The organism is Thioalkalivibrio sp. ALR17-21 (assembly GCF_000420185.1).
Taxonomy (GTDB): Bacteria; Pseudomonadota; Gammaproteobacteria; order Ectothiorhodospirales; family Ectothiorhodospiraceae; genus Thioalkalivibrio; species Thioalkalivibrio halophilus.
Map to the genome: position 1 here is coordinate 1 of NZ_ATUL01000026.1, position 43,969 is coordinate 43,969.

General features: G+C 67.7%; 39 protein-coding genes and 1 pseudogene. 28 read left to right on the forward strand and 12 right to left on the reverse strand.

The features are described from left to right. Together G020_RS0112090 and G020_RS0112095 are read left to right on the forward strand one after the other, a co-directional pair. Positions 1 to 326 (forward strand): annotated as a pseudogene (locus G020_RS0112090) (hypothetical protein); the annotation flags it as partial. A gap of 242 nt (positions 327 to 568) precedes the next feature. Next, entirely contained in the window at positions 569 to 1,555 is a 987-nt protein-coding gene (locus tag G020_RS0112095; RefSeq protein ID WP_024329759.1) for a succinylglutamate desuccinylase/aspartoacylase family protein, read from the forward strand. A 30-nt stretch (positions 1,556 to 1,585) separates the two neighbouring features. Here the strand turns inward: G020_RS0112095 and G020_RS0112100 are convergent, their stop codons facing one another. Next, complete coding sequence (locus tag G020_RS0112100) at positions 1,586 to 2,674, reverse strand: GTP-binding protein (RefSeq protein ID WP_024329760.1); 1,089 nt, start codon at positions 2,672 to 2,674, stop codon at positions 1,586 to 1,588. 451 nt (positions 2,675 to 3,125) lie between these two features. Here G020_RS0112100 and msrP point away from each other — a divergent pair, with 451 nt between their 5' ends. The 4 genes from msrP to G020_RS0112120 all read left to right on the forward strand — a co-directional run bounded on the left by msrP (position 3,126) and on the right by G020_RS0112120 (position 5,781). Next, a complete protein-coding gene (gene msrP, locus G020_RS0112105) occupies positions 3,126 to 4,091 on the forward strand; it encodes a protein-methionine-sulfoxide reductase catalytic subunit MsrP (protein WP_024329761.1) in 966 nt (321 codons plus the stop codon). Between the two features lie 25 nt (positions 4,092 to 4,116). Beyond that, the gene (locus G020_RS0112110; RefSeq protein ID WP_231363089.1) at positions 4,117 to 4,749 is read left to right on the forward strand and encodes a sulfite oxidase heme-binding subunit YedZ; all 633 of its coding nucleotides are present in this window, start codon (positions 4,117 to 4,119) and stop codon (positions 4,747 to 4,749) included. A gap of 64 nt (positions 4,750 to 4,813) precedes the next feature. Beyond that, complete coding sequence (locus G020_RS0112115) at positions 4,814 to 5,437, forward strand: hypothetical protein (protein ID WP_024329763.1); 624 nt, start codon at positions 4,814 to 4,816, stop codon at positions 5,435 to 5,437. Positions 5,438 to 5,466: 29 nt separating this feature from the next. After that, entirely contained in the window at positions 5,467 to 5,781 is a 315-nt protein-coding gene (locus G020_RS0112120; RefSeq protein ID WP_018869615.1) for a DUF2007 domain-containing protein, read from the forward strand. A 7-nt stretch (positions 5,782 to 5,788) separates the two neighbouring features. Here G020_RS0112120 and G020_RS0112125 read toward each other — a convergent pair whose 3' ends face one another. After that, entirely contained in the window at positions 5,789 to 6,565 is a 777-nt protein-coding gene (locus G020_RS0112125; RefSeq protein ID WP_024329764.1) for a lytic transglycosylase domain-containing protein, read from the reverse strand. Between the two features lie 99 nt (positions 6,566 to 6,664). On the opposite strand from G020_RS0112125, the gene G020_RS0112130 reads away from it, so the two are divergent. From G020_RS0112130 to G020_RS0112140, 3 genes are read left to right on the forward strand one after another with little or no spacing between them, the layout of a single operon-like run. Then, entirely contained in the window at positions 6,665 to 7,492 is an 828-nt protein-coding gene (locus tag G020_RS0112130) for a biotin--[acetyl-CoA-carboxylase] ligase (RefSeq protein WP_029681310.1), read from the forward strand. Continuing rightward, positions 7,482 to 8,384 carry a type III pantothenate kinase gene (locus G020_RS0112135; protein WP_024329766.1) on the forward strand — a complete coding sequence of 301 codons (903 nt, stop codon included), beginning with the start codon at positions 7,482 to 7,484 and terminating at the stop codon, positions 8,382 to 8,384. Before G020_RS0112130 ends, G020_RS0112135 begins: the two co-directional genes overlap by 11 nt. Further along, complete coding sequence (locus G020_RS0112140; RefSeq protein ID WP_024329767.1) at positions 8,381 to 8,611, forward strand: hypothetical protein; 231 nt, start codon at positions 8,381 to 8,383, stop codon at positions 8,609 to 8,611. Before G020_RS0112135 ends, G020_RS0112140 begins: the two co-directional genes overlap by 4 nt. Positions 8,612 to 8,618: 7 nt before the next feature. Here the strand turns inward: G020_RS0112140 and G020_RS0112145 are convergent, their stop codons facing one another. Beyond that, complete coding sequence (locus G020_RS0112145) at positions 8,619 to 10,184, reverse strand: DUF255 domain-containing protein (RefSeq protein WP_024329768.1); 1,566 nt, start codon at positions 10,182 to 10,184, stop codon at positions 8,619 to 8,621. 172 nt (positions 10,185 to 10,356) lie between these two features. Here G020_RS0112145 and G020_RS0112150 point away from each other — a divergent pair, with 172 nt between their 5' ends. The 3 genes from G020_RS0112150 to lysS all read left to right on the forward strand — a co-directional run bounded on the left by G020_RS0112150 (position 10,357) and on the right by lysS (position 14,015). Beyond that, positions 10,357 to 11,337, forward strand: coding sequence for a hypothetical protein (locus G020_RS0112150; protein ID WP_024329769.1), 981 nt, complete (start codon positions 10,357 to 10,359; stop codon positions 11,335 to 11,337). Between the two features lie 72 nt (positions 11,338 to 11,409). Next, a protein-coding gene (gene prfB, locus G020_RS0112155; protein ID WP_156002759.1) for a peptide chain release factor 2 occupies positions 11,410 to 12,508 on the forward strand; the annotation gives its coding sequence in 2 pieces (ribosomal slippage) (positions 11,410 to 11,481 and positions 11,483 to 12,508; 1,098 coding nt in all). A 16-nt stretch (positions 12,509 to 12,524) separates the two neighbouring features. Continuing rightward, positions 12,525 to 14,015, forward strand: coding sequence for a lysine--tRNA ligase (lysS, locus tag G020_RS0112160; protein WP_024329770.1), 1,491 nt, complete (start codon positions 12,525 to 12,527; stop codon positions 14,013 to 14,015). Between the two features lie 5 nt (positions 14,016 to 14,020). Here lysS and G020_RS0112165 read toward each other — a convergent pair whose 3' ends face one another. Continuing rightward, positions 14,021 to 16,123, reverse strand: coding sequence for a bifunctional diguanylate cyclase/phosphodiesterase (locus tag G020_RS0112165; RefSeq protein ID WP_024329771.1), 2,103 nt, complete (start codon positions 16,121 to 16,123; stop codon positions 14,021 to 14,023). A gap of 162 nt (positions 16,124 to 16,285) precedes the next feature. Here G020_RS0112165 and G020_RS0112170 point away from each other — a divergent pair, with 162 nt between their 5' ends. Then, positions 16,286 to 16,666, forward strand: coding sequence for a DUF2237 family protein (locus G020_RS0112170; protein WP_018869605.1), 381 nt, complete (start codon positions 16,286 to 16,288; stop codon positions 16,664 to 16,666). A 6-nt stretch (positions 16,667 to 16,672) separates the two neighbouring features. Here G020_RS0112170 and G020_RS0112175 read toward each other — a convergent pair whose 3' ends face one another. Continuing rightward, positions 16,673 to 17,239, reverse strand: coding sequence for a CPBP family intramembrane glutamic endopeptidase (locus G020_RS0112175; RefSeq protein ID WP_024329772.1), 567 nt, complete (start codon positions 17,237 to 17,239; stop codon positions 16,673 to 16,675). Between the two features lie 145 nt (positions 17,240 to 17,384). Here G020_RS0112175 and G020_RS0112180 point away from each other — a divergent pair, with 145 nt between their 5' ends. Beyond that, positions 17,385 to 17,591: a hypothetical protein gene (locus tag G020_RS0112180; RefSeq protein WP_018945863.1), complete on the forward strand. Its 207-nt coding sequence runs from the start codon at positions 17,385 to 17,387 to the stop codon at positions 17,589 to 17,591. Then, complete coding sequence (locus G020_RS14835; protein WP_024329773.1) at positions 17,588 to 19,147, forward strand: GGDEF domain-containing protein; 1,560 nt, start codon at positions 17,588 to 17,590, stop codon at positions 19,145 to 19,147. The genes G020_RS0112180 and G020_RS14835 overlap by 4 nt, the downstream gene beginning before the upstream one ends. Before the next feature lie 78 nt (positions 19,148 to 19,225). Here G020_RS14835 and G020_RS0112190 read toward each other — a convergent pair whose 3' ends face one another. Further along, positions 19,226 to 19,762: an SCO family protein gene (locus G020_RS0112190; RefSeq protein ID WP_029681313.1), complete on the reverse strand. Its 537-nt coding sequence runs from the start codon at positions 19,760 to 19,762 to the stop codon at positions 19,226 to 19,228. A 68-nt stretch (positions 19,763 to 19,830) separates the two neighbouring features. Next, positions 19,831 to 20,211 carry a magnesium transporter MgtE N-terminal domain-containing protein gene (locus G020_RS0112195; RefSeq protein ID WP_024329774.1) on the reverse strand — a complete coding sequence of 127 codons (381 nt, stop codon included), beginning with the start codon at positions 20,209 to 20,211 and terminating at the stop codon, positions 19,831 to 19,833. Between the two features lie 530 nt (positions 20,212 to 20,741). On the opposite strand from G020_RS0112195, the gene alaC reads away from it, so the two are divergent. The 3 genes from alaC (at position 20,742) to thrC (ending at position 24,495) form a co-directional block, all read left to right on the forward strand. Continuing rightward, on the forward strand, positions 20,742 to 21,944 hold the full coding sequence (gene alaC / locus G020_RS0112200) for an alanine transaminase (protein ID WP_018945866.1): 1,203 nt from the start codon (positions 20,742 to 20,744) through the stop codon (positions 21,942 to 21,944). Between the two features lie 63 nt (positions 21,945 to 22,007). Beyond that, positions 22,008 to 23,315, forward strand: coding sequence for a homoserine dehydrogenase (locus tag G020_RS0112205; RefSeq protein WP_018945867.1), 1,308 nt, complete (start codon positions 22,008 to 22,010; stop codon positions 23,313 to 23,315). Between the two features lie 37 nt (positions 23,316 to 23,352). Beyond that, on the forward strand, positions 23,353 to 24,495 hold the full coding sequence (gene thrC, locus G020_RS0112210) for a threonine synthase (RefSeq protein WP_018869600.1): 1,143 nt from the start codon (positions 23,353 to 23,355) through the stop codon (positions 24,493 to 24,495). A gap of 48 nt (positions 24,496 to 24,543) precedes the next feature. Here the strand turns inward: thrC and G020_RS0112215 are convergent, their stop codons facing one another. After that, a complete protein-coding gene (locus G020_RS0112215) occupies positions 24,544 to 25,422 on the reverse strand; it encodes a peptidylprolyl isomerase (RefSeq protein WP_024329775.1) in 879 nt (292 codons plus the stop codon). Then, positions 25,423 to 25,719: a YciI family protein gene (locus tag G020_RS0112220; protein ID WP_018945870.1), complete on the reverse strand. Its 297-nt coding sequence runs from the start codon at positions 25,717 to 25,719 to the stop codon at positions 25,423 to 25,425. A 113-nt stretch (positions 25,720 to 25,832) separates the two neighbouring features. Between G020_RS0112220 and G020_RS0112225 the strand changes: the two genes are divergently transcribed. The 4 genes from G020_RS0112225 to G020_RS0112240 are packed head-to-tail and all read left to right on the forward strand — an operon-like array spanning position 25,833 to position 29,941. Further along, positions 25,833 to 26,453 carry an L-threonylcarbamoyladenylate synthase gene (locus G020_RS0112225; RefSeq protein ID WP_024329776.1) on the forward strand — a complete coding sequence of 207 codons (621 nt, stop codon included), beginning with the start codon at positions 25,833 to 25,835 and terminating at the stop codon, positions 26,451 to 26,453. 2 nt (positions 26,454 to 26,455) lie between these two features. Further along, positions 26,456 to 27,826: a DUF945 family protein gene (locus G020_RS0112230; RefSeq protein ID WP_024329777.1), complete on the forward strand. Its 1,371-nt coding sequence runs from the start codon at positions 26,456 to 26,458 to the stop codon at positions 27,824 to 27,826. Positions 27,827 to 27,875: 49 nt separating this feature from the next. Further along, positions 27,876 to 29,096: a tryptophan--tRNA ligase gene (locus G020_RS0112235; RefSeq protein WP_018945873.1), complete on the forward strand. Its 1,221-nt coding sequence runs from the start codon at positions 27,876 to 27,878 to the stop codon at positions 29,094 to 29,096. A gap of 5 nt (positions 29,097 to 29,101) precedes the next feature. Further along, positions 29,102 to 29,941, forward strand: a complete 840-nt coding sequence (locus tag G020_RS0112240) for a ScpA family protein (RefSeq protein WP_024329778.1) — start codon at positions 29,102 to 29,104, stop codon at positions 29,939 to 29,941. Between the two features lie 56 nt (positions 29,942 to 29,997). On the opposite strand, the gene G020_RS0112245 is transcribed toward G020_RS0112240, so the two are convergent. The 3 genes from G020_RS0112245 to G020_RS0112255 form a co-directional block, all read right to left on the reverse strand. Continuing rightward, entirely contained in the window at positions 29,998 to 33,168 is a 3,171-nt protein-coding gene (locus G020_RS0112245) for an efflux RND transporter permease subunit (protein ID WP_369774129.1), read from the reverse strand. Further along, a complete protein-coding gene (locus G020_RS0112250) occupies positions 33,161 to 34,477 on the reverse strand; it encodes an efflux RND transporter periplasmic adaptor subunit (RefSeq protein ID WP_024329780.1) in 1,317 nt (438 codons plus the stop codon). The genes G020_RS0112245 and G020_RS0112250 overlap by 8 nt, the downstream gene beginning before the upstream one ends. Positions 34,478 to 34,660: 183 nt before the next feature. Then, complete coding sequence (locus tag G020_RS0112255; RefSeq protein ID WP_024329781.1) at positions 34,661 to 35,644, reverse strand: sigma-54-dependent Fis family transcriptional regulator; 984 nt, start codon at positions 35,642 to 35,644, stop codon at positions 34,661 to 34,663. Positions 35,645 to 35,927: 283 nt separating this feature from the next. On the opposite strand from G020_RS0112255, the gene G020_RS0112260 reads away from it, so the two are divergent. From G020_RS0112260 to G020_RS0112285, 6 genes are all read left to right on the forward strand, one after another. Beyond that, positions 35,928 to 37,076 (forward strand): efflux RND transporter periplasmic adaptor subunit, encoded by a 1,149-nt coding sequence (locus G020_RS0112260; protein WP_024329782.1) that lies wholly within the window; start codon positions 35,928 to 35,930, stop codon positions 37,074 to 37,076. Positions 37,077 to 37,118: 42 nt separating this feature from the next. After that, a complete protein-coding gene (locus G020_RS0112265; RefSeq protein WP_024329783.1) occupies positions 37,119 to 40,976 on the forward strand; it encodes an efflux RND transporter permease subunit in 3,858 nt (1,285 codons plus the stop codon). Between the two features lie 33 nt (positions 40,977 to 41,009). Continuing rightward, positions 41,010 to 41,726 carry a hypothetical protein gene (locus tag G020_RS0112270; protein ID WP_024329784.1) on the forward strand — a complete coding sequence of 239 codons (717 nt, stop codon included), beginning with the start codon at positions 41,010 to 41,012 and terminating at the stop codon, positions 41,724 to 41,726. A 563-nt stretch (positions 41,727 to 42,289) separates the two neighbouring features. Next, positions 42,290 to 42,742 carry a sulfur globule family protein gene (locus G020_RS0112275; protein ID WP_024329785.1) on the forward strand — a complete coding sequence of 151 codons (453 nt, stop codon included), beginning with the start codon at positions 42,290 to 42,292 and terminating at the stop codon, positions 42,740 to 42,742. An 87-nt stretch (positions 42,743 to 42,829) separates the two neighbouring features. After that, the gene (locus G020_RS0112280) at positions 42,830 to 43,456 is read left to right on the forward strand and encodes an AAA family ATPase (RefSeq protein ID WP_024329786.1); all 627 of its coding nucleotides are present in this window, start codon (positions 42,830 to 42,832) and stop codon (positions 43,454 to 43,456) included. A 35-nt stretch (positions 43,457 to 43,491) separates the two neighbouring features. Beyond that, on the forward strand, positions 43,492 to 43,969 hold a 478-nt coding region (locus G020_RS0112285; RefSeq protein WP_024329787.1), incomplete at its 3' end, for a hypothetical protein.

The window sequence follows — 43,969 nt, forward strand, 5'->3', positions numbered from 1 at the left end:
ACCACGAGGTGCGCGCCCTGTGGGACATGATCCAGCGCTACATGGACATCACCCAGCCCATGCCGGACGTGCCCCGCCTGGAGCCGTTCCGCGCCCGCGACCCGGTCACCGCCGAGCACGACCGTCAGACCGGCCGCGACCCGCGCTTCTGGCGCGACCTCGATCTGGAGGCCTGGAAGTCCGGCGAGGGCGCCGAACGCCGAAGGGCCCAGGCCCGCTTCCCCTGGCGAAATCAACGCTGCCAACTCACCCCGCAGATCGGCCGCATCGGCATGGACGCCTACCGCCAGCAGCAGGCCCGGCTCCAGCCGGACCCGGCGGGATGAACCGGGGCCGCTGTCATGACGCCTCTGGCGTGTATGCCTGGTCCGATGCCTTCGCCAGCTTCGGGCTAGCCCCCACAATTACTGTCGCCTGCTGTGGCAGCCGTCCGAAGGTTTTCTTGCTTGTCGGCGTTGGCTTTGGATGGGTGTGCTTGCCCTTGATAATCGTCATTCTGGCCTGTGGCTGGAGGAACGCGGGGACGGTCGCTAGACTGCGCCTTTTCCACGCAAGCAGGAGTGTGCGCATGTCCGGTCAGCCCACGGCGCTGAAATCCGTCACCTTCCACGGCCTGGAGCCCGGGCCGCGCCTGGTCGTGCTGGGCGCGGTGCACGGCAACGAGCTGTGCGGCACCGAGGCGACCGAGCGGCTGCAGGCGGAACTGGAATCCGGCGAACGCGAGCTGCTGCGCGGCGCGCTCACCCTGGTGCCACGCACCAATCCCCTGGCGGTGCAGCGCAACCAGCGCATGGGCGAGCGCAATCTCAATCGCAACCTGCGGGTGACCGAGGATCCGCAGGATTTCGAGGATCGTATCGCCAACCGGCTGTGTCCGCTGCTGGCGGCGCATGACGTGCTGCTGGACCTGCACTCGTTCCACACCGGCGGGCAGCCATTCATCATGCTCGGTCCGCGTGACAACGACGGCGAGCTGGAGCCGTTCTCGCAGGCGGCCGAGGAGCAGGCGCTGGCGGCCTGCCTGGGACCGCGGCGCATGGTGGAGGGCTGGCTGGACACCTATGCGCGCGGGGTGGAGAAGCGCATGAAGAACCCCAACGCCAGTCACCGGGCGCAGATCCTGTCCACCGATCCGAGCTACGGCATCGGCACCACCGAGTACATGCGCAGCCGGGGCGGCTACGGGGTGACCCTGGAATGCGGCCAGCACGAGGATCCGCAGGCGCCGGAGGTGGCCTACAACGCCATCATCAACGCGCTGGCGCAGCTGGCGATGCTGCCGCAGCGCGCCACGCCCGGGCAGGCCGAACCGGAGGTGCTGCGCCTGGTGGAGGTCATCGATCGCGACCATCCCGATGATGCCTTCGCCCGCGAGTGGAAGAGCTTCGATCCGCTGACCCGGGGTGATCTGATCGGCGTGCGCGCCGACGGGACCGAGGTGCGCGCGCCGGAGGACGGTTTCATCGTGTTCCCCAACCCCAACAGCCTGCCGGGGAACGAGTGGTTCTACCGCGCGGAGTTCAGCGACCGCGAGGTGCCCCCGGGTCCGCAGTAGACCCCGGGGCCTGAACGGGGCGTTGGCGGCTCAGTCGTCGTCCGCGGGCAGTCGGGCAGCGCGCCGCAGGGCGCGGTCCACGGCGTTGAGCGCCTCGAGCTCCTTGCGGCCGCCGCGGTCGCCGCTCTCGGCACGGATCAGTTCCAGGCGGGGCGGGGTGGTCTTCGGGGGCGCCGCCAGCGCTTCCAGTCCGCCATCGCGCTCCACCCGGTTGATCTGCTGCCAGCCGCGCTCGGTCTGCAGCACCCCCTTGAGGCGGTCCGCGTCCTGTTCCTGCACCAGGGTCTCCAGGGCCGCATGATCGAACACGGTGGACGCCGGGAAGCGCCACGAGCGGCCGACGAACCCGTCGCCGCGGTTGTCGATCACCACCCAGTCACCAGGGTCGGAATCGGCGCCGTATTCATGTTCGTGGTGGTGCTCATGGTCATGATCGTGGCCGGTGTCCGCGGTCGCAGCCAGGAACGCCCGGGCCTCCGGGAACAGGGCGCCGCCGTGCTCCAGGCGCGCGGCGTCCAGCAGCGCCGCATCGATGTGCCCCTCGCGGGTCTCGATCACCCGCGGGCGCGGAGCTGGCAGGCCGGCCACGAACGCATGCAGGGCCTCGCGGTCGGCCTCGCTCCAGGCGTCGGCCTTGTTCGCGATCAGCACGTCGGCCACCGAGATCTGGTCGTTCCAGTTGGGGTGCTCGCGATGGCGCGGCGAGGCCAGGTGGCGCGCGTCCATCACCGTGACGGTCGCGCGCAGATCCAGCGCGGTGTCGTAGGGCGGGGCGGTCAGGGTGCGGATGATCTCGGCCGGATGCCCGAGGCCGGTGGGCTCGATCAGGATGCGGTCGGGACGCTGCTGGCGGATCAGGCGGTTGAGGCCCACGGTGAACATCTGCGCGGAGACGCAGCACAGGCAGCCGCCGGGGATCTCCTCGGTGCGCACGCCGGTGTCGGCCAGCAGGCCGCCGTCCACGCCGATCTCGCCGAATTCGTTGACCAGTACCGCCCAGCGTTCGTCCTGCGGACGCTGCTCCAGCAGAGCGCGAATGGTGGTGGTCTTGCCGACCCCGAGGAAGCCGGTGACGAGGTTGACCGGGATGTCCCGGTGGGCGGGTTCTGTGCGGCTCATGGCGGTCTCCGTGATTCGACGGTGAAACATGATAACAGTGGTGGTTCGCGGATCCCGCGGTGACCGGACCCAGCGCGATCGTTTGATTCGTACCCGCACCCGCACCGGTTCGCGAACCCGTTTACGCACCCGCCCCCGTTCATGTTCGCGCGACGCCATTCGCGTCCCCGTCATCGCGATTCGCATGGCCCTCCTTTTCCCGTCATCGCGAGTCGCGCAGTGACGTGGCGATCTCCATCCGAAGCCACCTGTGCCAGGGTGCAGGCATCTTTGGCCGATTGCCGCGTCGCCTTCGGCTCCTCGCAATGACGGGGTGGAGGGGAGGGCAGAGCTTCGGTTCCTCGCAATGACGGAGTGGGCGCTTCGCGGCTTGGTCGGTATTGTCCGGGCGCGCGAACTCACACGCCGCTGCGGGGTCGATTGGTTCAGATCCCCGGACGAGGAAGACCCCATGCTGATTCGTGTTCGCCGGCGCAGTGACATCCCGCGCAGCGAGGTGACCCCGGAGGCGGTCTACCGGCGCCGCCGCGAATTCATGAAGGGGGGGCTGGCGCTGGGGGCGGGGTTCGGCCTGGGGGCGCTGGGGCTTGCGGGCCCGGCGGATGCGGACCTGCGCGACGGGCTGCAGCCCCTGGACGCGGAGCCGGGCGAGTTCTCCACCGACGAATCGCTGACCCCGTTCGAGGACGCGACCACCTACAACAACTTCTTCGAGCTGGGTACCGGCAAGGAAGATCCGCACCGCCTGGCGGACAAGCTGCAGACCGATCCCTGGAGCATCCGTGTGGAGGGGCTCTGCGACAATCCCGGGGAATACGCGCTGGAAGATTTCATCGACCCCTGGTCGCTGGAGGAGCGGATCTACCGCCTGCGCTGCGTCGAGGGCTGGTCGATGGTGATCCCGTGGATCGGCTTCGAGCTCAACCGCATCATCGACCGTGCCGAGCCCACCGGCAGCGCCCGCTATGTCGCCTTCGAGAGCATCCACGACCCGGACAACCTGCCGGGGCAGCGCCGCAGCGTGCTCGAGTGGCCGTACGTGGAAGGGCTGCGCATGGATGAGGCGCGGCATCCGCTGACGATCGTCTCGGTGGGGATGTACGATCACGTGCTGCCCAACCAGAACGGGGCGCCGATCCGGCTGGTGGTGCCGTGGAAATACGGCTTCAAGAGCATCAAGTCGATCGTGCGCATCCGCTTCGTCGAGGACGAACCGCCCACCTCGTGGAACCGCATGCAGCCGAACGAGTACGGCTTCTACAGCAACGTGAACCCTGACGTGGACCACCCGCGCTGGTCGCAGGCCACCGAGCGCCGCATCGGCGAATTCCGCCGCCGGCGTACGGAGATGTTCAACGGCTACGGCGAAGAGGTTGCCTCGATGTACGCGGGCATGGACCTGACCGAGAAGTACTAAGGAAACATTGGTCAGTGTTTCCTTAGTGTCAGGACGCCGGCGCGCATCGGCCCGGCCTCCGCGCGGGGTGTGGACCCTGGTACTGGCGGCCTCGCTGGCGCCGGGGGCGTGGATCACCCTGCGCGCGGCCGGGTGGTTCGGCGGTCTCGGAGTCAACCCGATCGAGCGGCTGCTGGCGGATACCGGCACCCACGCGATGATCGCGCTGCTGGTGGCGCTGGCGGTCACGCCGTTGCGCCAGTGGACGGGTCTCGCCTGGATCAGCGCGCTGCGGCGGATGCTCGGGCTGGTGGCCTTTGCCTGGGTCAGCGCGCATCTGCTGGTCTGGGTCGGGCTGGATCTGTTCTTTGACTGGGTACTGATCCTCGATGACATCCGTCACCGGCCCTATGTCACCGTCGGGTTCACCGCCTGGGTGATCCTGCTGGCGCTGGCGCTGACCTCCACGCGCGGGGCGCAGCGGCGGCTGCGACGCTGGTGGCCGCGCCTGCACCGCCTGGCCTACGCGGCGGGCGTGCTGGCCATCCTGCACGTGCTGTGGTTGACCCGCGGCGCGGACTACGTCGAAGTGGGGATCTATGCCGGAGTGCTGGCGGTGCTCTTCGGCTGGCGGCTGTGGCGGGCCCTGCAACCGGTGCGAAGGCCCCGGGCGGGATGAAAGATCTCCCCGCGGTCGGCGTCGCATCGCTACAATGGGGAAAACGTCTGAATGGAGCAGTTCCTTGGCCACCTTCACCCTCACCCTGCATGCCCCCGATCCCGAGCAGCCCGAGCTGCAGACGGTTTCGGTGGACGAATCCGGCGACGAGCTGCCCGAATACGGGCAGGTGTGGGTGTGGGACATCCTCTACGCGCAGCAGCTGTTCGCGCTGGGTGACACCCGGCCGGCACAGGATCTCAAGGAGATCCTCGAGCTGTGGGCGGTGAATATGTCCAGCAAGGTGTTCCAGCCGCACCAGCACATCCTGAACAAGGGCTATCTGGACCTCTCCGAGAACCTGAAACTGGTGACCGACGAGACGGAACGCCCCGCACCGGCCGACGGCGACCGACGGATCGAGGTGCAGGTGACCGGGCAGGTGGGGCAGATGCCGGAGGTCGCCGTGTCGCCCGAGTCACTGGAGGCGAACGATCGGGTGCATCTGGTACTGGGACTGGCGCAACATTTCAATTATGCCAACGACAAGTTCGGGCGCGAGCTGCCGATCCATGTCCTGGCGCTGCGCAAGTACCACGCCGACATTCAGCTGCCGCATACCCGCGAGGCGATGGATGACGGGCCGATGTACGCCATCCAGAAGGCCATGGAGTACTTCCAGGCCGCCAACCAGGGCACGGTCCAGTAGCGCCGGGCGGGCATGGGAAACACTGATCCATGAAGACCGTCTACCACAACGCCGATCCGGTGATGGCCGAGTTCATCGGCGGCATGCTCAACGACGCGGGCATCCCCGCCCACGTGCATCAGGCCGGGCTCTATGGCGCCTCGGGCGAGATCCCGCCCAACGAGTGCTGGGCGCGCATCGTGGTGGTGCACGAGGAGCAGGCCACCGAGGCGCGGGAACTGGTGATGGAATACCTCGAGGGCGATCCGGTGGGTGACGCGACCGAATGGACCTGCCCGAGCTGCGGCGAGCGGATCGAGCCGCAGTTCACCCAGTGCTGGAACTGCGGGCGCGAGCGGCGCTGAAGCAGCGTCAGCCGGAGCCGGCGCGGACCAGCGGCTGGTCGCCGTTATAGTGCCGACCGATGCGCCGGATGTATTCGCGGGTTTCTTCGTAGGGCGGGACGCCGCCATGGCGTTCCACCGCACCGGGACCTGCGTTGTAGGCCGCCAGGGCCAGGTCCAGGTCGCCGTCGAAGCGCTGCAGCATGGCGGCCAGATAGCGCACACCGCCCTGGACGTTCTGGGCCGGATCGAAACGGTCGGTCACCCCCAGCTCTGCCGCGGTGGCCGGCATCAGCTGCATCAGACCGTGGGCGCCCACCCGTGACACGGCCTCGGGATCGAAGCAGGACTCCACGTGGATCACCGACAGGACCAGATCCGGATCCACTCCTTCGCGGCCGGCGGCGTCGTGGATGATGTCGGCGTATTCCCCGCCGCCGCTGGCCATCGCCCGTTGCGCGTTGCGGCCGCAGCGGGCGCGCGCCGGCGGACGGCCGTACTGGGCGATCAGCTCCATGCCGGGCCCCTGGTTGCGCAGGTTGGTGACCAGACGTTCGCCGTCGGGTCCCTCGAAGACGAAGATCTCGGTCGGCGACCAGCCGTCGTCACCGCCGGTGGCCGTGTTGCCGCGCGTGGACGAGGGACCGGGAACGTCCTCGTAATCGCCGTGTTCGGGCGGTTCGTCACTGATGACGCGGGCGCCATCGTCATCGATCCAGGTGTAGAAATCGGCCTGCGCCGGTACCGGGGCCGCGAGGCCCCCTGCCAGGGCCAGTGACCCGACCGCAAGGGTCAGGGCGGACAACCCCCTGCGCAACGCCGTAAGATGATGGACCGTGTTCAAGCCGGTTCTCCCGTCGATCTGCCGATCCCCATGACCGCCTTCTCCTCGACTGCCGCCATTATGGCGCCGGAAACCACGGCGCTGGAAGGCCTTTTGCGCGATGAATCCGCGCACGCGGGGACGGCCGGGGTGGAAGTCCTGGATCGGGTGGATTCCACCAGCCGCTATCTCCTGGAGGACGTGTCCGCCGATGCGCTGCCGCGGGCCGGACGGGTGTGTCTGGCGCGCGAGCAGACCGCCGGTCGGGGCCGTCGTGGCCGGGACTGGGTCGGGCACCCGGAAGACGGCATTGCACTGTCCGTCGCGTGGCCGCTGGAACCGGGCGAGCGGGTGCCGCCGGCGTGGCCGGTGGGCGCCGGACTGGTGCTCAGCGAGACCCTGCACGAGCTGGGCTACGCCGCGGTCGGCCTGAAATGGCCCAATGACCTGGTGGTCGGCGAAGCCAAGCTGGGGGGGATCCTCGTCGAGCAACAGGCGCCGCGTGTCGCGAACGGTGTCGGCGGGCGCCTGGTGGCGGGCGTGGGACTGAACCGCACCGGGTCGCGGCGTCTGCAGCTGGGGCGTGCGGTGACGGACCTGGCCGCGCAGGGTGTCACGCCGCCGGACTGGCTGGAACTGGCGGGGTGCCTGGCTGCGAGTCTGCTCGAGGCGCATCCATGGCTGATGGCACACGGTCTGAGTCAGGCCGGCGAGCGGCTGCACGCCGTGGATGTGCTGGCGGGGCAGCGCGTGAAACGCCTGGAGACCGGCGAGCGATTCCTCGCGCTGGGGATCGATCCGCAGGCCGGCACGCTCCGGGTGCGCGACGAAGAAAGCGGAGAACGGGGCGGGGAACAGGCTCTGCATTCCGGAGAGGTCAGCGTGCGCAGGTGGAATCATGCCGAGTGACGGGAACCCGAGTCTGACGCTACTGCTGGATCTGGGCAGCAGCCGCCTCAAATGGTCCCTGCGCGACGCGTCCGGGGTGGAACAGGCCAGTGGTGCCGACGCCGATATCGCGGCCGGCGTGGCGGAGCTGGCGCGCACGGTGTCGGTTCCGCCGGGGGCCGCATGGCTGGCGCGGGTCGGGACACCGGAGCGCTCGCAGCGCCTGCGCGAGGCCCTGGCCACGGCCTGGCCCGGTCTGACGGTCGAGGAGGTGGAACCCCGTCTGGAGGCGGGGGCCGGCGTGGGCCCCGGGGCGGCGGCACGGTCGGGCGTGCTGGTGTCGCGGTATGCCCACGGCCAGCTGGGCGTGGATCGTTATTGTGCCCTGCTGGCGGCGCGCGCGCGTGACCCGGGGCAGCCGGTGGTGCTGGTGGATGCCGGAACCGCCGTCACGGTGGACGTGCTGCGCGCCGACGGTGTGCACCTTGGGGGTTACATCCTGCCGGGGCTGCACGGCGGCTGGGCCGGGATGCAGAAGCTGTTGAGCGATCGCATCGCCCCGCGAACGCCGGGCGCGGGTTTTGATCCGTGGCCCGCGCGCTCGCCGGGGCAGAGTACGGCCATGGCGCTGGACCGGGGCTGGGCCACGGCCTGGGCGGCGGGCGTGGCGGCCGTGGTGGCGGCCGGCCGTGAATCGCTCGCGGACACCCGGTACCCCGAGGAGGGGGCCGCAGGGTGTGCGGTGGGGGCGCGCGTGCCGGTCTGCCGGCTGACGGGGGGTGATGCCCGGATGCTGATGGAGGATCTTCCGGGGCCGGTCAGAACGGATCCCCGGCCCGTGCTGGACGGGCTGGCGGTGCTCGCCGGGCTGGAGCTGGCGGACGAGTCACGGACGGGGAGGGCGGGGGAATGATTCGCTGGACGGTTTTTGCGTTGCTGCTGGCCAACCTTGGCTATCTGGGCTGGGCCTACCAGAGCGGACACCTGGACCCGGATCCCTGGTCCGATGCTCCGCCCCCGGAGGCCGCGGGCGAAGGCATCGAGGTGCTGGAGGTGCGCACCGGGGCCGAGGCGGAGCGTTTGCGCCAGCGCCTGGAGGCCCGGGAGGATCCCTCCGCGTCGGCCGAGGGCGGGGAATGATCGCTTCTTAATCCTCGCCCGGCATGCCGCGCTGCAGGGCGGCGAATCCGAGCGCGATGTCATCGGGGTCGGCACCGGGATGGATCTGCAGCTGGGCTTCCACGGCCGCCGGGTCCACGTGGCTGGCCGCCACCGCCTCTGCCGGCAGGTAATGCAGCCACCAGGCCAGCGCGGCCTGGGTGGGCACCTCGGTCCAGGGTTCGAGTTCCCCGTCCAGCCGTTCGGCATGGGCGTTCAGATCCTCGTTGAAGAACGGCTGCAGCCGGTCCAGGCGCGCCTGCGGGTCGGGTTCGCCGGCGGCGGTGTCCGTCGGATCGCGCTCCAGCGCCCGGGCGGCCCGGCGCAGTTCCAGCCGGGCGATTTCCGGCCAGATCTGCGCGGGCAGATAGCCTTCCAGTTCGGGCTGGCCCTCGTCGGTGACCGCATGCAGGAAACCCGCCGGGATGCCCAGATAGGCATTCACGCCGCGCAGGGCGGTGTCGGCCCACTCGAGCAGCTCGTCATCGTCGAAGATCCGCGCACTGGCGGCCAGTGCCGCGATGGCCTGCCCCGAGGTATGGGCGTAGGTCGTGCGGTCGACCCGCGGCGGATCGGTGGCGCGGCGTTCATCCGGATCCAGTCGGTAATAGGCATTGTCGGCGTACTGGGAGTTGCCGAAGCGCCGCTGGTCCTCGTCCCACATCGCATCGCGCAGCCAGCGGATCACGTCTTCCGCGATCTCGCGGTAGCGTTCATCGCCGGTTTCTTCCCAGGCGCGGGCGAACAGCCACAGGAACGCGGCATTCTGATCCAGGCGTTTGGAGGTCTCCAGGGCCCGGTCCGGGTCGCGCTGGTCGAAGTCATAGAAGAAAAAGAAACCGCCATCCACCGGGTCGTGCAGGTCTTCGGCCACCTGATCCAGCAGGCCCGGCATGCGCCCGGCCCACTCCTCCTGATCCAGCAGGAAGCGGTAGGTCCAGGGTTGCGGGCGCTTGCTCAGGGTGCCGAACAGCGCGCTGCCGCTGAGGCGGTCAGCATCGGCGACGTACACCTGGTCGAGCATCTCAAGAAAGCCGCCGACCGTGGTGATCGGCTCCTCGGCGGGGGTTTCCTCGCGCCCCGTCACCGACACCACCCGCTGCTGGCGCTCCAGGATCCGGTACAGGCCGTCGGCGCGGATATGCCCGGTGAAGCGCGAGATCACGTCATCGTCCGGGGTGGTGATGACCACGAAGGGCAGACCGCGGCCGCCATAGCGCGTAAAGAGGTCGGCGCGCCGATCCAGGTCGATCAGGACCGGGACGTACTCCTGGTTCAGGATGTCCACGACCATGGGGTTTTCCAGTGACTCGTTCTGGAAGTCGATGCACCAGGTGCACCATTGCCCGTGGAAGTAGAAGAACAGCGGCTGGTTCTGATCCTCGGCCCGGTCGAACAGTTCGGGATCGAAGCTGTGCCATTCGATCTGCGAATCCGCGGGGTAGTCTTCCGCCGGCGCCGCACCGACGAACAGCCACAGCGCCGCGATCAGCAGGGTACCCGCGGCGCGCAAGCCGTTGCGGGCAGATGAAACGTGTTGAGTTGCGGTTCCCATGTCGGGCTCCTGGACCGCGTCTCGCGGTCGATTCTTTCGTAAAGCATAGACGCTGGCCGCGGGGCTTCTCCATGATCGCCGTGCTCGGCTGCTACCATGCTCGGGTTCATCCGAGGGGGCCTTGCATGAGAGACGAAAGCGCGCGGTTGGCTGTTCCGCGGAGGTGGCTGCGATGAGCGACGTGCGGATTCTGGTGCCGGGGCTGCGCGATGCCCTGGTGGCGGCACGCGCCGCCGGGGGCGGCGGGCTGGCGGTACGCTGGCTGCGGCAGCTGCTCGCGCGTTCGCGCGCGGCGACGCCCGCTGAAACCGTCAGGGGGGTGCGACCGGACGAACCGCCCGGCTGGGAGCGGACCCTCGCGCAGGCGCTGGGATATACGGACCCCGGAAACGGAGGAGAGACGGGGTCCGCCTTGCGTACCTGGCTGGCCAGTCCGGTAGCACTGAATGCCGGCATGCGGGACCTGACCGCCCGTCCGGTGGACGGGGTCGCCGATACCGATCGGGAGGCCCTTTGGGCGGCCGCCGCACCGGAGCTGGAAAAGGTCGGGGCGCGGCTGGACCAGTCGCCGCAGGGCTTGTGGCTGCTGTCGATGGCCGCCGCGGGTGCCGACGGCACCCGCAGCCCGTCGGCAGGCTGGGGCCGGCCGATGCCGGCCGCCGGCCTGGACAGCGAGGCCGCCCGCTGCCTGCAGGTGCTGGGCAACGCGATCCAGATGGCCTGGTTTCAGCATCCGGTCAACCAGCAGCGCGAACAGAGCGGTCTGGACCCGGTGCAGGGGCTGTGGTTCTGGTCGCCGGGCGAGCCGCCGCCCGCTGCGCCGGCCGTGCGGGTCGCCGGCGGCGGCATCCACGGCCGCTGGCTGGCGGAGACCGCGGGGGCGGACTGGAATCCCGATCCGGCGTCGGGTGGCGACGTGATCGTGATGGATTCGCTGGACGGTCCGGCGAGCCCGGAACGCATGGCCGAGCTGCTGACCTCGCTGGTGCTCGAGGTCATCGCCCCGCGTGCCGCCGGCCTGCGCTTCGGCCGAACCGGGCGTCTGGAGATCGAGGATCCACTGCTGCCACCGGCGGAGGGCCCGCGTCGCATACTGCGCGGACGTGATACCTGGGCGCTGTGGCGCCGGCGGATGCCCTGGCCCGGTCTGTAAGCGCTCGACGTGATACCACGCAGGCGGCCGGGCTTGGTATACTCTCGGGCTTTTTCCGCACGGGGACACACCATGGAACTGAGTCCGCTCTACAGCCGGATCGAAGACCTGCAAGGCCGCATCGACGGCCTGAGGGGGTATCTTTGACTACGCTGGCAAGGAAGAACGGCTGGAAGAAGTCCAGCGCGAGCTGGAAGAAAACCCGGACATCTGGAATCAACCGGAGCAGGCCCAGGCCCTGAACAAGGAACGGGCCCAGCTGGAGGGCATCGTCCTCAACATCCGCGAGATCATGGATGCACTTAAGGACAGTCGCGAACTGCTGGAAATGGCCGAGGCCGACGATGACGCGGAAACCGTGTCTTCGGTCGAGGCGGATGTCGCGGGGCTGACCGCGCGCGTCGAGGCCCTGGAGTTCCGCCGCATGTTCTCCGGCGAGATGGACGAGGCCAATGCCTACGTCGACATCCAGGCCGGTTCCGGCGGCACCGAGGCGCAGGACTGGGCCAACATGCTGCTGCGGATGTATCTGCGCTGGGCCGAGAGCAAGGGCTTCAAGGTGGAGGTCACCGAGCTCTCCGAGGGCGAGACCGCGGGGATCAAGAGCGCGACGGTGCGTGTCGAGGGCGACCATGCATTCGGCTGGCTGCGTACCGAGACCGGCGTCCACCGCCTGGTGCGCAAGTCGCCGTTCGACTCCGGCAACCGTCGCCATACCTCGTTCGCGTCGGTGTTCGTCTCGCCCGAGGTGGACGAGAACATCGAGATCGAGATCGATCCGTCCGACCTGCGCGTGGATACCTACCGTTCCTCCGGGGCCGGCGGGCAGCACGTCAACACTACCGACTCGGCGGTGCGCATCACCCACGAACCCACCGGCATCGTGGCCGCCTGTCAGGCCGGACGCTCGCAGCACAAGAACCGCGAGATGGCGATGAACCAGCTGCGGGCCAAGCTGTACGAGCAGAAGATCCAGGAGCAGAACGCGGCCAAACAGGCGCAGGAAGAGACCAAGTCGGACATCGGCTGGGGCAGCCAGATCCGTTCCTATGTCCTGGACCAGTCGCGGATCAAGGATCTGCGCACAGGCGTGGAGGTCGGCAACACCCAGGGCGTGCTCGACGGCAACCTCGATCCCTTCATTGAAGCCAGCCTCAAGAGCGGGCTGTAACCCCCGGAAACCCTCGATGACCGAAACAACCGACGAGAACAAGCTGATCGCGCAGCGCCGCGCCAAGCTCGACGAGCTGCGCACGGCCGGCAACGCCTTCCCCAACGACTTCCGCCGGGATGCCCTGGCCGGCGAGCTGCACGCCACGCACGATGAAACCGAGGGCGAGGCGCTTGAGGCCGAGGGCATCGAGGTCTGCGTGGCCGGGCGCATGATCGGCAAACGGGTGATGGGCAAGGCCAGTTTCGTGCGCCTGCGCGACATGAGCGGCGACATCCAGCTGTTCGTGCAGCGCGATGCCCTGCCGGAAGGGGTGTATGCGGCGTTCAAGCAATGGGATCTGGGTGACATCGTCGGCGCGCGCGGCACGCTGTTCCGTACGAAGACCGGCGAGCTGACCGTCAACCTGACCGAATTCCGCCTGCTGACCAAGGCCCTGCGGCCGCTGCCGGAGAAGTTCCACGGCCTGACCGATCAGGAGGCGCGCTACCGCCAGCGCTACGTGGACCTGATCACCAGTCCGGAATCGCGCGAGCTGTTCCGGCGGCGTACGCGGATCATCCGCTTCATCCGGGACTACTTCGAGGATGCGGGTTTTCTCGAGGTGGAGACCCCGATGATGCAGGTGATCCCGGGCGGGGCGACCGCGCGCCCGTTCATTACCCACCACAATGCGCTGGACATGCCGCTGTACCTGCGCGTGGCCCCGGAGCTGTTCCTCAAGCGCCTGGTGGTGGGCGGGTTCGAGAAGGTCTTCGAGATCAACCGCAATTTCCGCAACGAGGGGCTGTCCACGCGGCACAACCCCGAGTTCACCATGCTGGAGTTCTACGAGGCCTTCGTGGACCACCATGCGCTGATGGATCGCACCGAGGCGCTGCTGCGCGGGCTGTGCGAGCACGTGCTGGGGACCACCACCGTGGAATACCAGGGCGTGACCTACGAGTTCGGCCGACCGTTTGCGCGCATGACCGTGCGCGAGGCGATCCTCGCCCACAACGACGATATCGCGGATGCCGACCTCGACGACATCGAGCGCGTGCGCGCGCACTGCGAGCGCAAGGGCATCGAGGTGAAGCCGGGGTTCGGTCTCGGCAAGCTGTGGACCGAGCTGTTCGAGGCCACCGCCGAGAATCAGCTGCACGACCCGACGTTCATCACCGCCTATCCCACCGAGGTCTCGCCGCTGGCCCGGCGCAACGACGACAACCCGTTCGTCACCGACCGCTTCGAGCTGTTCGTCGGCGGGCGCGAGATCGCCAACGGCTTCTCCGAGCTCAACGATGCCGAGGATCAGGCCGAGCGGTTCCGCGAGCAGGTCGCGGAGAAGGACGCCGGTGACGACGAGGCGATGCACTTCGATGCCGACTTCATCCGTGCCCTGGAGTACGGCCTGCCGCCGACCGCCGGGGAGGGCATCGGGATCGACCGTCTGGTCATGCTGCTGACGGACTCCAGCTCCATCCGCGACGTGCTGCTGTTCCCGCACATGCGCCCCGAAGCCTGAGTCCCTCAGCGTTTGTCCGGGGCGATGACGCCCCGTGCGAGCAGCCCGGCGCACTGTGCCGCGGGAGCGGGGCGGGCGAGCAGGAACCCCTGGAGCGTGCCACAGCCGGCGGCTTCCAGGAAACGCTGCTGTTCGATGTTTTCCACCCCTTCGGCGACGGTTTCCAGGCCCAGGTTTGCGGCAAGGCTGAGCACCGTGCGCACGATGGCCTCGCCGCTGCCGCCATTGTCGAGGTCGCGCACGAAGCTGCGGTCGATCTTGAGTACGTCCAGCGGGAAACGCTGGAGGTAGGCGAGTGACGAGTACCCGGTACCGAAGTCGTCCAGGGCCACCCGCAGACCCATGTCGCGAAATGCCCCCAGGGTGTGGATGACCCGCTGGACGTCGGCCATCAGCATGCTCTCGGTCACCTCGAGCTCCAGCGCATCGGCCGGTGTGCCGGTTTCGGCGAGGATCCGGCGGATCCGGCGCGGCAGGTCCCGGTCACGGAACTGCGGGGCGGCCAGGTTGATGGAGATCCGTGGCGAGGGCAGTCCGCTGGCCTTCCAGCGCTGATGCTGCAGGCAGGCCTCGCGCAGGATCCATTCCCCCAGTTCCCGAATCAGTCCGGTTTCTTCCAGCACCGGGATGAAGGTCCCCGGCGACAGCACCTGTCCGTTGGGATCCTGCCAGCGGAGGAGGGCTTCGAGACCGGTAATGCGCCCGTTCCCGGCCTCGACCCGCGGCTGATAGTGCAGGAAGAAGCCTTCCTGGCGGTAGACGGCGCGCCGGAGCTGGCCTTCCAGGGCGACCCGTGCGCGCGCCGTGGTGTTGCGTTCGCCGGAGCAGAAACGCAGCCCGTTACCGCCTTCCCGCTTGGCCTGATCCATGGCGGCACCCGCACGGCGCAGCAGCTCGTCGGGTTCGCTGCCATCGTCGGGGTAGAGGGCCGCCCCGGCCGACCCGGGAACGTAGACCTCTTCGCCATCCATCGCGAAGAGTTCCTTCAAATGGTCCAACAGACCGGCCGCCTGGCGGACCAGGGTTTCGGCCTCGGCACTGTGACCCAGCACGATGCCGAATTCGTCGCCACCGATCCGGGCCAGGGTGTCGCCTTCCTCGAGGGCGCCTGCCAGACGCTGGCTGACCCGCTGCAGCAGTGCGTCGCCGGCGGCGTGGCCGAGCCCTTCGTTGATCCCCTTGAAGCGGTCGAGGCCCAGATGGAGGATCAGCAACGGCGAACCGCGGTCGCGGACGTATTCCATGCTTTCGTTCAGACGCTGCAGGAACAGTTCGCGGTTGGGCAGCCCGGTCAGGGGGTCGTGCCAGGTCAGGTATTGCAGCCGGTCTTCGGTCTCGCGGCGTTCGGTGATGTCGTGCACGATTCCGGCCATGCGCCGTGGACGGCCCTGCTCGTCGAAACGCACGGTGCCACGCTGATAGACCACCCGCGTGGTGCCGTCCGGGCGGCGAATGCGGTGTTCGATGTCATATTCCGGACCGTCCGGACGCAGGGAGGCATTGATCGCCTGCTGGACCCGCTCCCGGTCGTCGGGGTGAACGGCCGCCATGAACGATTCGTGGTTGGCACCCCACTGATCCCGGGTCATGCCGAAGATGCGATAGACCTCGTCCGACCAGCGGATCTCGTCGTTTTCGAAATCCGAGATCCAGGAACCCAGATGGGCGATGCGTTGCGCCTCGGCGAGTTCGGCCTCGCGCTGTTCCAGCGCTTCGCGGGCCTGGTGGCGCTCGGTGGAGTCGATGCCCAGGGTCTGCAGGTGGGTGAGCCGCCCGTGCTCGTCGAAGAAGGCGCGGGAGGTCCATTCGACCCAGCGCCGGGTACCGTCCGCCCGAATGACCGGGTTTTCGATGATCCGGACCGGCTGTTCCGGCGTGAAGCGCGCCAGGTCGGCGAGGTTGGCCTCCTGGTGTTCGGGGGGCAAATCCTCGATCCAGCGCCGGCCGACCAGATCCGCCCCGAAGTATTCCCGCGCCATGCGATTGGCGAACAGGATGGTGGTGTCGGGCCGGTAGACCGTGATGATGTGCGGGTGGTCCTCGATCAGGCTGCGGTAATCGATGACCAGTGTATCGTCGGGCCCGTATTGATGTTGATCCGTTTTCATCCTTGATTCCTGCCTGGTACCCGACCGCTATTGGCTCATTATGGCGATGGGAATCCGCCCGGTGCAATCGCGCCGGATCCGCCCGGCGAGTCCGGTTGCGCGAAACGCCATGCGCAGATCGGGTATCCTTGTGAATCTGAATCCGTACTCAGGGAGCCATCAATGCAGCCCTTTGCCTCGCGCAATGTCTTCGGTGAGGAACTCGAGCCCTGTGGCCGCGACCCGGTGACCGGGTTCTATCGCGACGGGCGCTGTGCCACCGGACACGACGACACCGGCATTCATACGGTCTGTGCCGAAGTGACGCAGGCGTTTCTGGATTATTCCCTGGCGCAGGGCAATGATCTGGTGACGCCGATGGAGGCCTTCGGCTTCCCCGGGCTCAAGCCCGGAGACCGGTGGTGCCTGTGCGCCGGCCGCTGGGTCGAGGCGTATCGGGCCGGCGTGGCGCCGGGTGTGTACCTGCGGGCGACCCACGAGGAGACCCTGGCGATCATCCCGCTGGATGTGTTGCAGGCGCACGCCCGCGACCCGGCAGAGTAGAGCTGGTCAGGCGGGGCGGGCCAGATACCAGCGGATGACCGCCCAGTCATAGGCCGCGTGCGCGATCATCACCACCACCAGGTTCTCGGTCACGTGGTAGACCCAGCCGAGATACAGGCCGATGAGGGTGGCGAAGACGAAGTACAGATGGCTGACGTAGTGCGCCAGCCCGAACAGCACCGAGGCCAGCAGGATCGCGGCCCCGGGCGGCAGGTGCAGACCCAGCCACTGCTGTAGCACGCCGCGTACCAGGAGCTCCTCGCCGACCCCGGCGAGCACCGCGATCAGCACCACCGAGCCGGCCGGGGCCCCGCGAAACAGCAGATCCAGGAATTCCTGCAGCTGTGCCCGAATGTCTCTAAACGCCGGGTGGTCGGTCCAGCCCAGCACGGCGACCAGCAGGAACATCGGGGTGGTGACCAGCAGGCCCAGGGCGACGGCCTCGATGCTCCAGTCCATCACGTCCAGCAGCGGTACGCCGGCGAGCGCCGCCAGCGCGAACGCCACGGGGATGAGTGCACCCTGGAACAGGGCCCCGGCGAGCAGTGGATGACGGGCGATGAACGAACGCAAGGCAGCGGGTCTTCAGGCAGACGGTGAATCGGGATTATGCCGACGTGAGCGATCCCGGGACACGGGCGTGTTGCGAGACAACCCTAATGATACCATGCTCTGATCGAGGGCATGACCTTGTGTCCCCGGGCAAGGGGATGGGCGATTGAGTCTTGAGACGTACGACACGGGGGCATCCATGGGGCGCGACGTCAGCAAGCAAGCGACCGTAGCGCAGGAAGCCGCGCCGGCCTTCTGGCGACGCCCGGTCGCCTGGGTCCTGACATGGCTGGTTTACTCCATGTCCATGCTTGGCTATCTCGCGTATGAAAGCGCCCAGCGCGGAGTCTTCTGTCTGAGTGCCGGCGCATGAACCTCTTTCCCCGCTGGCTGGAACACGAGGCCCGCTTTGACGTCCTGCTGAGGACCTATCGCGAGCGCGCGGATCACATCATGATCGGCATGAACGCCTTCCTGCTGGCAGTCTGTGTGGCCCTGGCGCCGTGGTACGGGACCTGGCTGGCCGTGCTGACGGTGGGCGTGCCGACCCTGATCCTCGCCTTCATACTGGGAACCCGCTACGCGGGGACGCTGATCACTCGGCTGTACATGGCAGCCGCGTTCATGGTGTTCACCGGGCTGATCATCCATCAGAGCGAGGGGATGACCGAGGCCCATTTCGCCGCCTTCGGCCTGATCGGCATCCTGCTGTATTACCGCGACTGGCGCACTATCGCCATGGCGACGCTGGTGATCTACCTGCATCACTTGATCCTGGGGTATACCCAGACCCTGGGCGTGCCGGTGTACGTGTTCGACGGACCCGAATTCTGGACCCTGTTCTGGGTCCACGTTGCCTATTTCCTGCCGTTCATCGCAATGATGGTCTACCTGTCCATCTGGCTTCGCCGCGAGGCCTATCAGGACCAGCACGTGATCGAGATGGCACAGGACATCATGCAGGGGGATCTGATCTCCGATCAGCAGCTTCCGGACGATGTGCGGGATGCGCCCCTGATCCAGGCCGTGGTGCAGATGAAGAACCGGCTGCTGGATCTGCTCCGGGTCATGCCCGTGCCGGCGGCGGTGATCCGCCTGGACAACGAGACGGTGGTCAACACGAATGAGGCCTGGAGCACCAACATGGGCCTGACGGCGCCCGGGGCCAGCGTGCGCGATACCCTGATCTGCTCCGTGCCCGGGACCTGGGAAGAACTGGTGGCCGAACTGCAGTCGTCGCCCGATCGCGTGCTGGATAAAAAGGAGATCAGCCTGCGTCTCCCCAACGGGCAGGAAGGCCTGTTTGAGGTTTCCGTGGTGCTGCACGAGGAAAGCCAGCCCGTGATGGCCATCCTGACCATGGAGGACATCACCCAGCGCCGGCGGACCGAACAGACCATGCAGCGCCTGGCGTTCCACGACATGCTGACGGACCTGCCCAACCGTACCCGTCTGCTGCAGGTTCTGGAGCAGGGCCTGCGGGCGTGGGAGCGTGACGGCCAACCCCTGGCCGTCCTGCTGATGGATCTGGACGGCTTCAAGCCGGTGAATGACACCCACGGCCACGACGCCGGGGACGAGGTGCTGCGCGTGGTGGCGCAGCGGCTGCGTCATGCGGTCCAGGCGGACGACCTGGTCGCGCGCCTGGGCGGCGACGAATTCGTCGTGGTCTTGCAGGGTTATGGCAACGGGGAGGCGGCCCGGGAAGTCGGGCAATGGTTGCTGGAACACATGGCGCGGACCATGGAGCTGGAGACTGCGGGCATTACTGTCCAGGTCGGGGGCAGCGTCGGGATTGCCCATGTCGGCCAGGGGGCGCGTGATGTGGATGATCTGTTGAAGCAGGCCGACGTAGCCCTTTATCAGGCGAAGGGTCAGGGCAAGGGCGTGGTCAGCGTCTATGATCCGTCCCGCGCAGCCACGGGCTGACATCCTCCCGGATCGTTTCACGCGGGAGAAGGCGAAGCGAAAGCCGTTGCGCCGATGCAGTGCCCTGGCAGAGCCGATTCAGTGTTGATCCGATGCCTGCATGTGTTCCCGCAGGGAATCTTCAAGCACCGAAGCCGGCGTGTCGTCCGGATACATGTGCACGATCTCGCCTCGGGGGTTGATCAGGTAGCTCCAGGTGGAGTGGTCGACGGTATATGCCAACGCCGAGTCAAGTTCCACCCGCTCGTATTCCGCACCGTAGCGCCCGGCCACCTTCGCGATCTGTTCGGGCGAGCCGGTCACCCCGGTGAAGGCCGGATCAAAGAAATCGACATATTCGGCGAGGTGTTCCGGATCATCGCGCCATGGGTCGACGGAGATCAGGATGAGGCCCGCTGCGTCGCGTTTGTCCGCCGGCAGTTCATCGAAGACCTTGGCCCAGCGGGAGAGGCTGACCGGACAGGCATCCGGGCAATGGGTAAAGCCGAAATACAGCACTGTCCATTGACCCCGGCGGTCGACAAGGGACACTGGACCGGCCGCGCTTTCCAGGGTGAAGTCGCCGCCTTCTGGCTGGGGACGCCATTGTCCCAGGCTCCATGCGATGAAGGTCACAACCGCCGCGGCTCCGATCAGGGTCCCGGCGAGCAGGAGCGGGCCTCGCCGGGACCAGCGGCCTGGCTTCACAGCCGGGCGCGATGATCCAGGATTACCCCGACCCCGTGGCGTTTGCCGGCGGGCAGGGCGTCGAGCACCTCCCGGCGTACGCCGGCCGGCAGCTGCTCGCAGGCACGCGCCAGCCCGTGGCTGGGCAGGCGGTCGGCGAGGCGCGCCACGGAATGCGGATCCAGCGCTCCGAGAACCTCGGCCTGGGCCCGCTCGGTGAGGTTGAGAAAGCGCATGCGCGCGGCGGCCAGCTGACCGGCCTCCAGTGCGCCCTGGATGCCGGCTACGGCGGGGTCGGGGCGCATGTCGGCCCAGTGCACCCCGGGTACGGCGCTTTCACCGCGGAATTCGGCGCCGGTGTGGAAATCCTGCACGGTGTCCATTGCCAGTTCGGTCATGTTCGGTCTCCTCGCATCGGTTCGGTGAAACGGAAAAACACACGATGCGAAGGCCGTCCGGAGGTCCCCGATCGGGGAGCGGGCGGTGGGCCAGGCACGACCCGGTCGCTACCGGGATGTGCGGGAACCCGTATCCGGCGTGCATCCACGTCACGACGGACCGGGTTCCGGGGCCTCGTTCAGGCGAGGAGGCGGGGGGGCCGGGTCCGACGGACAGCTGGATACACGTCATCCGCCGCGCCGGCGGCCTTCGTGCATCGGCAACTGCAACTGTCCATGGGTGTCGTCATACCTCGTATGGCTCAACATGCGCTCGTGGCACCCGGCCACGAACGGGCGCGAATCATAGCGAAAGCGCGGGTGGCGAAACAAGCCTTGCGGCGGTGTGCGTTGACAGGTTCCGATGCGGGTTATAGTTTGACCCGTTTCCCGGCGCGCGCCGGATCAGGGTGCGCGTATCCTGATCGCGCCGGTCGCCAGCGCCGCAAAGCCTACGCCCGGTGACCCCGGGCCCAATCAGGAATCGACCCGTGACCGACGTCTTTCCCCGCATCGAGCGACTGCCCCCCTACGTCTTCAACATCGTGAACGAGTTGAAGGCCGAGGCACGAGCTCGCGGCGAGGACATCATCGATTTCGGCATGGGCAACCCGGACCAGCCGACTCCGAAACACATCGTCGACAAACTGACCGAGGCGGTACAGCGCGGCGACACCCACCGTTATTCGGTGTCGCGCGGGATCCCGCGGCTGCGGCGCGCCGTCACCCGCTGGTACCAGGATCGTTTCGATGTGGAACTCGATCCGGAAACCGAGGCGATCGTCACCATCGGCTCCAAGGAAGGCCTGGCGCATCTGGCGCTGGCCACCCTGGGGCCGGGCGATGCGGTGCTGGTGCCGAACCCGGCGTACCCGATCCATCCCTATGGCTGCGTGATCGCCGGTGCCGACGTGCGCCACGTGCCGCTGACGCCGGACGTCGATTTCTTTGCCGAGCTGGAGCGGGCGATCCGCGATTCCTGGCCCAAACCGAAGATGCTGATCCTGAACTTTCCGGGGAACCCGACCACGCAGTGCGTGGACCTGGAGTTCTTTGAGCGGGTGGTGGAGATCTGCCGCGAGCACGGGATCTGGATCGTGCACGATCTGGCCTACGCCGAGATCGCGTTCGATGGCTATCGGGCCCCCTCGATCCTCGAAGTGCCGGGCGCCAAGGACATCGCGGTGGAGTTCTACACCCTGTCCAAGACCTACAACATGCCCGGCTGGCGGGTCGGTTTCATGTGCGGCAACCCCACGCTGGTGGCCGCCCTGGCGCGGATCAAGTCGTATCTCGACTACGGCACCTTCACGCCCATTCAGGTGGCGGCGATCTCCGCGCTGGAAGGGCCGCAGGACTGTGTCGAGGAGATCCGCGAGACCTATCGCGTGCGCCGCGACGTGCTCTGCGACGGCCTGAACAAGCTGGGCTGGGCAGTGGAAAAGCCGAAGGCGACCATGTTCGTCTGGGTGCCGATCCCCGAGCCCTATCGCGAGATGGGGTCGCTGGAGTTCGCCAAGAAGCTGCTGCGCGACGCCAAGGTGGCGGTCTCGCCCGGGATCGGCTTCGGCTCCTACGGGGATGACCACGTGCGCTTCTCCCTGATCGAGAACGAGCAGCGCACGCGCCAGGCCCTGCGGGGGATCAAGGCGATGTTCCGGGCGGATTCCGTCCTCGCCGATGCCTCCGCGTAACCAGGCATTCGAAGACCAAAACCCGGATGCGGTGCATCCGGACGATCAGGGAAACAGGATCATATGACGCCGGTAAAGATCGGAATTCTCGGACTGGGTACCGTGGGCTGTGGCACGGTGAACGTGCTGGCCCGCAACGGCACCGACATCGCCGGGCGCGCCGGACGCGGGATCGAGGTCGTGGCCGCGGCAGCCCGTGACATCGAGCGCGAGCGCGACTGCGACACTTCCGGAATCCGCCTGACCACCGACCCTGGCGTGGTGGTGGACGATCCCGAAGTCGAGGTGGTTGTCGAGCTCATGGGCGGTACCGAAACCGCGCGTGATCTGGTCCTGCGGGCGATCGATGCCGGCAAGCACGTGGTGACTGCGAACAAGGCGATGATCGCGCTGTACGGCAACGAGATCTTCGAGCGGGCCCATGCGCGCGGCGTGATGGTGGCCTTCGAGGCGGCGGTGGCCGGTGGCATCCCGATCATCAAGGCGATCCGCGAGGGGCTGGCGGGCAACCGTATCGAGTGGCTGGCCGGGATCATCAACGGGACCGGCAATTTCATCCTCACCGAGATGCGCGACAAGGGTCGTGACTTCGAGGACGTCCTTGCGGAGGCTCAGTCGCTGGGTTACGCCGAGGCCGATCCGACCTTCGACGTGGAGGGCATCGATGCGGCCCACAAGCTGGCGATCCTGGCCTCCATCGCCTTCGGCATCCCGCTGCAGTTCGATCGCGTGGCGGTCGAGGGCATCAGCGGGATCACCCGCGAGGACGTGAGCTTCGCCGCCGAGCTGGGTTATCGCATCAAGCACCTTGGCATCGCCCGGCGCATGGACAACGGCTACGAGCTGCGCGTGCATCCGACCCTGATTCCGGAACGCCGGCTGATCGCCAATGTCGACGGTGTGATGAACGCGGTGCTGGTGCAGGGCGACGCGGTCGGCCCGACGCTGTACTACGGCGCTGGCGCCGGGGCCGAGGCCACGGCCTCGGCGGTGGTGGCCGATCTGGTCGACGTGGTGCGCGCCCTGACCACCGATCCCGAGAACCGCGTGCCGCATCTGGCGTTCCAGCCGGATGCGCTGTCGGATCACCCGGTGCTGGCGATGGAAGACGTACACACCTCGTTCTACCTGCGCCTGCGCACCCAGGACCGGCCGGGCGTGCTGGCCGATATCACCCGCATCCTCGGCGAGCACGGCATCAGCATCGAGGCCATTCTGCAGCGCGAACCCGATCCGCAGCGCGGCGAGGCCACCATCATCATGCTGACGCACGCGGTGCGGGAAGGTGCGATGAACGAGGCCATCACCGCGGTGGAGGCACTGCCGCACCTGCTGACGCCGATCACGCGCATCCGCATGGAAGCGCTCTGAACAACCGACTGATCCGATCCACGACACGAGAATCCGCATGGCCCACGGACACCGCTACACCGGCCTGATCGACCGTTACCGCGATCGCCTTCCGGTCCACGACGACACCCGCGTGATCTCCCTCGGCGAGGGCGCCACGCCGCTGATCCGGCTGAACAACATCCCGCGCGAGCTGGATAGCGAGGTGGAGATCTACGTCAAGTACGAGGGCCTGAACCCCACCGGTTCGTTCAAGGACCGGGGCATGACCATGGCCGTCACCCGCGCCGTGGAAGAGGGTTCGCGGGCGATCGTGTGCGCCTCTACCGGCAACACCTCGGCCGCCGCCGCGGCGTATGCCGCCCGCGCGGGGATCACCGCGTTCGTGGTGATCCCGGACGGCAAGATCGCGATGGGCAAGCTGGCCCAGGCGATGATGCACGGGGCCACGGTGATCCAGATCGCCGGGAATTTCGACGATGGCATGCGCCTGGTCAAGGAAGTCGCCTCGAACACGCCGGTGACCCTGGTCAATTCGGTCAATCCGTACCGTCTGCAGGGCCAGAAGACCGCGGCGTTCGAGATCATCGAGGAGCTGGGCCGGGCACCGGATTATCACTGCCTGCCGGTGGGCAATGCCGGCAACATCACCGCGCACTGGATCGGCTACAGCGAAATGGCCGCCCGCAGCAGCGAGGACGTGACCGACGCCTGCGCCTACTGCCAGGGGCACTGCAAGTATGCCGGCGGCGGCATGGTCGGGAACCGGCCGCACATGGTGGGCTATCAGGCCTCGGGTTCGGCGCCGTTCATGCGCGGGGCCATGGTGGACGATCCCGACACCGTCGCGACCGCGATCCGCATCGGTCACCCGCAGTCCTGGGACATGGCGTGGAAGGTGCGTGAGGAATCCGGTGGCTGGTTCGACGAATGCGCGGACGACGAGATCCTGGCCGCGCAGAAACTGCTGGCGGAGAAGGAGGGGGTGTTCTGCGAACCGGCCTCCGCTGCCTCGCTGGCCGGCGCCCTGCGCGACATTCGCTCGGGGCGAATCCCGGCGGGGTCCACCGTGGTCTGCACGCTCACCGGCAACGGCCTCAAGGACCCGGACACCGCGATCAGTCAGAGCGTGGTCCAGCCGACGCGGGTGCCCGCGGAGCTGGACGCCGTGTCGCAGGCGATCCGCGACAACCTCGCCTGAAACCGTTCACCTGAAGCCGCGGGACCGGTTCCGGCCCCGCGGGCAGGGTCAGTTCGCCGGGCGTTCGGGGGTCTCGATCCTGGCGGCTTCGCGCAGGCGTTCGATCTCTTCCTGAATCGCGCGGCTTTCCAGGATCTCGATCAGTTCGGCCCGCACGTCTTCCATGGGCGGCGGGTCGACCGGACGCGTCTCTTCCAGCCGGATCAGGTGCCAGCCGAAGCGGCTTTCCACCGGATCCGTCGTCGTCTCGCCGGGTTCCAGGCGCTGCACGGCATCGCTGAAGGCCGGCACCATGCGGCCGGCTTCGAACCAGCCCAGGTCACCTCCGCGTTGGGCGGAGCCGGGGTCGGTTGAATGCGCTTCCGCCAGCTCGGCAAACGACACCCCGTCCTCGAGTTCGGCCAGCAGGTCCCGGGCGGTTTCCTCGCTCTCGACCAGGATGTGGCGGGCGCGGTACTCCTCGGCGGCCATCTGCTCCACCTGGCGTTCGTATTCGGCGCGCAGGTCGTCCTCGGTGAGTTCCAGCTCGGCCGTCATCCGTTCCATCATCTCGGAGGCGAGGAAGTTGGTGCGGACCATCTCGAGGATCCGGCGCGTTTCTTCTTCCTCGTGCAGGCCACGCCGCTCGGCTTCCTGGCGCAGCAGCCGCAGGCTGATCAGCTCGTCGAGCACGCCATCATCGCCGGCCATCCCGGGGGCGTCATCCAGCCCGGAATAGGTGAAGACATCGGCCCGGGTGATCGGTTCGCCATCGATGCGTGTGAGGATTTCGGCGTCTTCGGTGGTGGTGTCGGCACCGGTTTCGTGGCCATTGCGTTCTTCATCCCGGGGGCCGTCGCCGCAGGCGGCGAGTGAGGTAACGGCGACCAGGATGGCGGCCGCGAGCAGGCCGCGGGGTGCGGACTGTGGAGACGTTGATGCGGCCATTCAGAACACCTGCTTGAAGGGGCGGACATCCACCGAGGCATACACCCCGGCCCGGACATAAGGATCGGCATCGGCCCATTCGCGGGCCGCTTCCAGAGACGGGAATTCGGCGACGATCAGGCTGGCGCTGAAGCCGGCCGGCCCCGGATCGGGGCTGTCGATCGCGGGGCACGGCCCGGCCAGCACCAGGCGTCCGGTATCGCGCAGGGCCTGCAGGCGTTCCAGGTGTTCCGGACGCGCCGCCAGGCGGGCGTCCAGCGAATCGGGGGCATCGTGGCCCTGGATCATATAGAGCATCGGCATTCCGTGTCGGGGGACAGGCGGACATTGTAACGTCACGGGCGGGTGCGGCGTGATGGTCGGGTCACAGTTGCGCTACACTGCGCGCTTTGTCCGATCTGCGGTTCCCCATGAGTACGTTCGCGATCCACCCCGAGAATCCCCAGCCACGGCTGATCCGCCAGGTCTGCGACCGGCTGCAGGAAGGTGCGGTGATCGCCGTGCCCACCGATGCCTGTTATGCGCTCGCGTGCCTGCCCGGTGACAAGACCGGCGCCGATCGCATCCGCCGCATCCGCGAGGTGGACGAGACCCATCATCTCACCCTGCTGTGCCGTGACCTGTCGGAACTGGGGGTGTACGCCAAGGTGGACAACAGTGCCTTTCGGCTGATGAAGAACCGGACTCCGGGGCCCTACACCTTCATTCTCCCCGCCACCCGCGAAGTCCCGCGGCGGCTGCAGCATCCCAGGCGCCGGACGATCGGACTGCGGGTGCCGGACAGCCCCATCGTGTCCGCGCTGCTGGCGGAACTCGGTACCCCGTTGATGTCCGCCACCCTGCAGCTGCCGGGGGACGACACCCCGCTGACCGAGGTCTGGGAGATCGAGGAACGGCTGGGGCACGCCGTGGATGCCATCATCGACGGCGGGGCGGGGACACTGGAGGCGACGACGGTGCTGGACCTGACCGGCGAAGGAGTCGAAGTGGTACGTCACGGGCTTGGCGACGCGGCCTTCCTGGATGAATAGTCATGCGTAAATGGATCATCCTGGTCCTGGTGCTGCTGGCCGTGGCCGCACTCTGGCCCTGGTACGTCGGGGGGCAAGTGGAAGACACCCTCAGCGCCGAGATGGACCTGCGGGCGGGCGGCCTGGAACTGCGCCACGAACCCGGAATCTACGAGCGGAGCTATCGTGAGGCGCGGTCCGAGGGAACGTTGCACGTCAGGGATGGTACGACGACCTACGAGATCCCCTTGCGGCATGAAGTTCGGCACGGGGTTCTCGGAGCGAGGGTCGAGACCCGGCTGGATCACGCGGCCCTCGACGATGCCCTGGCTGACCATGCCGCGCTGGCTGCCGTGCTGCAGCGGCTGGAACCGGAAGCGGAAAGTCGGAGTGGCCTCGGAGGCGGCGTGACGACGCGCGTGCAGGTGCAGGGAACGCGGCTGGATATTGCGCAGTGGTCCGCCGTGGCGGAAGACCGGGAGTCGGAGAGCCCCCTGTGGCTGGAATTCGAGGAGGCGTTGGGCCAGTTCGCGTGGTCGGAGGAGCAGGCGATGGCGAGTCTGTCCATCCCGCGTCTGCGACTCGACCACGCGGACGGGACCCTGGTGTTCGAAGGTCTGCGGCAGGTCCTTGCGCTGGAACCGGACGCCGACGGGGCCTATGGCGTGCTTCCGGATTATGAAGGCGGCGTGGCGGCCGACCGGATGGAATGGACGGGGCCGGGATGCGAGGGCAGTCTGCTTCTGGAACGTGCCCGGATCAACGCGTTCCAGAGCACCCATGGAGACCGGCTGGACTCCCGTGCGCGCCTGGAAATCGACCGGATGACCGTGACGCGGGGCACCCAGCGTGTCGTGCGCCACAGCGGGCCGATGGATCTGCAGCTGGGGCTGGAGCGCTGGGACCGCGCAGCCGTGGAGCAGCTCGCCGGAACCCTGCGTGACCCGGCGCACCGGCGCCAGGAGGCCGAGCAACGCCGCGATCTCACCCATGCCGCGATGATCGATGCCGTGAGCCAGTCGCTGGAGCGCAGCCCGGCGGTGACGCTCAGGGCGATCATGAACGACGAGCCGGAGCGTCGGCTGGAGCTGGAGGGCAACCTGGTCTTTTCCGGGACGCCCGACGGCTTCCGCATGCGCCCGGTGGAAGCGATCGCGCTGGACATGCAGGCCGCGGTCGGGCTGCAATGGCCCGAGTCGCTGGTCGGGCTGGCCGACCCGGAGCCGTTCGGCCGGGTGCTGGCTGCGGCCGAGGCGGATGCCTGGCTGGAACGGGACGGCGAGATCCTGAGCGGGACTCTGGCGATGCGGGGCGGCCGCATCCACGTCAACGACCGGGATCGTACGGCCAGCGCCCTGGGCCTGCTGTTCGCCGCCGCCGGCGGCATGTTCTGACACCGACCACCTCAGTCTCATCAGTCAACCATCAGGAAGGATCGCGACCGTGACCACCAATCAGGGGACGAACCAGCGTGTCATCTCGGGGATGCGGCCCACCGGGCGCCTGCACCTCGGGCATTATCACGGGGTCCTGAAGAACTGGATCGAGCTGCAGCACAACTACGAGTGCTTTTTCTTCGTTGCCGACTGGCATGCGCTGACCACGCACTACGAGGACCCGGGCGACCTGCAGCAATACGTGACCGAGATGGTGATCGACTGGCTGGCCGCGGGGGTGAGTCCGGGATCGGCCACCCTGTTCGTGCAGTCGCGCGTGCCGGAACATGCCGAGCTGCATCTGCTGCTGTCCATGATCACCCCGCTGGGCTGGCTGGAGCGGGTGCCGACGTGGAAGGACCAGCAGGAACAGCTGCGCGAGAAGGACCTGGCGACCTACGGTTTCCTCGGCTATCCGGTGCTGCAGAGCGCCGACGTGCTGGCCTATCGCGCCGGCATGGTGCCGGTGGGCGAGGACCAGGTCTCGCACCTGGAGGTCACGCGCGAGCTGGCGCGGCGCTTCAACCATCTGTACGGGCGCGAACCCGGGTTTGCCGAAAAGGCCGAGCAGGCCGTGGACAAGATGGGCAAGAAGGCGGCAAAGCGCTACCGCGATCTGCGCAAGCGCTTCCAGGAGCAGGGCGAGGACGAGGCCCTGGAGGTCGCCCGGGCGATGCTGGAATCCCAGCAGAACATCTCGCTGAAAGACCGCGAGCGGCTGTTCGGCTACCTCGAGGGCGGGGGCAAGATCATCCTGCCCGAGCCGCATCCGAAGCTGACGCCCACCGCGAAGATGCCCGGGCTGGACGGGCGCAAGATGTCCAAGAGCTATGGCAACACCATTAGCCTGCGGTCCGAGCCGCAGGAGGTGGAGAGCCAGATCCGGACCATGCCCACCGATCCGGCGCGGGTGCGCCGCACCGATCCGGGGACGCCGGAAAAATGCCCGGTGTGGGAGCTGCATCAGGTCTACACCGGCGAGGAAAAGCGGGGCGAGCTCTACGAGGGCTGCACCACCGCCGGGATCGGCTGTCTGGACTGCAAGAAGCCCCTGATCGCGGCCATCCAGGAGGAACTGGAACCGATTCAGCAGCGCGCCCGCGAATACGCCAGTGATCCCGGGCTGGTGCGCTCGATCATGGTCGAGGGCTCGGAGGCCGCCCGCGAAGAGGCGCGCGAGACCCTGGAGGAGGTCCGCCGCGCGATGGGGCTGGACTACCTGCGGTAGAACCGGTGAGCGAACATGCCGAAGACGCCACCGTCGACCCCGTTGATCCGGCCGCCGCCGGGGAGGGCGAGCACGTCTGGCGTGTTCACGGCGAACCGGTCGCGGAGCTGCCCGAGGACCTGTACATCCCGCCGGATGCACTGGAAGTGTTCCTCGATTCCTTCGAGGGGCCACTGGACCTGCTGCTGTACCTGATCCGCCGGCAGAACCTCGACATCCTGGCGATCCCCATCGCCGAGATCACGCGCCAGTACATGGCCTACATCGAGGTGATGCGTGCCCTGCGCCTGGAGCTGGCGGGCGAATACCTGGTGATGGCGGCACTGCTGGCCGAGATCAAGTCGCGCATGCTGCTGCCACGCCCGGCGGAGTCGGGCGAGGAAGACGCCGGCGACCCGCGCATGGCCCTGATTCGGCAGCTGCAGGAATACGAGCAGTTCAAGACCGCGGCCGAACGCCTGGACGCGCTGCCGCGCATGGAGCGGGATTTCTTCGCCGCCGGCGCCGCGACCGACGCACTGGAAGGCCCGCCGCCCCCGGCGCCGTCGCTGGATGCCCTGATGGATGCGCTGGCCGGGGTGATGCGGCGTGCCAGCCTGAGCGCCCACCACCACGTGGCCACCGAACAGCTGTCGGTGCGCGAGCGCATGACCCGGCTGCTGCACGAGCTGGACAGCGAGACCTTCACCGACTTCGTCGGCCTGCTGGAACGGGCCGAGGGCCGCCAGGGCGTGGTGGTGTCGTTCCTCGCCATCCTCGAGCTGGCCAAGGCGGGGCTGGTGGAGTGGGGGCAGAGCGAACCCTACGCCCCCATCCGCCTGCGTCGGCGCGGCGGCGACGCCTGACCCTGACGGCGCCCCGCCGCCTCGACGCCCCGTGCCCTCCTTTCGCGGGGCTGAGGTCAGCTCGCGTGGTGGGTGGACGTGGCGCCGCGATCGAATGCCCCCTCGTACAGGCGCAGCAGCGCCGGGATCACGAACAGTACCAGCACCGTGGCCACTGCCAGCCCGAACACGATCGAGATCGCCATCGGGATCAGGAACTGCGCCTGCACCGAGCGCTCGAACAGCAGCGGGGTGAGGCCCGCGATGGTGGTGACCGAGGTCAGGATGACCGCGCGCAGGCGCTGGCAGGAGGCCTCGATGATCGCCTCGCGAAGGGCCAGACCGCTCTCCCGCAATCCCTGGTAGAAGCTGACCAGGATGATGGAGTTGTTGACCACGATCCCGGTCAGGCCGAACAGGCCGAACATCGACAGCACGGTCAGCTCCACCCCGAGGATCCAGTGGCCCAGCAGGGCACCGAGGATCCCGAACGGGATGATCGCCATCACGATCAGCGGCCAGCCCCAGGAGGCGAAGACCCAGGCGAGGATGATGTACATCAGGCCCAGCGCCAGCACCAGGCCCGTGCGCATGTCGGCAAACGTCTCCTCCTGATCCGCCGCGCGCCCCTCGAAGGACCAGTCCACCCCGTGGCGCTCGGCGACCGCGTCCAGCGGACCGTCTTCCAGCGCGGCGCGGATGCGCGCGGCATTGTTTACCGAGCGGTCGACTTCGGTGGATACCTCGATCGCGAGGCGGGTATCGGCATGCCGCAGGGTCTCGAAGCCGGGACGGGATGCGAGTTCCGCCACGTTCTCCAGCGGGGTCAGCTCGCCGTCCGGCAGGCGGATCTGCAGGCGGTCCAGGCTTTCCGTCGCATGGCGTTCGTCGTCGGGCAGACGCACGCGGACCTCGACCTCCTCCAGTCCGTCCTGATAGATCTGCGCCAGATGGCCGTCGTAGGCGTCGCGCAGCTGCGCGCCGAGCTGCTCCGTGGTCAGTCCGAGGGCGCGGCCTTCCGGCAGGATGCGGAAGGTCAGCTGCTCGCGGCCGAACGGGGTGTCGTCCTGGGTGGCGAAGGTGCCCGGGAACTCGTCGAACAGATCGGCCACGTCCAGTGCCGCGTCCTTGAGGATATGCGGGTCATCACCGGTCAGACGCACTTCGAGATCGCGCCCGGGCGGGCCGGCCTGACGCTCGTCGATAGAAAAGGTCTCGATGCCGGGGGCCTCGCGGACGTTGTCCCGCCATGCCTGGATGAACGCCCGGTTGCGCACGTCGCGCGCCTCCGGCGAGATCAGCTCGACCTGGATGTTGCCGAACTGGTCGCCCTGCGGGGCGTTGCCGTCGCCGGGGTCGATGCCGCGTCCAAGACGGGTCACCGAGGCACGCACCAGGCCGCCGCCGAGTTCCTCGTCGGTTTCCTCCAGCGCCTGTTCGACGTGGATGAGGAACTCTTCGACCCGTTCCGGCGGGGTGCCGGCCACGAAGTTCACGCCCGCGTTGACGACCGTGCCCTCGGGCGAGGGGAAGAAGGTGAAGCCGATGCGTCCGGATGCCGCCAGGCCGATGGCCAGGATCACCGCCCCCACCGCCAGGGCGAGGGTGACCCCGGAGTGGTCCACGGCGTGCGTGACGGCACGGCGGAACGGGCCGTTACGCAGGTTCTCGAACCCCCGGTCGAAGCGCGCCCGCAGGCTGCCGGCCGGCGGTTCCTCGAGGCGATCCATCACGCCCTTGAGATGCGCCGGAAGGATCAGGAACGCGATCAGCAGGGTGGCCACGATCACGCAGATCACCACCAGGGGGATGTCGAACAGGATGTTGCCGATGATCCCGCCGATCAGCATCAGTGGCATGAAGGCCGCGACGGTGGTCAGTGACGCGGCGACGACCGGACCGACCATGCGCTGAGCACCCTGACGTGCCGCCCGACTGGCCGACAGGCCCCTCTGATGCAGGCTGTAGGCGTGCTCGGAGACGACGATGGCGTTGTCGACGATGATCCCCAGCGACATGATGAAGCCGAACAGCGACATCATGTTGATCGAGCCACCCACCAGCCACAGCACCACGAATGCGGCGGTGAAGGCGATCGGGATGCCGAGGGCGACGCGCAGGGCGATGTGCCGGTTCAGGAACAGGAACAGGATCCCGAGCACCAGCAGGAGTCCCCCGGCACCGTTTTTCAGCAGCAGGGTGATGCGCTCGGACAGCAGCTCCCAGAACGCATCGGTTTCCTGCAGCTCGACACCCGGGGGCAGGGCGGGCCGGGTGCGCTCCAGCCACTGTTCGAGGATGCGCGCGGATTCCAGGGCGTCGCCGGTCTCGCTGCGCATCAGCTGCATCTCGATGGCCCGCGTACCCTGCGAGCGGACACGCACCTCGCCGTCCCGGGGGCGCAGGTCGATGTCGGCGATGTCGCCCAGCAGCACCCGACCGCGTTCGGGGTCGCCCTGCAGCACCAGGCGTTCGAAGGACACGATGTCGCGTGCCTGCTCCAGGCTGCGCAGCTGTCGGGCGGTGTCGTCGCGGCCGACCGAGCCGGCGGGCATGTCGCGGCTCATGCCGGCGATCGCGGCGCCGATGTCGGCCAGGGTCATGTCCAGGCGGTAGAGATTGAGGGCCGGCACCTGGATGGCCATCTCGTCTTCCGTGAGGCCGGTGAATTCGACCCGCGCGATGCCGGCGTCCAGCAGCTCGCGTTCGTATTGCCGGGCCAGGGTCCGCAGCTGTTCCGGGTCGTCGGGGCCGGTGATCAGCAGGCGCGAGACCGGCTCGTAGTTGATCACCTGATTGACGATCGGGGTCTCGGCATCCGCCGGCAGGTTGCGCTGCTGATCGACCCGGTCGTTGACCTGTTCCAGCGCGTGCGACATGTCTGCGCCGGGTTCGAACTCCAGGGTGATGGTCGCCACCCCCAGCGCGGAGGTGGAGGTCATTTCGCGCAGGTCGTCGACCGTGCGCAGGTCCTGCTCCAGCGGGTCGGTAATCGACTGTTCCACGTCTTCGGCGGCAGCGCCCGACCACACGACCTGGACCGTGATGATGTCGAGATCAAAATCGGGGAAGAACTGCGAGTTCAGCTGGTTCAGGGCATAGGCGCCCGCCAGCAGCATCAGCGCGATCAGCAGGTTGGCGGCCAGGCGGTGTTCCAGGAACAGCCGGATCGGACCGCGACCGGCCGCGCCCTCCGTATCGCCCCCGGCCGGGGCGCCACCCGGCATGGGTGCGCTGGGTTCACTCATCGCCGGCGTCCTGCGGCTGGAGGTCCGGGTCGCCTTCGCGCACGGCTTCGGCCGCGGTGGGGAGGTCCTCGTCGTCCTCGACCTCCACGCGCAGGCCATCCACCGCATTGGGCAGGCGGGTGGCGATCAGGACGTCGCCGGCCGACAGGTCGGGGTTGCGGACCAGGGCCAGGGTGTCCCCGGCCTCGCTGCGGTATTCGCCCAGACGTTCGACGTTCAGGGACTGCAGGCGGCCGTCGATTACGCGGAACATGGTGTCGCGCCCGTACAGGGCCTCGAACGGAACGGCCAGGCTGTCGTCTTCCTCGGGCAGGCGCAGGTCCAGTTCAAGGAAGCGGTTCAGACCCAGCGAGCGCCCGCCGTCGCGGATTGCAAACACGCCGTGCGAAGCGCTGGCGCCAGGCCGGGTTTCGCCTTCGATGCGGACCAGTTCGCTGGTGATCTCGCGGCCGCCGTTGCGGGCCGAGGCTTCCAGCGTTCTCCCCTCCGCCAGCAGCGCCTCCAGCCGCGGCTCCAGCGACACGGGAAGTCCGGCCCGGATCTCCACGTCGTCCACGTCGAACAGGCGCACCAGTTCGTCGCCCACCCGGGCGCGTTCGCCCGGGGAGGTCCGGACGGCGGTCACGCGGGCATCGAACGGGGCGCGGATCTCGGTGCGTTCCAGGTCCAGTTCGGCCTGTTCGACCGCGGCCCGGGCGCGATCCAGCCGCGCCTCGGCGCCGGCGATGCGCATGGGGGCATCCGCGATCGCTTCTTCCCGGTTCTGTACTGTAAGTTCGGCCTGTTCGAGACGTTCGCGGGCATCGTCGACATCTCTGTCGGAGCCCATGTCCCGCTCACGCAGGTTGCGGGCCCGGTCGAGGCCGCGTCGGGCAATGTCCCGCATTTCACGTTCGCGGATCAGGGCCTCGCGGTCGTAACGCGCCCGGAGTTCCTCGCTCTCGAGGGCCCCCTCAAGTTCACGCACCTCCGCTTCGGCCTGGCGCAGGGCGAGGCGGGCGTCGGCCGGGTCGATCCGGACCAGGAGGTCGCCTTGCTCCACATGCTGTCCGATGCGGGCGGAAACCGTTCCCACGTCCCCCTGAACGGCGGCCCGCAGGGTCGCATCGCTGGCCGATGCGCTGCGTCCGTAGAGCATGACGGAAGGCCGATGGGTGCCCGGTTCGGCGACGAACCCCCGTACTGGCCAGGAACGTTCCTCACCCGCGGGTGCGGGCGCCTCGGGACCGGTAGCGCGCAGGATCATGAATCCCGCCACGCTGAGCGCGAGGATCAGTACGGGGATGAGGGCACGGCCGACTCGCGGCATGACACGGGACATGCAGTTCTCGCTCGGGTCCTGGGCTGGATGGGGCGCGGGCCTGACGCCCGGGCCTTGGAGACGGTGCACCGGTTGAAGTTCCCGTCCGCGGGAGACCGGTATCAGTGTCTCCTGATATGGCCAATCCTAACATCGGCGGCGCGAGGGCCGCAGGCATGGGGAATGCCTTTCTCAGGCCAGGTTATAGCGATGCAGCTTGCGCCACAGGGTCGTGCGGTCGATTCCGAGACTGCGGGCGGCCCGCGAGCGGTTGCCATTATGGGCGGCAAGGGCCTGGCGCAGGCGCCGCGCCTCTTCGGACTCCCTCGGGGATACCTGCGGGGCCGTGTCCGTGGGAGCCCCTTCCGGAAAAGCCGTAGCCGGGGCGGCAGCCTCCGCCGGTGGTGAAACGGTCCCGGGAGGCCGGCCTTCGGGCAGGGGGAAATCCTCCACGCGACCGTTGACCGCGTGCAGCTGGAGGCAGGCGAACACGTTCTCCAGCTCGCGGAAATTGCCGGGCCAGGGGTGGGCTTCCAGTTTGCGCCTTAACACCGGCGCCAGCTGCAGCGCGTGTTCCTCGACGAAGCGGTCGAGGGTGGCGGCCAGGTCACGCGGCCGGGTCCGCAGGGGCGGCAGCTCCACCGTGGCGACAGCCAGGCGGTAGAACAGGTCGGCGCGGAACTGTCCCGCATCCACGCGGGCCTGGAGGTCCTGATTGGAGGCGGAAAGGATGCGTACGTCCACCTGCCGCGTGGTGTTCTCGCCCACGCGTTCGAACTGGCCATCCTGCACCGCGCGCAACAGCTTGGCCTGCAGACGCAGCGGCAGTTCACCGATTTCGTCGAGGAACAGGGTGCCGCCGTGGGCGGATTCGAAACGACCCTCGCGATCGCTCACCGCGCCGGAAAAGGCCCCGCGCACATGGCCGAACAGCTCCGATTCCAGCAGCTCGTCGGGGATGGCCGCGCAGTTGACTTCGACGAAGGGTCCGGCGGCCCGCGGGCTCCATTCATGGATGCCCCGGGCCAAACGGGTCTTGCCGGTTCCCGACTCGCCCAGCAGCAGCATGCGAATGTCGCTGCCCGCCGCCCGGCGGGCGAAGACCATCTGGTGATGGCAGTCCGGATCGGCCGAACGGAACGCGTCCGGCAGCCCCTCCCCACGATTCATTTTCATGGCCTTCCTCTCCGGGAAACTCACCCGGAGTATGGCAGCGGCGTTGCAACGCCGCCACCGCTGTTGCAACAAAAAAATTTACGAAGTAACAGATGCTTATATTCGAATTCCCGGGTAGCGCGTGTTGCAACACCCTGAGTGCGCGCTGTTTTTTCACGAGGACAAATATCTGAAATTTAATAATATTCTAATATTGGCATTTCTCTTGCTTGTATCGGGGCGTGCTTTTCTCTACAACGAAACAAGACCAACGGAACAGGCACGCTGTCGGGGGGAGGTGCGAATGACGCTCATGCGAACGGCCAGCCTTATGCTGTGCATGGTCACCGTGGTTGGCACGGCCGGTGCGCAGACCGCCTGGACGCCGGCCCAGAGCCCGGGAACCACCAGTCCGGACAACACCGGGGTCCATGTTGCGCAGCCGCTCGCCGCGGAGCGCCATACCGTCAGCGGCACGGTGATCCCGTTCAGTGAAGTGACCCTGCGGGCGCAGTCGGGCGGCCGGGTGATCGCGGTCGAAGGGGTCGAGGGCGACCGCTTCGAAGCGGAAGAAGAACTGGTCGCGATCTCCGACGATCGCCTGCAGGCCCAACGCCAGGCGGCGCTCGCCGAGATGCGCACCACCGAGGCGGCGATCCGCGAAGCACGCATGCAGTACGACCGCGAGGTCATTTCCCCGCGCTCGCAGGACATCGGGCAGATGCCGGGCATGGGCATGCCGTCGATGTTCGACCAGATGTTCACGCGCAACATGGGGCAGTTCATGGGATTCGGTGACCCGACCCTGGACCGCACTACGGATCTCTTTTCCCGCCACATCGGCGTCGATCAGGCCCGGGCGCGCTGGGAGCAGGCCCGGGCCCGCGTCGAGGAGCTCGACGTCGCGCTGGAGGACACCCGCTCCCGTGCTCCGTTTGACGGGGTGATCATGCACAAGCACGTGGAACAGGGCGATACCGTTCAGCCCGGGCATCCTCTGGTCACCTTCGGGCACCTGGATTATCTGCGGGTGGAGGCGGCCGTGCCGGTTCGCCTGGTGCGTCAGCTGGACGTGGGCGACATCGTTCCGGTGACGCTCGACGGGCATGCCGAAGAAGTCAGCGCCCGGGTCTCGCGGATCTTCCCGCTGGCCGACCCGCAACGCCATACCGTGACCGTGAAGTTCGATCTGCCGCAGGAGGTCCGCGGCGGCCCGGGCATGTACGCCGAGGTGCATCTGCCGGGCGAAGTGACGCGCGAGGACCGGGTGGTGATCCCGGAGAGCGCGATCATCCCGGGCGGGGCCCTGCCGCGCGTGGCCGTGCTGGATGCCGATGACGAGGTGCGCATCCGCATGGTCCGGCTGGGGGCGTCGCGTGATGGCGGCGTGGTCGTGACCTCGGGGCTGGAGCCCGGGGCGCGGGTGCTGCGGCACCCCGGCGGCCGCCATTGATGCGCTTCGAAATCGAACAATGACAGGACGTTCGCGCCAGACATGAGCGACCAGGAACCTCGCAACCAGGAACGGCCCGGCGATCACGCGACCGATCCCGGCATCGCCGGGCGCATGGCCCGCGCCTTCGTCCATTCGCCGCTGTCGCCGCTGCTGCTGCTGGCCAGCATCGCGATCGGCATCCTCGGCCTGGTCGTCACGCCACGCCAGGAAGACCCGCAGATCTCGGTCCCGATGGTCGACATCATGGTGGAGTATCCGGGCGTACCATCGGAGCAGGTGGCCAGTCTGGCCGCGCGGCCGCTGGAACGCCTGATGAGCGAGCTCTCGGGTGTCGATAACGTCTACTCGGTCTCGCAGCGAGGCGAGGCGATGGTTACCGTCCAGTTCGACGTCGGCGAGGAAATGGAATCCTCGGTGGTCAAGGTGCACGACCGGCTGATGTCGAACCGCGATCTGATGCCTCCGGGGGTCAGCGAACCGATGGTCAAGCCCAAGGGTGCGGATGACGTGCCGGTGGTGACGCTGACCTTCTGGTCGCACGAGGTCGATGACGCGATGCTGCGCCAGATCGCGCTGGACGCGCAGCAGCAACTCAACGAGGTACCGGACACCGCGCAGAGCTTCGTGGTCAGTGGCCGCGAGGAAAAACTGCGCATCGAGGTGCGGCCGGAACGGCTGGAAGGTTACGGGGTCACCCTGGATCAGATCGCGGGTGCGGTGCGTCAGGCCAATTCCGAACGCGGCGCGGGCGCGATCGAGGCGGGTGGACGGCACATGTCGGTGCACACCGGTTCGTTCCTGACCAGTGCCGAGGATGTCGAACGCCTGCTGATCTCGGTGGAAGACGGTCGCCCGGTGTATCTGCGCGACGTGGCCGACGTGAGCTATGGCCCGGGGGAGGTGGATCGCTTCGTGCGTCACTATTCCGGCCCGGCCGCCGAGGCCCCCGATGCCGCACCGGAGGGTGCGTCCGCCGTGACCCTCGCGATCGCCAAGAAGCCCGGCAGTAACGGGGTCACCGTTGCCAATGGCGTGCTCGAACGCCTGGAGCGTCTGAAAGGCTCCGCCATCCCCGACAACGTGGGCGTCGAGATCTCGCGCGACTACGGCAAGACGGCCAACGAAAAGGTCAACGAGCTGATCTTCAAGCTGTTTGTCGCGACCTTCGCGGTGACCCTGCTGGTGGCGCTGTTCCTGGGGCTGCGCGCGGCACTGGTGGTGCTGATCGTGATTCCGGTTGTGATCCTGTTCACCGTGTTCAGCGCGTGGCTGCTCGACTACACCATCGATCGGGTGAGTCTGTTCGCGCTGATCTTCGCGATCGGGATCCTCGTGGACGATGCCATCGTCGTGGTGGAGAACATCTACCGCCGCTGGCTGATGAAGCGCGGCCTGGATGCCGAAACCAACGTGGATGCGGTACGCGAGGTGGGCAACCCGACGATCCTCGCGACCTTTACCGTGATCGCTGCACTGCTGCCCATGGGCTTCGTCTCCGGGATGATGGGTCCCTACATGCAGCCGATCCCGGTTCTGGGGTCGGTCGCCATGCTGTTCTCGCTGGTCGCGGCCTTCGTGTTCACCCCCTGGCTGACCCAGCGGCTGCGCCCGAGCATGGCCTACCTGGAGAAGGCCACCGAAAAGGAACACCGGCAGGCCGAGCGGCTGGGTACGTTCTTCCGCCGGGTGATCCCGGGGCTGGCGGACAATCCCGCCCGGGGCTACGCCTTCCTGGCCGGGATCGTGGTGGTGTTCTTCCTGATGGCCAGCCTGTTCTACACCACGGATGTCCGGGTGAAGATGCTGCCGCTGGACAACAAGCCCGAATTCCAGGTGATGATCAATTTCCCCGAGGGCACGGCGCTGACCGAGACCGCCTCGCTCAGCGAAGCGATGGTGTCCGAGCTGCGGGAGTTCGAGGAAGTGACCGGGCTGCAGGCATATGTCGGCACTGCGGCGCCGTTCAATTTCAATGGTCTGGTGCGTCATTACTACCTGCGCCAGGACCCCTGGCTGGGCGATATACAGGTTCAGCTGGTGGACAAGGGCGATCGTGCGCGCTCCAGCCACGAGATCGCCACCGAGGCCCGTGAGCGTCTGACACCGCTGGCCCGCGAAGCCGGCGCCCGCATCGAAGTGGTGGAGATGCCGCCGGGGCCCCCGGTCCTGCAGTCGGTGGTCGCCGAGGTGTATGGCCCGGATGCCGATACCCGGCGTCAGGTCGCGCGCGACCTGGAAGGAATGTTCCGCGGGGCCGAACACGTGGCGGACGTCGACAGCTTCCTGCAGGCCCCGCACGACGTCTGGCATTTCGACGTGGACCGCGACAAGGCCCTGCGCCGCGGTGTCACCGTGGAGACCGTGAACCAGACGCTGGAGACCGCGATCGGTGGCCGGGTCCTGGGCGACATCAAGGCGCGTTCGCTGGTGGAGCCGCACCTGATCGAGCTGCGCCTGCCACGCCCCACGCGCTCCGATATCGGGCGTCTGGAACAGCTGCCGGTGGCCTCGCAGCATGGCGGGACAGTCAGCCTGGGCGAGCTGGGTCGGTTCGTCGAGCGCCCGCAGGACGAACCCATCTATCACAAGAACCTGAGGCCGGTGGAGTATGTCACCGGCGAAGTGGTGGGGCGTCTGGCGGCGCCGGTCTACGGGATGCTCGAGGTGCAGGAACAACTCGCCGATTACGAGCTTCCCGACGGCAGTCGGGTGCAGCCGCACTGGCTGGGACCGCCGCCGAACGACGGTTCCACGGCGTTCGAATGGGCCGGCGAATGGACGGTTACCTACGAGACCTTCCGCGACATGGGCATCGCGTTCGCCATCGCCCTGATTCTCATCTACATGCTTGTGGTCTGGGAGTTCGGGAACTTCGTGCTGCCGGGCATCATCATGGCCCCGATCCCGCTGACCCTGATCGGGATCATCCCGGGCCACTGGCTGTTCAACGCCGAATTCACGGCGACCTCGATGATCGGGTTCATCGCTCTCGCAGGGATCATCGTGCGCAATTCCATATTGCTGGTCGATTTCGGTCGCCAGGCGGTGGATCAGGGACATGACGTCCGCGAGGCGATGATCCTCGCCTGTCAGGCGCGCACGCGGCCCATCATCATCACCGCGTTCGCGCTGCTCGCCGGTTCCAGCGTCATCCTGTTCGACCCCATTTTCCAGGGCATGGCGATCTCGCTGATGTTCGGGACCATCGTGGCCACGCTGCTGACCCTGGTCGTCATCCCGCTGGGCTGTATCTCCGGGCGGCGCGCGTTCTGTCCCGCCTCGCTGGAAGACGGCGACGGCACCAGCGGCTCCGGCTGTGCTACCCCGACGAATGGCAGTGCCGGGACCGGCCGTGACGACAATCCCTTCGGCCCGGCCGAGGGCGGACCGGTCACACGCGCAGTCCAGTATCTCGGGTTGTATCTGCGCTGCCTGGCCGCCGCCTTCGTCGAGGGCATGCGCGATCTTTTCCTCGCCTTGCTGAAGCTTCTGCGCGGCCGTTTCGGGACGCGCCCGGGGCCGGGCGGTGGCCCGGGATCCGGCGGTTCCGGCTCGGACTCCGGGCCTTCTCCAGCCCCGTCGTCCGGTCCTGCGCCGGGTCCCCCCGCGTCGGGGGCCTCGGACGGCCCCTCCGGCCGTGAAGCGGATGCGGGTGCGAACGCCGAATCCGCGCCGGACGACGGGCATGAACCGAAGGAGCGAGATACGGACGCGCCGCGGAAATCCGGCAGCGCTTCCCGTTCCGCCGGGCCGAGTGCGACGCCGGATCACGATTCCGCCACGGCGGAACAGAAGTCGGACTCGGGGGAAGATGGCAATGAAACGTCTTCCTCGGAGGCGGGCCCCGGTGCACGCCAGTCGGGTGGCCGCCGACGCCGGGGTATTCGGCTGAAATGAGCAATCACTGAAAGAACCTCAAGGAGGTTAATGATGAAGAAGCGATTCAACGCACGCATGCTCGGCCTGGCAATGGCCGGCGCCGCAGTGGTCTCGATGTCCGTGCTGGGCGCGGCCCAGGCGGAAGAAGGGAACCCGGGCGCTCAAGGTCAGCCGATGGGCCAGCATGCTCCGGTTCCCGGTCCCTGGGGCCAGCCGGGTCCGTATGGACAGGGCATGGGCGGGCATCAGGGCGGCGAGATGATGCAGCGTCGCGATGCCTCCGGTGACTTCAGCTTCGGCATGTCCGGGCGCAGCCACGGGCAGGGCTACGGCCAGGGCCGCGGTCATGGCTACGGTCACGGTTATGGTCCGGGCTATGGTCCCGGCTATGGCTACGGGCCCGGTCATGGTCCCGGCTACGGCTACGGCTACGGGTACGGTCCGCAGCAGGGCCATGGCCCCGGCATGATGCACGGCCCCGCGTACGGGCCCGGCCATGGTGCCGGCATGCGCGGTCCCGCGGGCCACGGCCAGATGCCGGAGTTCGACCCCGAGGATCTGCCCGAGGACATGCCGGAAGAGATGCGCGAGCGCATCGAGCGCATGCAGGCCGAGCGGCAGGAACGCATCGAGGAAATGGAAGCCATGCGCGAGGCCCGAATGGAAGCCATGAAGAAGGGTCGCCAGGCCTACATGGAAGAGATGGAACGCCAGCGCGAGATGCGCATGGAGCAGATGGAAGAGCGTCGCGACTCGGGGGACTACTGAGCACCGGGTGACGCATGGGAGCGAGGCGAATGGCGTTCGAAGGTTACGGCATGCAGCGGGGAGCAACAGCGGGGCGGAGCGTCCTGCTGGTGGCCCTGGTGACGGTCGGGCTGATGGTGGCCGCTGCGGCTGCCGAGGCCCGGGAACGTCACAACCCGTGGCATGCCGGACCGCCATCCGCGGCCGATGCGGGAGAGCCGGGAGGCTTCACCCGGAGCGAACCCCGGTCGGCCGGATCGTTCCCTCCGCCGGATTACGATCCGGCGCGGCGGGGACGCGAGGACCGCTCGCGCGTTCCCGCAGGTGAAGCACGCCCGGGTCCCGGGATGTCGCCCTACGGTTACGGGTCCGGTCCGTATCCGTATGGCGGCCACCGGGGACCGGGGGCAAGTGAACCGGGCATGTCAGGATATGGATTCCCGTTCTTCGGCGGCCCGGGTTCGTGGGGACCCTTTTCGGGGCCCTGAATCACCTGCCTTCGGGCAGGGGCCGGTGCGTGATCGCCCTCCGCGCATCGGTGGCAGAAATGGGAGGGCATGTCTCCGAGAGGAGGAGGTAACACTATGAGCAAGTTTCTGAAAGCAGCCGTTCTTGCGGTATCCATGGCCGGTCTGGCCGCTGCCCCGATGATGGCTTCCGCGCAGTGGGGCGGCCCGGGGTATGGCGGCCCGGGCTACGGGGCTCCCTACGGTCCCGGTTATGGCTATGGCCCCGGCTACGGTGGCATGCCGTTCTTTGGCGGTCCGGGTTACGGCCGCGGCCACAACATGGGCGACATGATGGGCGACATGATGGGCGATTTCGATTTCTCCGCCCGCGGTCGCGGTCATGGTCACGGCTACGGTCATGGGCGTGGTGACGGCTACGGCTATGGTCGTGGTCAGGGCTACGGTCCCGGCTACTATGGCCATCCGGGCTACGGTTACGGCCCCGGGTACGGCTATGGCCCGCAGCAGGGCATGCCGCAGCAGGGCATGCCGCAGCAGGGCATGCCGCAGCAGCAGCAAGAGCAATGATCTGCTCGCACGGGTCCGCCCGTGCATGATCGGCTGCCCGGTTCGCCGGGCAGCCCGTTTTCGAATTCAATGGATCCGGGAGCCGCAATGCTGACCGTGGTGGCCAACCTCAAGGGCGGGACGGGCAAGAGTACCGTCGCCTTCAATCTCGCGCTCTGGCTGCTCGCGAAAGGGCACCGCGTACAGGCCGTGGACCTGGATCCGCAGGGTACTCTCGGCGATGTCCTGGAAGTGCGGCAGGAGGAGGGGTACAGCCCCGCGCTCCCCGCCACGAACGATGCCGACGTCGCGCTGGGTCGGCAGGGGGAGTTCGATCACTGGCTGGTGGACGTCGGGCCCTCCGCCATGGACACCCTGATGCAGGCGGTCGCCGCTGCGGACCGGGTGCTGATCCCGGTGCCGCCGAGTCAGGCCGACGTCTGGTCCACTCACCGTTTCGTGCGCGAGATCCAGGGGCGTCGGACCGATCGCGACACAGGCCCCGGCATCGAGGTATTCATCAATCGCGCCGACACGCACCAGTTCGTGCGCGAGACCGAGGAGACTGCGGAGGCCCTGCAGCAGATCGAGGGTATCCGTTTTCTGCGCCCTCGGCTGAAGCAGCGCACGGCCTTTCGGCGGTCATTCAGCGAGGGTCTGGCGGTGAACGAGCTGGAGCCATCCGGCAAGGCGGCGGAAGAGCTGGATCGACTGGCCCGCGCGATTTTCGGATAAAAAGGGGCTATCCCCTCCAGGAAACGAGGTGACAAATGGGATCAGGTGAAGACAAGCCGCGACGCGGTTTTATCAATCGCTACTGGGTGCTGATCGTGATCGTCCTCTGGCTGATCGCCTGGTCCGCCCGTGACTGGCTGGCGCCGGCCGAGCCGGGGGACCCGCCCGCGGAGTCCGGCGTCGTGCTCGAGGAAGAGCCCTCTGCCGGGGACCAGGAAGCTGCTCGGGAGGAAGCGGCCCGGGAAGAAGCTGCTCGGGAAGAAGCTGCTCGGGAAGAAGCTGCTCGGGAAGAAGCTGCTCGGGAAGAAGCGGCCAGGGAAGAAGCGGCCAGGGAAGAAGCGGCCAGGGAAGAAGCCGCCCGGGAAGAAGTCGCGGAGGAACCGGCGGTGGAGGTCGAGGCGCTGCTGACCGAAGCACGGGAGACGTACTGGCGCGAGGGTGCCGCAGCCGCGATGACCGTCCTCGAAGGCGGGCTGGAAACGCAGGCGTACGAAAGCCGGGAACGGGCGGACA

Excerpts from the sequence above, each read along its gene's own strand:
- G020_RS0112275 (WP_024329785.1), top strand. The coding sequence starts at position 42,290 with ATGAGCAAGTTTCTGAAAGCAGCCGTTCTTGCGGTATCCATGGCCGGT.
- G020_RS0112100 (WP_024329760.1), bottom strand. The coding sequence starts at position 2,674 with ATGAGCCGCACAGAACCCGCCCACCGGGACATCCCGGTCAACCTCGTC.
- G020_RS0112140 (WP_024329767.1), top strand. The coding sequence starts at position 8,381 with ATGATTCGCTGGACGGTTTTTGCGTTGCTGCTGGCCAACCTTGGCTAT.
- G020_RS0112120 (WP_018869615.1), top strand. The coding sequence starts at position 5,467 with ATGAAGACCGTCTACCACAACGCCGATCCGGTGATGGCCGAGTTCATC.
- G020_RS0112220 (WP_018945870.1), bottom strand. The coding sequence starts at position 25,719 with ATGCTCTATATGATCCAGGGCCACGATGCCCCCGATTCGCTGGACGCC.
- G020_RS0112255 (WP_024329781.1), bottom strand. The coding sequence starts at position 35,644 with ATGAAAATGAATCGTGGGGAGGGGCTGCCGGACGCGTTCCGTTCGGCC.
- msrP (WP_024329761.1), top strand. The coding sequence starts at position 3,126 with ATGCTGATTCGTGTTCGCCGGCGCAGTGACATCCCGCGCAGCGAGGTG.
- G020_RS0112170 (WP_018869605.1), top strand. The coding sequence starts at position 16,286 with ATGCAGCCCTTTGCCTCGCGCAATGTCTTCGGTGAGGAACTCGAGCCC.
- G020_RS0112225 (WP_024329776.1), top strand. The coding sequence starts at position 25,833 with ATGAGTACGTTCGCGATCCACCCCGAGAATCCCCAGCCACGGCTGATC.
- G020_RS0112205 (WP_018945867.1), top strand. The coding sequence starts at position 22,008 with ATGACGCCGGTAAAGATCGGAATTCTCGGACTGGGTACCGTGGGCTGT.
- G020_RS0112280 (WP_024329786.1), top strand. The coding sequence starts at position 42,830 with ATGCTGACCGTGGTGGCCAACCTCAAGGGCGGGACGGGCAAGAGTACC.
- thrC (WP_018869600.1), top strand. The coding sequence starts at position 23,353 with ATGGCCCACGGACACCGCTACACCGGCCTGATCGACCGTTACCGCGAT.
- G020_RS0112270 (WP_024329784.1), top strand. The coding sequence starts at position 41,010 with ATGAAGAAGCGATTCAACGCACGCATGCTCGGCCTGGCAATGGCCGGC.
- G020_RS0112195 (WP_024329774.1), bottom strand. The coding sequence starts at position 20,211 with ATGACCGAACTGGCAATGGACACCGTGCAGGATTTCCACACCGGCGCC.
- G020_RS0112095 (WP_024329759.1), top strand. The coding sequence starts at position 569 with ATGTCCGGTCAGCCCACGGCGCTGAAATCCGTCACCTTCCACGGCCTG.
- G020_RS0112165 (WP_024329771.1), bottom strand. The coding sequence starts at position 16,123 with ATGAAAACGGATCAACATCAATACGGGCCCGACGATACACTGGTCATC.
- G020_RS0112245 (WP_369774129.1), bottom strand. The coding sequence starts at position 33,168 with ATGAGTGAACCCAGCGCACCCATGCCGGGTGGCGCCCCGGCCGGGGGC.
- lysS (WP_024329770.1), top strand. The coding sequence starts at position 12,525 with ATGACCGAAACAACCGACGAGAACAAGCTGATCGCGCAGCGCCGCGCC.
- G020_RS0112260 (WP_024329782.1), top strand. The coding sequence starts at position 35,928 with ATGACGCTCATGCGAACGGCCAGCCTTATGCTGTGCATGGTCACCGTG.
- G020_RS0112130 (WP_029681310.1), top strand. The coding sequence starts at position 6,665 with ATGGCGCCGGAAACCACGGCGCTGGAAGGCCTTTTGCGCGATGAATCC.
- G020_RS0112135 (WP_024329766.1), top strand. The coding sequence starts at position 7,482 with ATGCCGAGTGACGGGAACCCGAGTCTGACGCTACTGCTGGATCTGGGC.
- G020_RS0112265 (WP_024329783.1), top strand. The coding sequence starts at position 37,119 with ATGAGCGACCAGGAACCTCGCAACCAGGAACGGCCCGGCGATCACGCG.
- G020_RS0112215 (WP_024329775.1), bottom strand. The coding sequence starts at position 25,422 with ATGGCCGCATCAACGTCTCCACAGTCCGCACCCCGCGGCCTGCTCGCG.
- G020_RS0112230 (WP_024329777.1), top strand. The coding sequence starts at position 26,456 with ATGCGTAAATGGATCATCCTGGTCCTGGTGCTGCTGGCCGTGGCCGCA.
- G020_RS14835 (WP_024329773.1), top strand. The coding sequence starts at position 17,588 with ATGAACCTCTTTCCCCGCTGGCTGGAACACGAGGCCCGCTTTGACGTC.
- G020_RS0112150 (WP_024329769.1), top strand. The coding sequence starts at position 10,357 with ATGAGCGACGTGCGGATTCTGGTGCCGGGGCTGCGCGATGCCCTGGTG.
- G020_RS0112145 (WP_024329768.1), bottom strand. The coding sequence starts at position 10,184 with ATGGGAACCGCAACTCAACACGTTTCATCTGCCCGCAACGGCTTGCGC.
- G020_RS0112250 (WP_024329780.1), bottom strand. The coding sequence starts at position 34,477 with ATGCCGCGAGTCGGCCGTGCCCTCATCCCCGTACTGATCCTCGCGCTC.